This window comes from Methylobacterium sp. 37f (assembly GCF_023093475.1).
In the GTDB taxonomy this organism is placed as follows: domain Bacteria; phylum Pseudomonadota; class Alphaproteobacteria; order Rhizobiales; family Beijerinckiaceae; genus Methylobacterium.
Genome location: NZ_JAGHKN010000038.1, coordinates 1 through 47,323 on the forward strand (window position 1 = coordinate 1; position 47,323 = coordinate 47,323).

At 67.5% G+C, this 47,323-nt stretch carries 34 protein-coding genes and 1 tRNA gene; 21 read left to right on the forward strand and 14 right to left on the reverse strand.

Annotation, left to right across the window (positions count from 1 at the left end; genetic code table 11):
* Nucleotides 1-413 precede the first annotated feature (413 nt).
* Complete coding sequence (locus J7U37_RS20150; RefSeq protein ID WP_247636867.1) at nt 414-2,507, forward strand: M23 family metallopeptidase; 2,094 nt, start codon at nt 414-416, stop codon at nt 2,505-2,507.
* A 52-nt stretch (nt 2,508-2,559) separates the two neighbouring features.
* Here J7U37_RS20150 and gluQRS read toward each other — a convergent pair whose 3' ends face one another.
* From gluQRS to J7U37_RS20165, 3 genes are all read right to left on the reverse strand, one after another.
* Entirely contained in the window at nt 2,560-3,495 is a 936-nt protein-coding gene (gene gluQRS / locus J7U37_RS20155) for a tRNA glutamyl-Q(34) synthetase GluQRS (RefSeq protein ID WP_247636868.1), read from the reverse strand.
* Between the two features lie 104 nt (nt 3,496-3,599).
* On the reverse strand, nt 3,600-3,941 hold the full coding sequence (locus tag J7U37_RS20160; protein ID WP_247636869.1) for a hypothetical protein: 342 nt from the start codon (nt 3,939-3,941) through the stop codon (nt 3,600-3,602).
* A 152-nt stretch (nt 3,942-4,093) separates the two neighbouring features.
* On the reverse strand, nt 4,094-6,292 hold the full coding sequence (locus tag J7U37_RS20165) for an ATP-binding protein (protein ID WP_082504355.1): 2,199 nt from the start codon (nt 6,290-6,292) through the stop codon (nt 4,094-4,096).
* A 221-nt stretch (nt 6,293-6,513) separates the two neighbouring features.
* Here J7U37_RS20165 and trpA point away from each other — a divergent pair, with 221 nt between their 5' ends.
* From trpA to J7U37_RS20185, 4 genes are all read left to right on the forward strand, one after another.
* A complete protein-coding gene (gene trpA / locus J7U37_RS20170) occupies nt 6,514-7,371 on the forward strand; it encodes a tryptophan synthase subunit alpha (protein WP_247636887.1) in 858 nt (285 codons plus the stop codon).
* A gap of 62 nt (nt 7,372-7,433) precedes the next feature.
* A complete protein-coding gene (gene accD, locus J7U37_RS20175; protein WP_056185200.1) occupies nt 7,434-8,342 on the forward strand; it encodes an acetyl-CoA carboxylase, carboxyltransferase subunit beta in 909 nt (302 codons plus the stop codon).
* Between the two features lie 76 nt (nt 8,343-8,418).
* Nucleotides 8,419-9,744 (forward strand): folylpolyglutamate synthase/dihydrofolate synthase family protein, encoded by a 1,326-nt coding sequence (locus J7U37_RS20180; RefSeq protein WP_056185161.1) that lies wholly within the window; start codon nt 8,419-8,421, stop codon nt 9,742-9,744.
* A gap of 129 nt (nt 9,745-9,873) precedes the next feature.
* Nucleotides 9,874-10,725, forward strand: a complete 852-nt coding sequence (locus J7U37_RS20185; protein ID WP_247636870.1) for a porin family protein — start codon at nt 9,874-9,876, stop codon at nt 10,723-10,725.
* A 174-nt stretch (nt 10,726-10,899) separates the two neighbouring features.
* Here the strand turns inward: J7U37_RS20185 and trxA are convergent, their stop codons facing one another.
* Nucleotides 10,900-11,220 (reverse strand): thioredoxin, encoded by a 321-nt coding sequence (trxA, locus tag J7U37_RS20190; protein ID WP_056185158.1) that lies wholly within the window; start codon nt 11,218-11,220, stop codon nt 10,900-10,902.
* 393 nt (nt 11,221-11,613) lie between these two features.
* Between trxA and J7U37_RS20195 the strand changes: the two genes are divergently transcribed.
* The gene (locus J7U37_RS20195) at nt 11,614-12,897 is read left to right on the forward strand and encodes a PQQ-dependent sugar dehydrogenase (RefSeq protein WP_247636871.1); all 1,284 of its coding nucleotides are present in this window, start codon (nt 11,614-11,616) and stop codon (nt 12,895-12,897) included.
* Nucleotides 12,898-13,010: 113 nt separating this feature from the next.
* On the opposite strand, the gene J7U37_RS20200 is transcribed toward J7U37_RS20195, so the two are convergent.
* From J7U37_RS20200 to rpmB, 4 genes are all read right to left on the reverse strand, one after another.
* Nucleotides 13,011-13,652 (reverse strand): TetR/AcrR family transcriptional regulator, encoded by a 642-nt coding sequence (locus J7U37_RS20200; RefSeq protein ID WP_247636872.1) that lies wholly within the window; start codon nt 13,650-13,652, stop codon nt 13,011-13,013.
* A 19-nt stretch (nt 13,653-13,671) separates the two neighbouring features.
* Nucleotides 13,672-14,160, reverse strand: a complete 489-nt coding sequence (locus tag J7U37_RS20205) for a nuclear transport factor 2 family protein (RefSeq protein ID WP_247636873.1) — start codon at nt 14,158-14,160, stop codon at nt 13,672-13,674.
* A 112-nt stretch (nt 14,161-14,272) separates the two neighbouring features.
* Nucleotides 14,273-15,202 (reverse strand): AEC family transporter, encoded by a 930-nt coding sequence (locus tag J7U37_RS20210; protein WP_247636874.1) that lies wholly within the window; start codon nt 15,200-15,202, stop codon nt 14,273-14,275.
* A 129-nt stretch (nt 15,203-15,331) separates the two neighbouring features.
* Nucleotides 15,332-15,637, reverse strand: coding sequence for a 50S ribosomal protein L28 (gene rpmB / locus J7U37_RS20215; RefSeq protein ID WP_056185141.1), 306 nt, complete (start codon nt 15,635-15,637; stop codon nt 15,332-15,334).
* 315 nt (nt 15,638-15,952) lie between these two features.
* On the opposite strand from rpmB, the gene J7U37_RS20220 reads away from it, so the two are divergent.
* The 9 genes from J7U37_RS20220 (at nt 15,953) to J7U37_RS20260 (ending at nt 25,252) form a co-directional block, all read left to right on the forward strand.
* Nucleotides 15,953-16,912: a DUF3108 domain-containing protein gene (locus tag J7U37_RS20220; protein WP_247636875.1), complete on the forward strand. Its 960-nt coding sequence runs from the start codon at nt 15,953-15,955 to the stop codon at nt 16,910-16,912.
* The gene (locus tag J7U37_RS20225; protein ID WP_247636876.1) at nt 16,909-17,262 is read left to right on the forward strand and encodes a hypothetical protein; all 354 of its coding nucleotides are present in this window, start codon (nt 16,909-16,911) and stop codon (nt 17,260-17,262) included. The genes J7U37_RS20220 and J7U37_RS20225 overlap by 4 nt, the downstream gene beginning before the upstream one ends.
* A 65-nt stretch (nt 17,263-17,327) precedes the next feature.
* The gene (locus J7U37_RS20230) at nt 17,328-20,819 is read left to right on the forward strand and encodes a helicase-related protein (protein ID WP_247636877.1); all 3,492 of its coding nucleotides are present in this window, start codon (nt 17,328-17,330) and stop codon (nt 20,817-20,819) included.
* A 166-nt stretch (nt 20,820-20,985) separates the two neighbouring features.
* Entirely contained in the window at nt 20,986-21,276 is a 291-nt protein-coding gene (locus J7U37_RS20235) for an RNA-binding S4 domain-containing protein (RefSeq protein ID WP_056185132.1), read from the forward strand.
* 273 nt (nt 21,277-21,549) lie between these two features.
* A complete protein-coding gene (gene fdxA, locus J7U37_RS20240; RefSeq protein ID WP_056185129.1) occupies nt 21,550-21,888 on the forward strand; it encodes a ferredoxin FdxA in 339 nt (112 codons plus the stop codon).
* 460 nt (nt 21,889-22,348) lie between these two features.
* Entirely contained in the window at nt 22,349-22,939 is a 591-nt protein-coding gene (locus tag J7U37_RS20245; RefSeq protein WP_056185126.1) for a CarD family transcriptional regulator, read from the forward strand.
* 306 nt (nt 22,940-23,245) lie between these two features.
* Entirely contained in the window at nt 23,246-24,118 is an 873-nt protein-coding gene (locus J7U37_RS20250; RefSeq protein ID WP_056185192.1) for an RNA polymerase factor sigma-32, read from the forward strand.
* A gap of 166 nt (nt 24,119-24,284) precedes the next feature.
* Complete coding sequence (locus J7U37_RS20255; protein ID WP_247636878.1) at nt 24,285-25,094, forward strand: 4'-phosphopantetheinyl transferase superfamily protein; 810 nt, start codon at nt 24,285-24,287, stop codon at nt 25,092-25,094.
* Between the two features lie 81 nt (nt 25,095-25,175).
* Nucleotides 25,176-25,252: transfer RNA gene (locus J7U37_RS20260), tRNA-Pro, on the forward strand.
* A 555-nt stretch (nt 25,253-25,807) separates the two neighbouring features.
* Here J7U37_RS20260 and katG read toward each other — a convergent pair.
* Together katG and J7U37_RS20270 are read right to left on the reverse strand one after the other, a co-directional pair.
* Nucleotides 25,808-28,129, reverse strand: a complete 2,322-nt coding sequence (gene katG, locus J7U37_RS20265; RefSeq protein ID WP_247636879.1) for a catalase/peroxidase HPI — start codon at nt 28,127-28,129, stop codon at nt 25,808-25,810.
* A gap of 506 nt (nt 28,130-28,635) precedes the next feature.
* Nucleotides 28,636-28,983 (reverse strand): hypothetical protein, encoded by a 348-nt coding sequence (locus J7U37_RS20270; protein ID WP_247636880.1) that lies wholly within the window; start codon nt 28,981-28,983, stop codon nt 28,636-28,638.
* A gap of 200 nt (nt 28,984-29,183) precedes the next feature.
* Between J7U37_RS20270 and J7U37_RS20275 the strand changes: the two genes are divergently transcribed.
* Together J7U37_RS20275 and J7U37_RS20280 are read left to right on the forward strand one after the other, a co-directional pair.
* Nucleotides 29,184-29,771 (forward strand): PAS domain-containing protein, encoded by a 588-nt coding sequence (locus tag J7U37_RS20275; protein WP_056185187.1) that lies wholly within the window; start codon nt 29,184-29,186, stop codon nt 29,769-29,771.
* A 954-nt stretch (nt 29,772-30,725) separates the two neighbouring features.
* The gene (locus tag J7U37_RS20280; protein WP_056488244.1) at nt 30,726-30,965 is read left to right on the forward strand and encodes a hypothetical protein; all 240 of its coding nucleotides are present in this window, start codon (nt 30,726-30,728) and stop codon (nt 30,963-30,965) included.
* A 307-nt stretch (nt 30,966-31,272) separates the two neighbouring features.
* On the opposite strand, the gene J7U37_RS20285 is transcribed toward J7U37_RS20280, so the two are convergent.
* Complete coding sequence (locus J7U37_RS20285) at nt 31,273-31,827, reverse strand: PAS domain-containing protein (protein ID WP_247636881.1); 555 nt, start codon at nt 31,825-31,827, stop codon at nt 31,273-31,275.
* A 220-nt stretch (nt 31,828-32,047) separates the two neighbouring features.
* Here J7U37_RS20285 and J7U37_RS20290 point away from each other — a divergent pair, with 220 nt between their 5' ends.
* Nucleotides 32,048-32,446 carry a hypothetical protein gene (locus J7U37_RS20290; protein WP_247636882.1) on the forward strand — a complete coding sequence of 133 codons (399 nt, stop codon included), beginning with the start codon at nt 32,048-32,050 and terminating at the stop codon, nt 32,444-32,446.
* 750 nt (nt 32,447-33,196) lie between these two features.
* Here J7U37_RS20290 and J7U37_RS20295 read toward each other — a convergent pair.
* Nucleotides 33,197-34,108 (reverse strand): hypothetical protein, encoded by a 912-nt coding sequence (locus J7U37_RS20295; RefSeq protein ID WP_247636883.1) that lies wholly within the window; start codon nt 34,106-34,108, stop codon nt 33,197-33,199.
* On the opposite strand from J7U37_RS20295, the gene J7U37_RS20300 reads away from it, so the two are divergent.
* Both J7U37_RS20300 and J7U37_RS20305 read left to right on the forward strand, forming a co-directional pair.
* Nucleotides 34,058-36,133, forward strand: coding sequence for an EAL domain-containing protein (locus J7U37_RS20300; protein ID WP_247636884.1), 2,076 nt, complete (start codon nt 34,058-34,060; stop codon nt 36,131-36,133). The genes J7U37_RS20295 and J7U37_RS20300 overlap by 51 nt on opposite strands.
* A gap of 582 nt (nt 36,134-36,715) precedes the next feature.
* Nucleotides 36,716-37,105, forward strand: coding sequence for a helix-turn-helix domain-containing protein (locus J7U37_RS20305; protein ID WP_247636885.1), 390 nt, complete (start codon nt 36,716-36,718; stop codon nt 37,103-37,105).
* A 117-nt stretch (nt 37,106-37,222) separates the two neighbouring features.
* On the opposite strand, the gene J7U37_RS20310 is transcribed toward J7U37_RS20305, so the two are convergent.
* Together J7U37_RS20310 and J7U37_RS20315 are read right to left on the reverse strand one after the other, a co-directional pair.
* Nucleotides 37,223-38,578, reverse strand: a complete 1,356-nt coding sequence (locus J7U37_RS20310) for an HlyD family type I secretion periplasmic adaptor subunit (RefSeq protein ID WP_247636888.1) — start codon at nt 38,576-38,578, stop codon at nt 37,223-37,225.
* A gap of 11 nt (nt 38,579-38,589) precedes the next feature.
* Entirely contained in the window at nt 38,590-40,356 is a 1,767-nt protein-coding gene (locus J7U37_RS20315) for a type I secretion system permease/ATPase (protein WP_056488253.1), read from the reverse strand.
* 894 nt (nt 40,357-41,250) lie between these two features.
* On the opposite strand from J7U37_RS20315, the gene J7U37_RS20320 reads away from it, so the two are divergent.
* Nucleotides 41,251-47,323, forward strand: a 6,073-nt coding sequence (locus J7U37_RS20320; RefSeq protein WP_247636886.1) for an Ig-like domain-containing protein, incomplete at its 3' end; no start/stop codon positions are given.

Here is a 47,323-nt window from a genome sequence, read left to right on the forward strand (position 1 = left end):
GAGCTCTCGAAACGTGTCAGCAATCGTCTCACAATCCCCACTACAGGGATCCGCAAGGACAATAATCGCCGCCCACGCTTCTCTTTCTCAGATTCACTTGTCAAAGAACACCAACAACAGACAGAAATACCGCCCAGATCACCAGGCGACAACCCATCAACAGTCAGGAGATGCAAAAGCAAGCCGCCAATCGCCTTGGCCGCTCGCCGATGAATAGGGGTATACCCACAGACCCAGAGCCTGTCAACAGCTTTTCGGGAACCATCGGCGGCGCCCCGGGCCGGTTCCCCTTCCGGGGCCGTGACGCCCACCCGCAAACGTGCCTCAATCTCGACATGCTGGACCACGACATCGGTCGCGCGCCCGCATCCCGTCCCGGATGATCCGGGCCGCCAGTTTCGAGGACCATGGCGTTGCAGCGAGGCCGTCTGAAGATCGGGCACCCGGACGGTTCGGCGGAGGCGCGCGACGGTGCCGGCCAGCAGACGGGTCCCGGGCGCAACCGCTCCCGCGCGCAGACCGGCAGCCTCCCGGCCCTCGACCTTCTCGGCCCCGACGCACCACGGATCGATCGCCGCGACGTCAACCTGCGCTGGCTCTGCGCCAGTGCGCTCACCGGCCTGACGGGGGCCGCTTTGATCGGCGCCGCCATCCATGTCTCTCTCCAGAGCGACGTCTCGTTCGCCGCCATCCCCGAGCGCGCCGCCCCTGCGGTCCGGCCGGCTCTGAGCGACGGCACCGCCAACGTGGCGCGCAAGAGCGATCGGCTGGTACGCAACCTGATGATCGCCTCGGCCAAGCAGAGCTTCCGCTCGCCGGTGACGGTCCGCCTCGGGGATCGCGAGATCATCAAGGTCCGGCCCTTTCTGCGCGTCTCGACCGCCTTGTCGATGACCACGGGCGTCTTCGCGACAGAAATGCCCCGCTTCGACCCGATGAAGCTCAGCACCGACGAGCCGCTGGAGCGCGCGCCGGAGCCGGGGCTCGGCGACGCACCCGGGGCCGAGGTCTCGGTGATCAAGCGCGAGCTCGTGGGGATGGAGGTCGAGGCCGGGGCGCCGGCCCTGTCCGACGACGAGGTCGCGGCACAGATCGAAGAGGAGCGCCGCCTCTCGGCCGAGGCCGGCCGCCGGACCGCGATCCCGATCGCGCCGCAGATCATGCTGTCGCGGACCCTTCAGCAGGGCCTGGCCGCCAACAGCTTCGACGCCGCCGCGCGCCTTTCCGACGAGAGTTCGCCGTTCAAGTCCATCGACGTCCTCGTGGTGCCCGAGAACGTCACCAGCCTGAGCAAGACCGGGGCCGGCAGCGAGGCGCCCCTGGTGGAGGAGCGCGACCTCGCCCTCAAGCGCGGCGAGACCCTGGAGGCCGTGCTGAAGAGCGCGGCGCGGGCCACCGACGAGCAGGTCCGCGGCATCGTGGCGGCCCTTGGGGGGCGCACTCGCACCGCCGACCTCGCCGAGGGCCAGCAGTTCCGTGTGCAGATCGCGCCCGGGCCGAAGCCCGGCGACCCGCGCCAGGTGACGCGGGTGGTGTTGTACGGAGAGACCGGAATCGAGGGCATCGCCGCCATCAACGACCGGGGCGGTTTCGTCTCGGTGGCGCCGCCGACCGAGGACGCCCCGTCACGGACGGCGCCGGTCGCGGCCGACGCCACCGAGGACGGCGAAGAGGAAGGCGGCACCGGCCCGCGCCTGTTCCAGAGCCTGTACGAGACGGCCGCCCGGCACGACCTCCCACGGGGCGCGGTCGACGACCTGGTGAAGATCTTCGGCTACGACGTCGATTTCCAGCGCCGGATCTCGTCCGGCGACAGCCTTGACGTGTTCTATACCTTCGACGACGAGGGTCCGCAGGGCTCCCTCGAGCGGCCCGAACTGCTCTACGCCGCGCTCAACCTCGCCGGCGAGGCGCGCAAGGTCTACCGCTTCCAGTCCCCGGACGACGGCACCATCGACTACCTCGACGAACAGGGCCGCTCGCTCAAGAAGTTCCTCATCCGCAAGCCCATCGCCGATGGCATCATGCGTTCGGGCTTCGGCTATCGGCGCCACCCGGTCCTCGGCTACGCCAAGCTCCACACCGGCGTCGACTGGGCGAACCCGATCGGCACCCCGATCGTGGCGGCCGGCAACGGAACCGTGCTGAAGGCAGATTGGGATTCGGGCTACGGCCGCCGCATCGAATTGCAGCACATCAACGGCTACGTCACGACCTACAACCACATGTCCCGCTTCGCCCGCGGCGTCACCCCCGGCGCCAAGGTGCGGCAGGGCCAAGTCATCGGCTATGTCGGGTCCACCGGCCTGTCGACGGGCGCGCACCTCCATTACGAGGTGATCATCAACGGCCACTTCGTCGATCCGATGAAGATCCGCGTGCCCCGGGGGCGCGAGCTCGACGGCCGTATGCTCGCCGAATTCACCCGCCAACGCGAGCAGATCGAGGGCACCATGCAGAAGTCGCGCACGGCCTCCGCGATGGCGCAGCGCGACGCGATGCGCTGAGGCCGGCGCCGCCGGGCCGGCTCGCACGCGAGATCGAAACGCAGGCGTTGCGTCAGGAAAAGCCGAGGCTGCGGCGGATTCCGGCTGCGCTCTCTCCAGCGGCGCGCAGGTCCGCCAGGGACGGCGAATGCCGGGACTTCGCCAGCTTCTCGCCGGAGGAATCCAGCACCAGAGCGTGATGGTGATAGCGCGGCGCCGGTACGCCGATCAGCGCCTGGAGTAGCACGTGCAGGTCGGTGCTGGCGCGCAGGTCGGCGCCGCGCACGACGTGAGTGATGCCCTGGTCGGCATCGTCCATCACCACGGCGAGGTGATAGCTCGTCGGCACGTCGCGGCGGGCGATCACGGGATCGCCCCAGCGGGCGGGATCGGCGGTCTCGCGATGCTCCGGTCCAATGCGGTATCCAGGCCCCCTCCCCTCCCCCGCCGGCGCACCTTCGCGCGGAACGGTCTCGACCGCGACGTGGGTGATCGTGTGGGGACCGGGGGCGGCCGCCAGCGCACGCGCCATGTCGAGGCGCCAGGTATGCGGTTCGCCGGCCGCCCGCCGCGCCGCGGCCTCCCCGGGCGGCAAGTGGCGGCAGAGTCCCGGATAGAGCGGCGCTCCATCGGGGTCGCGGGGCGCCGGTTGTCCGCTCCGCGCGGTGTCCGCCGCGACTGCGGCCGCGATGGTGCCGCGCGAGCAGAAGCACGGATAGGCGAGGCCCCGGGCGGCGAACCCGTCGACCTGGCGCCGATAGGTTTCGAGATGGGCCGATTGCCGGCGCTCGGGCGGGGAGAAGCGAAGGCCGAGCCAGGCGAGATCGTCGCGAAGCGCCGCGATCAGCTCCGGCCGCGAGCGGACGGGATCGATGTCCTCGATCCGCAGGAGGAGTCGTCCCCCGGCGCTCTCGGCCAGCGCCGCGTTCAGGAGGGCCGAGCGGGCGTGACCGAGATGCAGGCGCCCGTTCGGGCTCGGGGCGAAGCGGAAGACCGGCGGGGCCTTCACGAGGCAGCCTCCCGCATCAGGCAAGATCCCTTCATGGCGGCCGATGCCAGGCCCGCTCGGTTATCGGACGTACCCGGCCGAGAACAGAGCCGACGAAAGCCCCGTCAGCCGCCGACGCGGCGCAGGCAGCTCTGCTCCGCCTTCGGGGTGCAGGCGATCCCCGGCAGCGAGCAGGCGATCCCGTCCTCGGCGCGCTGGCACACGCGGCAGCCGTCGCCCCATTCGGCGCAGGTCGCGTCCTGGCTCGGGTTGGCCACGACGGGGTGAGAAGCGGGGTGATGGACCGGCGCGGCCGCGAGGGCGCCGATCAGCACCGTCACGGCGGTGAGCGCGACGACGCTCCAGGCGACCCGGCGGTCGTGGCTGCGCGTCCCTGCATCCGGGGGCGCAGAATCATGAGAACGAAGATCCGGAGAACGAGAATCCGGGGAAAGGTGATCGGCCATGGCGCGGTGTTCGCGCGCCCCGCCCGGCGTGTCAACGCTCCGGCGAGACCGGTGCCTCAGCGCTAAAGGATCGCTCCCGACCGTGACGTAATCGCGCGGCGCGGTCCTCGCTTAACGGTCGATCCGCCAGCGATAAGCGAAAACCGTCGCGGTCAGGCAGCCGCCGCGCGGCGCTCCAGCAGGCCCGGCAGGGCGCGCAGGTCGAGGGGCTTGGCCAGGAACCCGTCGAAGCCTGCCGCGCGTGCGATGCGCTCGTCGTCCCGGCCCGCATTGGCGGTGAGGGCCACGAGGTGCAGGGCGGGCGCCCCCTCGGCGGCCTCGATCGCGCGGATCTGCCGGGCCGTCTCCAGGCCGTCGATCCCGGGCATCCGGATGTCCAAGAGGGCCAGATCGAAGGGGGTGTCGGGGGTCGCCTCGCGGATGCGGGCCAGCGCTTCCTCCCCGTCATGGGCCAGCACCACCTGCGCGCCCAGGCGCTGGAGGGCCTTGGTCGCCAGCAGGGCGTTGATCGGGTTGTCCTCGGCGAGGAGCACGCGCGGTCCGGCGGTCGGGGGAGAGGATGCGACAGGACCGGATGCGCCGGGATTTGCCGGCGCTTCGAGCGCGGTGGCGGGCAGACGCGCCGGAATCGCGGCGCCGGGTTCCTCCGATCCGCGCCGCGTCGCCGCGACGAACTCGGCCTGCGACGAGGCGGGCGCCAGCAGGCGATCGAACAGAGAGCGGGCGCGCACCGGCTTGACCAGATAGCTGTCGAAGCCGGCGGCGGCGGGGGTGCCGAACTCGCGGCGATCGAAGGGCGAGAGCAGGACGAGGCTGCAGCGCACGCCGCAGCGTCGGGCCTCGAGCGCCAGCGTGCGCACCGCCGCGTCGCCGAGGGTGCGATCGGCCAGGACCGCATCGAAGGCGGCGGCCGCGATCGCATCGAGACCGGCATCGAGGTTCGGCACCACGAGGGCGGACGCACCCGAGCGGCTGAGCCGCCGGGCCAGGAATGGCGCCTGGAACGGCGAGGCCGCGACGATGAGGACCCGGCGCCCGCACAGGCTCGGAGGCCGTTCGCGATCCGCCGCCGCGACGGGGAGCGGCAACGTCACCGAGAAGGTGCTGCCCTGGCCGAGGCGCGAGGTCGCGTCGATGCGCCCGCCCATCCGGTTGACGAGGCGCCGGGTGATGGCGAGACCGAGCCCGGTGCCCTCGTGACGGCGGCTGGCGCTGCTGTCACCCTGCTCGAATTCCTCGAACAGGATCGGGATGCGCTCGGACGGGATGCCCGGACCGGTATCCGAGATCGCGATGACGAGGTCGCCGGCCTCGCGGCGCAGCTCGACGCCGACTCCGCCCGCATTGGTGAACTTGATCGCGTTCCCCGCGAGGTTGATCAGGATCTGGCGGACCCGGTCGGCGTCGCCGACCACCAGGCGCGGGATGTCGTCGGCGATGTCGACGGCGATCTCGATGCCCTTGTCCTGGGCGCGCGGCGCCAGCAGCTCCACCACGGCCTCGGCGATCTCGCCCGGATCGAACGGCTCGGCGGCGAGATCGAGGCGGCCCGCCTCGATCCGCGAGAAATCGAGAATGCCGTCGATGAGGCTGAGCAGGGCCTTTCCGGAGGTCCGGACGGCCTCGACATAGGTGCGCTGTTCCGGGTCGAGGCCGGTGTCGAGGACGAGATCGGCCATGCCCAGGATGCCGTTGAGCGGGGTGCGGAACTCGTGGCTGACGGTGGCGAGGAAGCGGGACTTCGCCACGTTGGCGGCCTCGGCCCGGTTCAACGCCTCGTCCAGGGAGCGGGCGGCCTCGACCCGCTCGGTGATATCGGTGCCGGCGCGCAGCCACTGGGGCTCGCCCGAACCCCCCGGCATCGGCATCTCGATGAAGGAATACCAGCGCGGCGCGCCGGAGAAGGGGACCAGCCGCATCTCGACGCGGCGGATTCCATCCGAGCTTCGCACGCCCTCGTTCGTCTCCAGGACCTCGGCGGTCCGTGTCGTACCGACCAGCGACAGCGGCTCGGCACCGACGAGGCGCCCGAAGCCGCCATTGGCGAAGGTGATCCGCCCCTGCGCGTCGCGCTGCACGATGATCTCGGTGCTGGCCTCGACCAGCGCCCGGTAGCGCTCCTCGCTCTCCGACAGGCGCCAGACCCGGTCCTCGAGCTGCTCGGTCCGGCTGCCGTCGCGGGCGAAGGCAGGGCGTTCGATGGAAACGGTTGGGCCGGGGGCACCCCGGCGCGCGCGGCCCCACCAGCCCGCCGCGAAGCCGAACCCGCCGGATACGAGACCAAGGCCCACGGTCTGCCAGACCCAGGGCGGCATCGCGAAAATCTGCAGCGGGACATCCTGCAGCGTCATGGGACCGGCCTCCGGCAGGACCGACCCCTGCCGCGAGGGACCATGCCAAAGGAACTTGAAGGCGGGCTTTCGAAAGGCCGTTAAGAAACCGTTGCGGATCGGGATCGAATGCGATGCGGTGCGGCGGTGCGCTTCACGGGCCGGTCCTGATGGTGTAGGCGCGGCGGCTTGATCCCGAGCCGCCCCCGCCGCGGCGCCGAGGACCGTTCGACGTGGGTGTCATGACGATGACGAGTTCGGTGAATCCCGGTCAGGCGCGCATCGCCGCGACCTTCGCGCGCTGCCGCGCCGAGAACCGCGCGGCTCTCGTCACCTACGTGATGGCGGGCGATCCCGATGCCGAGACCTCGCTGAAGGTGCTCGAAGCCCTGCCGGCCGCCGGAGCCGACATCGTCGAATTCGGCCTGCCCTTCACCGACCCGATGGCAGACGGCCCCGCGATCCAGGCGGCGGGCCTGCGTGCCCTGAAGGGCGGCCAGGGCGTGGCCCGGACCCTCGACCTCGTGCGGCGCTTCCGCCAGGGCAACACCGAGACGCCGGTGATCCTGATGGGGTATTTCAACCCGATCCACACCTACGGCGTCGAGCGCTTCCTCGACGATGCGCTCGACGCCGGGATCGACGGCCTGATCGTGGTCGACCTTCCGCCGGAGGAGGATGACGAACTCTGTCTGCCGGCGCTGGCCAAGGGGCTGGCCTTCATCCGCCTCGCGACGCCGACCACCGACGAGAAGCGGCTCCCCGCCGTCCTCGCGAACACCGCGGGCTTCGTCTACTACGTGTCGATCACCGGCATCACCGGAACCGCCACGCCGAACTTCGACCGGGTGGCCGCGGCGGTCGACCGAATCCGGCGCCACACCGACCTGCCGATCGTGGTGGGCTTCGGGGTTCGGACCGGAGCCGATGCCACAGCGATCGCTCGTGGGGCCGACGGGGTGGTGGTCGGCTCCGCCCTGGTCGACGCCATGCGGGCCACCCTCGACGCCGAGGGCGCTTCGAACGGCGGCACGGTCGCGGCCGTCAGCGCCCTTGTGCGCGAGTTGGCCGAGGGCGTGCGCTCCGCGCCCCGCGCCTGACGCAATTTCACGAGACCTTCCGGCTCGCTCGCTTCGAGCCCGCACAAGGACACCGTCGCATGATGGTTGAACCGATGAACTGGATCTCGGAGGTCGTTCGCCCCAAGATCAAGACCCTGTTCAAGCGCGAGACCCCGGAGAACCTGTGGGTCAAGTGCCCCGATACGGGCCAGATGGTCTTCCACAAGGAGGTGGAGAGCAATCACTGGGTCATCCCCGGCTCGGAGCATCACCTGAAGATGAGCGCCCAGGCGCGCCTCAAGATGATGTTCGACGAGGGCACCTGGATCGACGTGCCCCTGCCGGAGGTCGCCGCCGATCCGCTCAAGTTCCGCGATGAGAAGCGCTACATCGACCGGCTCAAGGATGCCCGGGCCAAGACCGGCATGACCGACGCCTTCAAGGTCGGCTTCGGCCGCGTCTCGGGCCTGCCGATGACCCTGGCGGTGCAGGACTTCGCCTTCATGGCCGGCTCCCTCGGCATGGCGGCCGGCGAAGCCTTCGTGCGCGGCGCGGAGACCGCCCTGGACAAGCGCACCCCCTACGTCCTGTTCTCCGCCTCGGGCGGCGCCCGCATGCAGGAAGGCATCCTCTCGCTGATGCAGATGCCCCGCACCACCGTGGCGGTGCGCCGGCTCAACGCGGCCAGGCTGCCCTACATCGTGGTGCTCACCAACCCGACCACCGGCGGCGTCACCGCCTCCTACGCGATGCTGGGCGACGTCCATCTGGCCGAGCCCGGCGCGCTGATCTGCTTTGCCGGCCCGCGCGTCATCGAGCAGACCATCCGCGAAAAGCTGCCCGACGGTTTCCAGCGGGCGGAATACCTGCGCGACCACGGCATGGTCGATCAGGTCGTCCACCGCCACGCCCTGAAGGACACGATCGCGACCCTGTGCGGCCTCCTGACCAACCAGGAGCCCGGGTCGCCGCCGGTCCGGGCGGCCGCCCCGGTTGCGGAACCCGCCTGAAGCGGCACACGCCGCGAGTCCGTCGCCACGATTCCTTCTCCGCGATCCCCTCCCCTCCGCCACACGACGTTCGATCATGGATTCCTCCGACGCGCTGATGGCGCGCTTCCTCGCCCTCCACCCGCGCACGATCGACCTGTCGCTCGGGCGGATCGAGCGGCTGCTGGCCCGTCTCGACCACCCGGAGCGCAAGCTGCCGCCGGTGATCCACGTGGCCGGCACCAACGGGAAGGGTTCGACCATCGCCTTCATGCGGGCGATCCTCGAGGCCGCCGGGTTGGCGGCCCATGTCTACACCTCTCCGCATCTGGTGCGCTTTCACGAGCGCATCCGCATCGGCGCCATCGGGGGCGGACACTTCGTCCCCGAGGATCAGCTGGCCGACGCCCTGGCCCGCTGCGAGGCCGCCAACGAGGGTGAGCCGATTACCGTGTTCGAGATCACCACCGCGGCTGCCCTGTTGCTGTTCTCCGAGCATCCGGCCGACGTGCTGTTGCTGGAAGTCGGGCTCGGCGGCCGGGTCGATGCCACCAACGTGATCGATCGGCCGGCGGCGGCCGTGGTGACGCCCATCGGGCGCGACCACGCCGAATATCTCGGCGACACCGTCGAGGCGGTCGCCACCGAGAAGGCCGGCATCTTCAAGAAGGGATGCCCGGCCATCATCGCCGCGCAGGATTACGCCGAAGCCGATTCGGTGCTGTGCCAGCTCGCCGAAGCGGTGGGGGCCACCCCGATCCGCGTCGGCAACCAGGATTTCTCGGTCCATGCCGAGCGCGGGCGTCTCGTCTACCAGGACGATACCGACCTGTTCGACCTGCCCAAGCCGCGCCTGAACGGGCGGCACCAGTTCACCAATGCCGGCACCGCCATCGCGGCCCTGCGGGCCGCCGGCTTCGGCGATATCGGCACCGCCGCGATCGAGGCCGGGCTCAACGCCGTCGAGTGGCCAGGGCGCCTGCAGCGGCTGAACCGCGGGCGCCTGTCCGATCTGGTGCCGCTCGGCGCCGAACTCTGGCTCGACGGCGGCCACAACATCGATGGCGGGCGCATCCTCGCCGCCGCAATGGCGGATCTCGGCGAGCGCTCCGACGTCCCGCTGGTGCTGATCGTCGGCCTACTCGGGACCAAGGACGCGGAGGGGTTCCTGCGCAACTTCGTCGGTCTGGCCCGCGCCCTGGTGGCGGTCCCGATCGCCGGACAGATGGCGGCCCGGCCGGCGGAAGAGGTCGCCAGCATCGCCACGGATGTGGGCCTGAACGCGGCTGTGGCCTCAAGTGTCGAAGCGGCTCTCGAGAGTCTTTCCGACATCGCCTTCGAGCAACCGCCACGCATTCTGATCTGCGGTTCGCTCTACCTCGTCGGCGCAGTCCTGACTGCGAACGGAACGCCGCCGACCTGAATTCCCTAACCTTTTCCAGTCCCATCGGCGCTCACATCAACTCTGCGGTGTGACCGCGGCGCTACATCTTGGCTGTGGAAACTGAAGTAGGTTCTCCCTCGATCGGGCACTTCGCTGGGGATCAGAATAATGAAAAAGCTTCTTACGTCTTTCGCGGCCTTCACGGCCCTCACCGCAGCCGCTTCGGCCGCTGACCTGCCGCGCCGCGCCGCTCCGCCGGTGTTCGTGCCGGTGCCGGTGTTCACCTGGACCGGCTTCTACGCCGGTTTCAACGCGGGTTACGGCTTCGACGCCTCCGACCGTGGCACCAACGTCTACAACAACGTGTTCCCGAACCTCGTCGCTCCGCTCAACGGCGGTCCGTCGCAGGTCGCCTACTCGAACAACTCCAACGAGGGTTTCACGGGCGGCGGTCAGATCGGCTACAACTACCAGTTCACCCCGGGTTCGGGCGTGGTCGTCGGTATCGAAGCTGACGCCCAGTACGTCGACTTCGGCCGTAGCCGGAACAACTTCGTCCTGACCCCCGGCTTCGCTCCGATCGCCGGCGTCACCTTCGTCGATCCGCGCGGCACCGCCAGCCTCGACTACTTCGGCACCGTCCGCGGTCGCCTCGGCTACGCCTTCGACCGCGTCCTGTTCTACGGCACCGGCGGCTTCGCCTACGGCGCCGGCAGCAACGAGCGCAACTTCGGCGGCTTCCGCGGCAACGACGATTTCCGCACCGGCTACGCTGCTGGCGGCGGCATCGAGTACGCGCTCCCCACCGACTCGTTCCTGAACTTCTTCCGTTCGTCGGCCGTCACGCTCAAGGTCGAAGGCCTGTACGTGAACCTCGAGAACAACAACCGCAACGCCGGCGTCTACGCCGTCGACACCAACAACGTTCTCTACCGTCAGCCCGGCTTCACCAACCGCAACAGCGGCGCCGAGTTCGCCGTCGTCCGCGCTGGCCTGAACTACAAGTTCGGCTCGTACTAAGCCGATATCTACGGTCTCGAAACGACGGAGCCCGGCCGCAAGGCCGGGTTTCTTCGTTTGGGCCATCATCGGCGTTCGGTCATCCGACGCCCCACAAAAAAGCCCGGCCTCGCGGCCGGGCTTTGTCCGTTCAGGCCGTGGGTCGCGGCGCCGGACCGGCCCCGCACGCCGCGCTCAGGCGCTCGCTTGAATCCAGCGGGACAGATCGCCCTTCGGGGCGGCGCCGACCTTCTGGCTCGCGAGCTGGCCGTCCTTGAAGATCAGCAGCGTCGGGATCGAGCGGATGCCGTACTGGGCGGCAATGCCCGGGTTCTCGTCGACATTGACCTTGGCGATCTTGACCCGGCCCTGGAGATCGGCCGAGATCTCCTCGAGCGCCGGACCGATCTGACGGCACGGGCCGCACCACTCGGCCCAGAAATCCACTACGACCGGCTCCGCGGACTGAAGAACGTCCTGCTCGAAGCTCGCGTCGGTCACTTTCACCGTCGCCATGGGAAACTTCCTTTCCGGTTCCGCTCTTCGCGAAACGTCTCATCCGCCGTCCTCGCGTCGCGACATCGAGCCGCGAGACGGATCGTCGAAGGCCAGAGTTGGCGATGCGGCGGGGAACGGTCAAGGCGTCCCGTGGCCGATGCAGGGCCGCCCTCCCCTGGACTCTGCAGATTGTCCACCTGGTCTCTTCGTCGGGACCCTTCAGATGTCGAGCCCGATGAGGCCGGCCGGACCTGTTCCGCACCCCCCGACGGTGGCCCGAGGGGCCGCGACCCTCGCCAAAGCGTGTCCGTCGCCCCATGTCCCAGGCATCCCGACGGCGGCGGCCCGGCCGCTGCCCGAGGGGGCTCGACCCGGAGCCGGCCAACGTGCCGGCATGGAGGACCATCCGACGTGAAGCGCATCCCGCACAGCCTGCTCGCCACCGCAGCCCTTCTCAGCCTCGGCGCGGCCGTCCACGCGCAGGAGCCGGCGGGCGCCGAGCCCCGGCAGCCCCGGATCGGCGGCGACGCCTTCGCGGCGCCCACCAGTTCCGCCACCGGCAACAGCCCCGCCGAGACCGAGGCGCCGAATGCGCCCTACAAGCCGCTGCTGCCCAACCAGACCCGCGCCCCAAAGCCCGAGGTCGCCACGAAGGTGAAGACAGAGGTCGTCGCCAAGGGCCTCGACAGCCCTTGGGCGATGGAGTTCCTGCCGGACGGACGCATGCTGGTGACCGAGAAAGCCGGCAAGCTGCGCATCGTCGCCAAGGACGGAACCGCCGGGCCGTCGATTCCCGGCGTGCCGAAGGTCGATGCCCGCGGACAGGGCGGCCTGCTCGACGTGGCCTTGAGCCCGAGCTTCGTCGCCGACCGTCTGATCTATCTCAGCTACGCCGAGCCGCGCGACAAGGGCAACGGCACCAGCGTGCTGCGGGCCAAACTGGTCGAGGACAAGGGCGCTGCCCGCCTCGACGAGGTCAAGGTCATTTTCCGGCAGATGCCGAGCTATGACGGCGACAAGCATTTCGGCTCGCGGCTCGTCTTTGCCCCGGACGGCAAGCTCTTCGTCACCGTGGGCGAGCGCTCCGACAAGGTCACCCGCGTCCAGGCCCAGGACCTCACCAGCGGTCTCGGCAAGGTCTTCCGCATCGACACCGATGGCAATGCCGCAAAGGACAATCCCTTCACGGGCGGCGAGAAGGCCAAGCCCGAGATCTGGTCCTACGGCCACCGCAACGTGCAGGCCGCGGCCCTCGATCCGCAGGGGCGGCTCTGGACCGTGGAGCACGGGCCGCGCGGCGGCGACGAGCTGAATCGCCCGCGTCCCGGCGTCAATTATGGTTGGCCCGAAGTCACCTACGGCCTCGAGTACAGCGGCGAGAAGATCGGCGAGGGCAAGACCCAGGCGGGCGGCACCGCCCAGCCGGTCTATTACTGGGACCCGGTGATCGGCCCCTCGGGCATGGCGCTCTACAGCGGTGACGCCTTCCCGGCCTGGAAAGACGCCTTCCTGATCGGCGGCCTCGTCAGCCAGGGCCTCGTGGCGGTGAAGCTCGACGGCGACAAGGTCGTCAGCGAGGAGCGCATTCCCCTGGAGGACCGCATCCGCGATGTCCGCGTCGGCACCGACGGTGCGGTCTACGCCGTCACCGACGGCCCGGACGGCAAGATCCTGAAGCTGACTCCGGGCAGCTGACCCCGGATGCTCGACGGCGTTCGTAGGGGGCGCCGGCTCGTCCCTCCCCCTCTGCGGGGGAGGGAGATGCGCTCCGGCCTTCGGCCAAGACGCCTTCCCGTCAGCCAAGACGCCTATCCGTCAGGCAAGACGCCTAACCCGACCGCCCTGCCCTCAGCCCCTGTCCTGTCCCTGTCCCCTGGGATCAACCGCGGCCGCAGGCGCTCCAGCGTCCGACCGAATGCCCCCGGGTCGTCGAGGGCGCGGGCGAGGACCAGACCGCCCTGGATGGCCGCGACGGTCTCCTCGGCCAAGCCTTTCGCCGCCGCGTCGGTAAACCCGCTGCGCCGCAGGGCCGCCGCCAGCGAATCGCACCAGACGGCAAAGTAGCGCCGGATGTGGTCGCCGAAGCGGTCGCGGCCCTCGGTCAGCGCGAAGGCGCCGACGAGGCAGGCGCGGCCCCCGGAGCGGAAATACGCCTCGGTCTCGGACAGCATGCGCCGGATCGCCGCCTCGGGATCGGACTCGTCGCGCAGGGGAGCGTAGAGACGCGTCTCGAACCAGGCCTCGATGGCGTCCAGGACAGCCTCCGCCATCTCGGCCTTACCGCCCGGAAAGGCGTGATAGAGGCTGCCCTTGCCGAGTCCGGTGCGGGCGCCGAGCAAGGCCAGGCTGGCCCCTTCGTAGCCGTGCTCGCGAAACACCTCCGCCAGCACCGGGATCGCGGCCTCCCGTGCACGCGCCCGCGACGATGCCCCCGATACGACCCCCGACATCGACACCGGTACCGGTCTCTTACAGGCCGAGATCGCTCAACCCGGGATGGTCCTCGGGACGCGGGGCGGCGCGGTCCCAGTGGAATTGGCGCTCGGTGTCGCGAATCGCGAGGTCGTTGATGCTGGCATGGCGCTCGCGCATCAGGCCGTTGGCGTCGAAGGCCCAGTTCTCGTTGCCGTAGGCGCGGAACCACTGTCCCGCCGCGTCGTGGAACTCGTAGGCGAAGCGGACGGCGATCCGGTCCTCGGTGAAGGCCCAGATCTCCTTGATCAGGCGGTACTCGTGCTCGCGCTCCCATTTGCGGCGCAGGAAATCCACGATCGCCGGTCGGCTGCTGAAGAACTCGGTGCGGTTCCGCCACCGGCTGTCGGCGGTGTAGGCCAGGGCGACCTTTTCCGGGTTGCAGCCATTCCAGCCGTTCTCGGCGGCGCGGACTTTCACGATCGCCGTGTCCCGCGTGAAGGGCGGCAGTGGAGGACGCGATTCGGCAGCAAGGGTCTCGGACATCGGCAAGGCTCCGGCACGGCTGGACCGCGGCTCTCCCGGTCCTGTACCGATCGGTACAAACAGGCGGGACAGCGGTCAAGATCGGCGCGACCCGAGCAGCTCCGCCGCGCCGTCAGGCGTGGCCGAGGAGCGTCAGCCAGGCGATCGTGGTGAAGGTCGCCAGCAGGGTCGACAGCATCACGGCGGCGGCCACCACGCCGGTCTCGGTCTTGTAGCGGGCGGCGAGCAGGTAGGCGTTGATGCCCACCGGCATCGCGGCGAACAGGGTCGCCACCCCGGCATAGGCCGGTGGCATGGTGAAGACGTGGAAGGCCAGGACCCAGACCGCGAGGGGATGCAGCACCAGCTTCAGGCTGGTGATCACCAGGGCGCTCGGCATGTCGTGGAGGACCCGGTAGCGGACGAGGCCGGCGCCGAGGGCGATCAGCGCGCAGGTCGAGGCCGTGCCCGCCAGCGAATCCACCAGCGCCTTGGCCATGCCGGTGGGTGCCACCCCGATGGCCTTGAGGCCGAGGCCCAGGACGAGCGCCAGGAAGATCGGATTGCGCAGCAGGACCAGGGCGAGGCCCCGCAGGCGCCGCAGGATGGAGGTCTCGCCGTCCGCCTCGATCAGGAAGGTGGCGCAGCCCATCATCAGGGGCAGGTGCACGGCCAGCAGCATGAAGAGCGGGAAGGCCCCCTCGTCGCCATAGGCCTGGAGGATCATCGGCACGCCGATGAACACGGTGTTCGACTGGCTGGCGGCGAAGCCGTGGAGGATCGCCCCGCGGCGCTCGACGCCCTTGCGGCGCAGGCTCAGCGCCGACCCGATTCCCCAGGACAGGGCGGCCCCGCCGAAATAGCTGACCCAGTAGGAGGGCGTGATCTCGCCAGTGAGCCCGGGACGGGTCAGCGTCGCGATGATCAGAGCCGGAACCGCGATCGAGAAGACGTATTCCGACAGGCCGTCACTGACCTTGTCGGACAGGAAGCCGGCGAGTGCCGCGATCCATCCCACCAGGATGAGGCCGAAGATCGGGGCGACGAGCGACAGGACGGTCATCGACGGGAAACCGGTGCTCCAACGCGAACGGCCACCGTACGCGCTGTCGCGTGCGGCGGCCGTTCGATGATCTGGCGGAAGGCGGCGCGGTCGGGAGCGCTCCCCGACCGATTCGACGCCCCGGAGGCCTCAGGCGGCGACGGGGGTCTCGACTTCGGCGAGCTTCTTGTGCAGCTCGCGCTTGAGAAGGCGGGCCGTCTGCGACAGCTCGATCTCGCGGGCCTTGATCAGGAAGGCGTCGAGACCGCCGCGGTGCTCGACCGAGCGCAGCGCATGGGCCGTGACGCGCAGGCGCACGCGGCGCTTGAGGGCATCCGACTGCAGCGTGACCTGGCACAGGTTCGGCAGGAACCGGCACTTGGTCTTGCGGTTCGAGTGGCTCACGAGGTGGCCGGTCTGCACGGCTTTGCCCGTGAGTTCGCAACGGCGCGACATTGTTCTATTTCCCGTCTCGTTCCGCATGTCCGACAGGCTGGCGGGAAACCCTGCCGCGTCGCGGCAAGCGGCTTCTCGCACGCCAGGCCCGGTGGAGCGGCGTTCTCATTGAAGGCGCGAGCCTATAGGGGAGAGTGCCCCGTGACGTCAAGGCGTGGGCCGATTTTTCGACGCTCCGCCCGGGCCGGGCGGGCCGGCACCGACGCCTCCGCTGCACCCGCCCGAACGATGTGTTAACCATGAGAGCGGACGATGATGGCCAGATGTCCCGGGCGCGTTCGGCCGGGGACCGACAGCGAACCCGAGTTTCCAGCCATGTGCGGCACCCGACAGCGCCCTGCCCCGCTTCCTCGTCTCGGCGCCCGGCTGCTTGACGTCCGGCTGCTCGGCGCCCGGCTGCTCGGCGCCAGCGCGCTGACCCTCGCGGTGGCTGTTCCCGTGGCGCTTGTCGGGCCGCCCGCGCAGGCCCGGCCGAAGGCCGCCGCCGCCTCGACGGTGACGGTGGATTACGACATCGCCCTGGCGGGCCTCACCATCGGCAATGCCCAAGTGGCGGGGGTGTTCGAGGGATCCGGCTACCGGATGGACGTCTCGGCCCGGCTCACCGGCCTCGTCGGCGTGGTGACGGGCGGCATGGGCTCGGCCCGCGCCAGCGGCGCCATCGCGTCGGCGCCCCAGCCCAGCAGTTTCGCGATCGCCACCAAGACCTCCAATTCCGGCATCGCCGTGCGCATGGCGCTCGCTCGCGGCACCGTCACCCAGGCGGAGATCACTCCGCCCCTCATCGACATGGGCGACCGGGTGCCGATCACCGCCGCCAACAAGCGCGGCGTGATCGACCCGGCCAGCGCCCTGATGATGCCGGTGCAGGGTCGGGCCGATCCGATGGACCCGGCCAATTGCAACCGGACGCTGCCGATCTTCGACGGGGCGACCCGATTCGACGTGGCGCTGAGCTACGGCGAGACCCGCGCGGTGGCCAAACCCGGCTACAGCGGCCCGGTCCTGGTCTGCAACGCCCGCTACACCCCGATCGCCGGCCACCGGCCGGACCGGCCGGGCGTGAAGTTCATGGAGGACAACCGCGAGATGTCGGTCTGGCTGGCCCCGGTCGAGGGCACCCGCGTGCTGCTGCCGGTGCGAATCGCCGTGCGCACCACGGTCGGCACCAACATCATCGAGGCCACCCGCTGGACCCGCACCGGCGGACCGCAGGGCAGCAGCACCGCCGCAGCCGCTTCGAATTCCGCCACTCAAGCCAGCCTGGCCCAGTGACCGGACGCCACAGCCTCGCCGCGCGATTCGTCGGCGCCGCTCTGGCGCTCGGGGCCTCCGGCGCGAGCGCGCAATCGATCCTGTCGACGGGACCCGATTGCGGCGGCGACGCCTATTCCTCGGCCCAGGTCATCGAGAACCGCCCGCCCCGGCGCGGGCCGCTGACGGCCGTGCCCGATACCCTCTGCGCCGATGTCGCACCGCAGCGGATACAGCCGCCCGTGGAGATCGGGATCTATCCGAGCCTCGGCCTGCCCGGCTCGGACCGGAATGGCGGGTATGGCCGGGATGGCAGCCGACGCTATGGCGACCCATATGAGGGCCAGCCGCCACGACAGCGCCGCCCCTGACGGCGTCGCGGCGGTCTCCCCATCCTTGAGCCTGCCGGCCTCGCCGAAGGGACCGCCCCTTACTCATGATCCGCCCCTCCCTCTCCCCGCAGGCCCGCGCACGCGGCGTCACGGCGGTGCTCGGGCCGACCAATACCGGCAAGACCCATCTCGCCATCGAGCGCATGCTGGCCCATCCGACCGGCATGATCGGCCTGCCCCTGCGCCTGCTGGCGCGGGAGGTCTACCTGCGGGTGGTCGCCAAGGTCGGCGCCGACAAGGTCGCCCTCGTCACCGGAGAGGAGAAGATCAAGCCGGACCGGCCGCGCTACTGGATCTCCACCATCGAGGCGATGCCGCGCGACCTCGACGTCGCCTACGTGGCCATCGACGAGATCCAGCTCGCCGCCGACATGGACCGGGGCCACGTCTTCACCGACCGCCTGCTGCACCAGCGCGGCCGCGAGGAGACGTTGCTGATCGGCTCCTCGACCATGCTGCCCCTGGTGCAGTCGCTGATTCCCGGCGTCCACACGACGACCCGGCCGCGACTGTCGCAGCTCACCTTCGCGGGCGAGAAGAAGCTCGGGCGCCTGCCCCGCCGCTCCGCCATCGTGGCGTTCTCGGCCGAGGAGGTCTACGCTATCGCCGAGCTGATCCGGCGCCAGCGCGGCGGCGCGGCGGTGGTGCTCGGCGCCCTGTCGCCGCGGACCCGCAACGCCCAGGTCGAGCTCTACCAGTCGGGCGACGTCGATTACCTCATCGCCACCGACGCGGTCGGCATGGGCCTCAACCTCGACGTCGACCACGTCGCCTTCGCGGCGAACTGGAAGTACGACGGCACCCGCTTCCGCAAGCTGACGCCCCCCGAGATGGGGCAGATCGCCGGCCGCGCCGGGCGCCACCTCTCGGACGGCACCTTCGGCTCGACCGGGCGCTGCGCCCCGTTCGAGCCCGAGATGATCGAGGCCCTGGAGAATCACGATTTCGAGCCCCTGCGGGTCCTGCAATGGCGCAACCCGGACCTCGACTTCGGGTCCCTGAAGCGCCTTCAGGAGAGCCTGGACGAGCATCCCCGCGAAAAGGGGCTCACCCGCGCGCCGATGGGCGAGGACCAGTCGGCCCTCGAGATCCTGGCCCGCGAGGACGACATCCGCGACCTCGCTAACAGTCCCGCCAACGTACGCCGCCTGTGGGACGTCTGCGGCGTTCCCGATTACCGCAAGGTCCATCCCCAGACCCATGCGGACCTCGTCGCCCAGCTCTACCGCTTCCTGATGCGCGGCATGGCAGGGCGCATTCCCAACGACTGGTTCGCCAAGCACGTCGCCATGATCGACCGCACCGACGGCGACATCGACGCCCTGTCCCAGCGCATCGCGCAGGGGCGAACCTGGACCTTCGTGGCGAACCGTCCGGATTGGCTCATTGATCCGGTGCATTGGCAGGGCGAGACGCGTCGGGTAGAGGACAGGCTGTCTGACGCCCTGCACGAGCGCCTTGCGAGCCGTTTCGTCGATCGGCGCACCAGCGTCCTGATGCGGCGCCTGAGAGAGAATACGATGTTGGAAGCTGAGATCACCGCCGGCGGGGACGTTACCGTCGAGGGCCAGCATGTCGGCCATCTGCATGGCTTCCAGTTCGTTCCGGATCCCGGTGCGGAAGGACATGAGGCCAAGACCCTGCGCAGCGCGGCCGAGAAGGCGCTCGGCGGCGAGATCGAGGCCCGCGCCGAGCGGTTCTCGTCGGCTGCCGATGCCTCCCTCGTGCTGAGCCACGACGGCGTCATCCGCTGGACCGGCGACCCGGTCGCCAAGCTGACGCCCGGCGACAAGCTGTTCGAGCCGCATGTGCGCCTGCTCGCCGACGAGCAGTTGACCGGCCCCGCGCGCGACAAGGTCGAGGCCCGGCTGGTCGCCTGGCTCAAGGCCACCGTGGTCCGGCTCCTCGGTCCCCTGATGGAGATCGAGACGGCGGCCGATCTCACGGGCCTCGCCAAGGGCATCGGCTTCCAGGTGGTGGAATCCCTCGGCGTGCTCGAGCGCGCCAAGGTGATGCACGAGATGCGCACCCTGGATCAGGACGGCCGTGGCGCTCTGCGCCGCCACGGCGTCCGCTTCGGCGCCTATCACATCTTCCTGCCGGCCCTGCTGAAGCCGGCGCCCCGCACCCTCGCGGCCCAGCTCTGGGCCCTGAAGAATGGCGGCCTCGATCAGCGCGGCCTCGACGAGATCGCCCACCTCGCCAGCTCCGGCCGCACCTCGATCAAGGTCGACCCCGAGATCGCCAAGGGCCTCTATCGCGCCGCCGGCTTCCGCGTCTGCGGCGAGCGCGCCGTGCGCGTCGACATTCTGGAGCGCCTCGCCGATCTCATCCGCCCGGCGATCGCCTACCGGCCCGGCACCACGCCGGGCGACGCCCCGGTGGGGACGGCCGACGGCGACGCCTTCGTGGCGACCGTGGGCATGACCTCCCTGGTCGGCTGCTCGGGCGAGGACTTCGCCTCGATCCTGAAATCCCTCGGCTACGCCCCCGAGACCCGTCCGGGCCCGGCCATCACCGTGCCGCTGCTTCCGGCGGCCTCCACCCAGCCGGTGAAGCCGACGGTCGCGGAGGCCGGCGACACGGCGAAAGACGAGACGGCCACGGACGAGACGGTGACGGACGAGAACGCCCCGGCCGAGGCCGCGGGCGAAGCGGCGCCCGAGGGCGAGGCCAGCGCCGAGACCTCACCGGATTCCGAGGCGTCTGCCGGCATCGAAGCACCTTCCTCCACCGAAGCGTCTCCTACCGAAGACCACGACGCGCCGTCTGAAATGCTGCCTGGCTCGACCGAGGATTCCGGCGCCGCCACCGCGCCGGACGCCATCGAGGCACCACGCGAGGCAGCCTCGTCCGACGACACGGCGCAGGACGCGGCTTCGGTCGAGGACACCCGCGCCGCAGACGACGCGACGCAGGATCAGCCCGATCCGGCCCCGCAGCCGGTCGCCGATGCGGCCAGCGTGGCGGAGAGCGCCGAGCATCCGGCGGAGGACGCAACCTCCGAGACCGAGACCGAAGTCGCCCCGGCCGAGCCGGCAGCGGCCCTGACCGAGACCGAGACCTCGCCCGACGCGGACGCCACGGCGGCGGATGCGGCCGGAGAGGTGGCGACCGTCGAGGTCTGGCGCCTCCAGCGCCACCAGCGCAACGCCAATCCGCGCCAGAACCGCCCGCGCGGCCCGGGCCGCGACGGCGGCGCTCCGAACCGCGCCGCTGGCGACGCCCGCCCGGACAACCGTCGCCCCGGTGGCGGCGAGGGACGCGACCGTCCGCGCGCCGGCGCCCCCGGCGAGCGTCCGGAAGGCAATCGCCGTGGTCCCGGCGGCGAGGGTCGCCCGGACGGACGGCCGCAGCGGCGCGAACGCTTCGAGCCCGGCCGGGTCCGGCCCGAGCGCCGCGACGAGCCGCGGGCCGCTCCCCGCGACGAGCCGCGTCCGCAGCGGCGCGAGCGCGCCCCGGACCCGGATTCGCCCTTCGCCAAGCTCGCGGCCCTCAAAGCCCAGCTCGAGGCCGGGCCGGATCGCAAGCGCTGAGTGAAACACGCTCGGCAGGCTCGGGTCGGCGCGCCGGCGCGACCCTGCCGAGATCTCTCGTAACGCCACGGGTTTTGGAACTCAGGTTTTTGACAAGCAGGCCTTTGGAACGCCCGCCCTCGCCGCAAGAATGCAGCCTCCTCTCGCGAACCCTGCCCGGACTCGGATGAAGCCGGGACGTCAGCGGCTCGACAAATGGCTGTGGTTCGCGCGGTTCGCCCGGACCCGAACCCTGGCCGCGCGCCTCGTGACCGATGGCTACGTCCGGGTGAACGGGCAGCGGGCCGCCTCCGCGGCCACGGCGGTGGGCCTCGGCGACGTCGTCACGGTCGCGGCCGCCCACGCCACGGTGATCGCCCGCATCCGTGACCTCGGTGAGCGTCGCGGACCGGCACCCGAGGCGCAGCAGCTCTACGAAGTGGTCGGCGACATTGTGGTCGGCGACATGCCGGATTGAGGGGCGGACCGACGGCGATCGGTCGAAAGGTTCCAGGGAGCGTGGCGTCGGAGCGACACCGCAGCGCGGTTGCGGCACCGAGGCGCCACTGCGCTTGTCAGCCCTCCGGACAGGGTCTAGAGCCAGCGCGACTCCTCGTGCCCGCGCGATCCGGCAACTCCGTCACCCTGCAGCCCCATCTCGCCCTGCAGCAAGACATCCGTGCATCGATCTGCGCGAGCGACCATGCGCCGGCATCGGGACATGCCCGCCGGATCAAGGACTGAAGGCCCCATGACCTACGTCGTCACCGACAACTGCATCAAGTGCAAGTACATGGACTGCGTCGAGGTGTGTCCGGTGGACTGCTTCTACGAGGGCGAGAACATGCTCGTCATCCACCCCGACGAGTGCATCGATTGCGGCGTGTGCGAGCCGGAATGCCCCGCCGAGGCGATCAAGCCGGACACCGAGCCGAGCCTGGAGACCTGGCTGAAGGTCAACGCCGACTACGCGCGCAGCTGGCCGAACATCACCCAGAAGAAGGACGCTCCGGCCGACGCCAAGACCTGGGACGGCGTCGCCGGAAAGTTCGAGGCGCATTTCTCGGCCAAGCCCGGCACCGGCGACTGATCGCCGCGATCGTCTCGCCAATGCCCGCGTGACAGCGGGCCGGGCCGGCAACGTACCGATCGATGAGGCGGCGCACGGACGCCGTTAGGAGGCTGTGGAGCGTGTGCGTCCCGCCTCCAACGACGCTGCGTCTCGCCGGCAATCCTTTGATTCGGCGGTCGGTTTGTGTTATTGACAAGGCCTGCCGTCGTTCGTGCTCGACGTGCTGCCTCCGGCCATCACCTGATGGGTCTCACATTCCAATGTGGATTGGGGTCGCATGCGATCGGTCTCCGAAAGCCCTCCCGCTTTCGGTGGACGATTTCTCGTTGCGCGCGCATCGGCTTGCCCGGGAACCGGCTGGTTGTGCATCGTCGATGCCCATCCACCGGACAAGGGGCTTAAGCCGGGTGACCCACCCCGGATTACAGGGTTCGGCGCGGCGTTCAAGGCCGCGCAATGTTCTGGAGGCGCTTCTCGCATGACCACAGCCAAGAAGACGACGGCAGGCCGCCAAGGCTTCAAGACCGGCGAAGCGGTCGTGTACCCAGCCCACGGTGTCGGTCGCATCACCGCCATCGAGGAGCAGGAGATCGCCGGCTACAAGCTCGAGCTGTTCGTCGTGTCGTTCGAGAAGGACAAGATGGTCCTGCGCGTTCCGACCGCCAAGGCCAACAGCGTCGGCATGCGCAAGCTCGCCGAACCGGAACTCGTCAAGAAGGCCCTCGACCTCCTCACCGGCCGCGCCCGGGTCAAGCGGACGATGTGGTCGCGGCGTGCGCAGGAATACGAGGCCAAGATCAACTCGGGCGACCTCCTGTCGGTCACCGAAGTGGTCCGCGACCTCTATCGCTCCGAGGCCCAGCCCGAGCAGTCCTACAGCGAGCGCCAGCTCTACGAGTCGGCCCTCGACCGGGTCGTGCGTGAGATCTCGTCGGTGAACCGCATCACCGAGACTGAGGCGCTGAAGCTCATCGAGCAGAGCCTCGCCAAGTCCCCGCGCCGCGCCAAGGGCGAAGCCGAGGCGGAAGGCGAAGCCGAGAGCGACGACCTTCAGGAAGAGGCGGCCTGATCGTCCAAGTTTTACCTGCCGATGGCCTCGCGCCATCGGGGGTTCCTCAATGACGATTTCGAGCCCGGCGCACCAGTGCCGGGCTTTTTTCATGGTCGCTTCCGTTACTCCCAGCCTTTGATCGTCGCTCGCGGCCCGGAAGCTCCCGCCGGGTCCCTCACGACCGCGTGTTCGAGGGGGACCGGCCGGGAACCAACCCACCCACCTCTTGTTGTCGCGTTACCACGCGAAGGCTCAGGTTCCGATTGGGATCGGTTCCGGTGCCTTGTGGTCAGAAACACACGTTTCATCGAGGCGGAGGCGGGGATGGCGGATATCGCAGGGATCCGGCGGCAGTTCATACGCACGGCGATGGAGGCGCCCTTCCTTGCACGCGATGAGGAACGTGGGCTTGCCGTTCGCTGGAAGGATGAACGCGACGAGCGCGCGCTGCATGGGCTCATCGCCGCGCATATGCGTCTGGTGATCGCGATCGCCGGCCGTTTCCGCCATTACGGTCTGCCGATGGCCGATCTGGTTCAGGAAGGCCATGTCGGCCTGATGGAAGCAGCGGCCCGGTTCGAGCCCGAGCGCGAGGTGCGGTTCTCCACCTATGCGACCTGGTGGATCCGCGCCTCGATCCAGGACTATATCCTGCGCAACTGGTCGATCGTCCGGGGCGGCACCAGCTCCGCTCAAAAGGCCCTGTTCTTCAATCTGCGCCGCCTCCGGGCGCGCCTGATGCAATCGACCGAGGAGCATGTCGGCGACGAGATCCACCGCCGCATCGCCACCGCCATCGGCGTCTCGCGCGAGGACGTCGCCCTCATGGACGCCCGCCTCTCCGGTCCGGACATGTCGCTCAACGCCCCCGTGGGCGAAGAGAGCGAGGCATCCTCGGAGCGCATGGACTTCCTGGTCGATGGCGCTGCTCTGCCCGACGAGACGGTGTCGGCGACCGTCGACGGAGAGCGCCGCCTGATCTGGCTCAATGAAGCGCTGACCGTCCTGTCGGAGCGTGAGCTGCGCATTCTCAAGGAGCGCCGCCTCGCCGAGGACCAGGCCACGCTCGAAGCCCTCGGGCATCGCCTCGGCATCTCGAAGGAGCGCGTGCGACAAATCGAGAACCGTGCCCTGGAGAAGCTGCGCCGTGCGCTGGCCGAGCGCTTCCCGCAATCGGGCGGCAACGTCTACGCGTAGCGATCGCGGCGCCTGAAGCTTCTGTCCCGGCGCCTGGGCCTATCGACTGAACCCATCGCAAAAACGATATCCCGCGTCCCGGTCCCTCTCAGGGGCGGGGCCACGCGGCGTGGGCGCTCGTCAGAAGCGGCTGGGCAGCGGGCGTCGCTTGGTTCACGATGGGGACATGCCCCGAGGCCCCCAGCATCGACCTTCCCCCGCCGCGATCGGTGTGCCCCCTGCCCCGGCATCCGATTGGGTCGAGGCGATGCCCGGCCCCTGTTCCGGCCCCACGGTGTGGCGGGTGGATCTCCACCTCGACCCGGACGATTCCGAACCGGGCGCCGGCCTGCTGTCCCCTGAGGAGCAGGCGCGGGCCGCCCGCTTTCGCCGCGCCGAGGACCGCCAGCGCTTCCGCCAGAGCCACGCGGCCCTGCGCCTGGTCCTGGGCCACACCCTCGATGCGCCGCCCCTGGACCTTCGCTTTGCCACCAGCGCCACCGGCAAGCCTCACCTGATCCGGACCGGACGGCCCGCGCTGCATTTCAACCTGTCGCATTCGGGTCGGCACGCCCTCATCGGAATCGCATCCGAGTCGGAGATCGGCGTCGATGTCGAGGCGATCCGACCCATCGGCGATCCCCTGGCCATCGCCCGCCCCCACTTTCACCCCGATGAAATCACCGACCTGACCCGCCTGGCCGCGCCGGACCGGGACGCCGCCTTCTTCCGCTGCTGGACCCGCAAGGAGGCTGTAGTGAAGGCCCTCGGCACGGGTCTCTCGCTGCCCCTCGACCACTTCAGCGTCAGCGTTCCCCCGGCCGCCGGCGCGGTCCGGTGGATGCGATCCGGCCCTGCCGGCTGGTCGCTGTGCGACCTTCCCTTGGGACCGGACGCCGTTGGGACGGTCGCGATCCCCCTGCCGAATCAAGCCGTCCGCCGGCTCCGCCTGCCGACCGACTGGGCCGCGCGAACCGGACTCGCCACCATCGGATGATTTCCCGCAAGGAAGCGCTTGCGGGTCTGCAAGGGGCTCGCTATACGTCCGCTCGTCGCCGGCCCAAGCCGTCGGCACTGTCGGAGTGTAGCGCAGTCTGGTAGCGCACCACGTTCGGGACGTGGGGGTCGCAGGTTCAAATCCTGCCACTCCGACCAGCTTTCCAATGGGAAGCGGTCTTCCCGGCTCAGAGAGCATCGGCCGATCCACAGATCGGCGCTAAAACTTCCCATCTGGTGTTTGCAACTCTGCCCGTTCCTGAACCGAACGTGCTCCTGAACCTTCCTGCGAACTGCACCACCCGCCTCGTGGCGGTGCTGACGGCCAGGATGCGGAAGCTCCAGATCATCTCTGGCGTGAGCCTGGCTTGGGGGAGCCTCGACGTCCTCCTCCCCTTATCGAGATCGTCTCGAAGACAGATCGCCTTGCCCTTCCTATGACGGTCAGAATCGACGAACGCCCGGGTCTTGGGTTTCGCCGCCGATCAAGGCAGATGCGAATGGGGCATCTCTGGAGAAATCGAAATATGGATAATCTATAGTTCTTCCGATCATTCGATGATTTAACACGATAGTCAGGATGAAATCTTCGAACCCACCCTCACGAACGTAAGCGGCTGGGACAACACACCGAATTCACAGGCGCTCGATCTTAAAACGCCCCCGTCTCACCGGATGGGGAAACGGGGGCGCGACTTGCTGCGCTCGTCGTGATCAGGCCGCCATGGCCCCGTCACGCCGGTGGCCCTTCACGTCGTACCGGTCGAGCATCATCACCTTGTCCCAGACCCGTACGAAGTCCGTGACGAACCGTTGGTGGCCGTCGCTGCCGGCATAGGCGTCGGCGATGTTGCGCAGCTGCGCGTTCGAGCCGAAGATGAGGTCCGCACGGGTCGCTTCGAACTTGGCCTGCCCGCTCGCGCGGTCCTTCAGGGTGAAGGTGGTGCCGGCTGCGTCGGTCTTCTCCCAGATCAGGTTCGTGTCGGTCAGGGTGTGGAAGAAGTCCGTCGTCAGCACGCCGACACGGTCGGTGAAGATGCCCCGATTCGCGCCATCGTGGTTGGCGTTCAGAGCCCGCAAACCACCGGTCAGCACCACCCATTCCGGCGCGGTCAGCGTCAGCAGGTTGGCCTTGTCGAGGAACATCTCCTCCGGCGACAGGCGCGGCGCCATCGCGCCGAACCCGTCATCGACGTAGTTGCGGAAGCCATCGACGACTGGCTTCAACCACTCGAACATCTCGATGTCGGTAAGCGCCTGCGTGGTGTCGACCCGGCCCGGCGTGAACGGCACGCGCGTCTCAATCCCCGCATCCAAAGCGGCCTTCTCCACGGCGGCACAGCCGGCGAGCACGATCAGGTCGGAGAGCGAAATCCGCTTGCCGTCGCCACGCGCGTCGTTGAATGCGGCCATGACGCCGCGAAGCGCCTCGACGACGGGCGCAGCCCGGCGGTTGACGGCCCAGTCCTTCTGCGGGGCAAGGGCGAGTCGGCCGCCGTTGGCGCCGCCCCGCTTGTCGCTGTCGCGGTAGGTCGAGGCGGCCGAGAAGGCCGTGAAGGCGAGGTCCGAGACCGACAGGCCCGTGGCCAGGATCGTCTGCTTCAGCGTGGCGATCTCGGCCTCGCCCACGGAGGCATAGGTCGCATCGGGGATCGGGTCCTGCCAAAGCAGACCGTCCTCGATCGTTACCTCCGGGCCGAGATAGCGGTGCTTGGGCCCCATGTCGCGGTGGGTGAGCTTGTACCACGCCTTGGAGAAGGCCTGCGTGAAGGCGTCGAAGTCGTTGAGGAACTTCTCGCAGACCTTCCGGTATTCCGGGTCGACCTTGAGGGCGATGTCGGAGGTCATCATCATCAGGGGATGCGACTGCCCCGCGACATGTGCATCGGGCGTCCGCGGCGCGTTCGGGTCCTTGGGCGTCCATTGCAGGGCGCCGGCCGGGCTCTTGGTCTGCTCCCAGTCGAACTTGAAGAGGTTCTCCAGGTAGGCGTTGTCCCATTGCGTCGGATCGGGGGTCCAGCTGCCCTCGATGCCGTTGGTCATCGTGTCCTTGCCGGCCCCGGTGCCGTTCGGGTTGTGCCAGCCGAGCCCCATCGCCTCCATCGGCGCCATCTCCGGCGGCGGCCCGATCTCCTTGGCGGGGGTCATGCCGTGGCTCTTGCCGAAGGCGTGGCCACCGGCGATCAGCGCCACGGTTTCCTCGTCGTTCATGGCCATCCGGGTGAAGGTCACCCGGATGTCGTTGGCCGAGCCCTGCGGATCGCCGTTCGCGTAAGGCCCCTCGGGATTCACGTAGATCAGCGCCTGGTGGGAGGCGGCGAGCGGGTTCTCCAGGTCGTAGTCCGGATCGCCGTTCTTGCCGCGCCAGCGCTTGTCCCGGTTGACCATCTCGTCGAAGCTCGAGACCGACCCCATCTCGACGACCTCCGGCCCCCAATAGGTGGCGTCGTCCGCCTCCCAGGCGTCCAGGCGCCCACCGGCGAAACCGTAGGTCGGCAAGCCCATGATCTCCAGGGCGCAATTGCCGGTGAGCACCATCAGGTCGGCCCAGGACAGGGCGTTGCCGTACTTGTGCTTGATCGGCTGCAGCAGGCGGCGCGACTTGTCGGTGTTGCCGTTGTCCCACCAGCTCGAGATCGGCGCGAAGCGCTGCATCCCGGTGCCGGCCCCGCCGCGCCCGTCGGCGATGCGGTAGGTGCCGGCCGAATGCCAGGCCATTCGAACCATCTGCGGGCCGTAATTGCCGTAATCGGAGGGCCACCATGCCACCGACGAGGTGAGGAACTGCTTGATGTCGTTCTTGAGCGCGTCGAGGTCGATCGTCCGGAAGGCGGCAGCGTAGTCGAAATCCGGCCCGAGAGGATCGGCCGCCAGCCCGTTCTGGTGCAAGAGCTCGACCCTGAGCCGATGCGGGTACCAGTTCTCCAAGGCCGGACGGCTGCCGAAGGCCCCGCCGACGCGGTCGCCTCCGAACGGGCACTGGCCCGCCATCGGGTAGGAGTCGGTGTCGGTCTTGTCGATCGTCGTCGTGTTCATCAACATCCCCCTTGGCGCAGGACCGGCGTCGCCGGACGGATCGGACCGCCGGACTGTCGCCGACGGCCGCTTGAGGCGTGGCTCTCGTCGCGAGACGGACGCGCTTCAATGATCCTGCATCGCGAGCGACATCATCCGCGAGCCCCGAAAATCAAGGTGTCGTGCCGCGCATGGCGGTCGAAGGCCCCCGATGCGCCTAGGGAAAAACCATCTCACATTCGCGAGAGCCGATCGGGCGCGATTGAGATCTCCGCCGACGCTCAGCCGAGCACTGCGCGAAACGGATGACCCGACCCCATTGTCCGACCGGTCCGCGTTCGACCAGATGCCCGACATCGACGAGGACGAGTGCGCCGTTTGGCTCCGGCCGGTCCGCAGAGCCGGGCCGACGTCGATGCTATCCCCGACGGCTGCTCCATCATCCGAAAATCCGCGGGGAAATCCCTGCGCGGATTGCCAGCGTCACCGGAACGGTCGGGATCGCTTGTTCCGGGCAGCTCGGGCCATCATGACTCTGTTACCGGGCCTGCAACAGCCGAACCATCAGCCGCTTCGCGAACAGCTTGCAGGCATCGACGGCGCTGCTCTGGGTCTTTGATCCGAGAGTAGGCTTCGAGCAGTTCGAGGCACTCATGGCTGAGGCCGATCTCGAAGGCTCCGGAAGGAGGACAACCATTTGGCGCACCGGAAGCCGGCACAGGTGCCGTGCTGAACGCTTCCGGCGAAAGCCCGAGTTGCTCTGCGATCCGCTGCTGAAGCAGTTGGCTGCGGCTGGGCCGTATCGCGCTTGGCTCCTCGCTCGCGTCAGGGAAGCCGGACGACGCGCCTTCGATACGGTTCGGCTTACGGACCACGTCCCGTCCCCAATGATAGGCTCCAGAATGTCAAACTGCGGGCCTCTCAGTTTAGACCGTATGTAAAAAGCGTGGCCATATCGTGGCCACAGGGCGCAGACGATTTATCGCATGTTAACCGGGCTGAAAAAGGTTTCACGTTGTGGTGAACGACGAAATCATGTGCATTGGAGGCAGTGGTGCGGCAAGCCGGGGCAGATATGGCCAAAGCTTCGCAGATACAATTGCAGGCTGCGATTGATGCGTCGGATGTAATCGGACGTTGGGATTGGGATATTCCCAACGATCGTCTGTACGCAGACGCAACGGTTGCTCTGCTCTTCAGCGTCGAACCTGCTGCGGCGCGCGTCGGGGTGCCACTGAACCTATTCCTGAAGGCGATTCATCCTGATGACCGGGCGGAAGCCGCGGGAGTCATCGCGAGAAGCGCAAAGGTGGGGCGCTCCTATGTGCAGGAGTATCGCGTTCGCTCGGCCGACGGCGCCATGAGGTGGGTTCTGGCTCGCGGTCTCATCGAGCTGGATGAGACAGGCCGGCCCCGGCGAGGAACCGGCATCCTGATCGACATCACGCAAAACCGGGCGGATGAAGCCGCGTGTTCGGCTGGGATGTCCGATGGCTCAGATCATCCTTTGGAGGAGGCCGCCGAGCTTTGCCTCGCAGCGCAAAGTGCCATCCAGAAACTCTCGGAGCCTCTTCTGCAGAACATGATCGACATGCTCCTGCTGGAGCTCGGACGTCGCCTCTCGAAGCCAGCCCATGACCGGCTCCGTACCCTCATGAATTGACGGCCCCGGCGATCGACGCCGTTGTCGCCGACACAGATCTCCGCACGGGTTTTCCGATGCCCTCGGGGGTGTTCGCCTCCGCTTCGCCCTCCATGCTGCCTTCTGGCCGAAGCAGGACGATTTCCGGTGTGCTTCGGTCGCCCTGCCCGATGCCGGAGGGAGATCAGGAAGCGTCTTGTTTTGAACGGCTTCGAAACACCATGCCAGGGGCAAGGACGCTTTCGGCATCACCGGCTTGAGACGCTGACAAGAGGGGCTGGGGACTCGTTCCAGCATTTCCGTGCCGATACGGGTTCGCCGTTACGCCTCTTCGCCGTCTTCTGGTGCTCACAGGCGACGATGCGCTCCCGGTAAGCCAAGCGCCTCTCACGGTCAGCGTCCTGACGCGATGACGAGACGCGTGTGGTGTGTGCAGCCATCGGCAGGTCGCATGTTGCTGCGCTGATGAGCCGAAAATCGCAGGCGTACACTTGCCAGGGAGACAGCTTCTTGGTGAGCGCTCCAACGGCAACGCTTAGGGAAGCCCCTCCGGCTGCCAGGACGATGACAGAGAGGATGATTTTTCCTGCCTTTGTCATTCGTTCTGATACATCAAAAGTGACCGCTGCCGTAAGTGGCCTCCGGCAAGGATCTGGGGCTCGTCGAAGAGTCGTCTTCGTGTTTCTCGAACGAAGGTGAACCGAGGTTTTCCCCTGCCGCTCCCACGCGGCCTTCGATTCGATCCATGAACCTCCGGCTTCTGGCGCTGCACGGATGCCGCCCGGGCCTCGCCGACGACGTTCCGGCGGACAGCCCCGGCATCCCTCCCTGTCTCGAGGGTCAAGGCGGCGATGTGAGCCGCGCTGATGGCGGCCTTGATGCCGAGGTGAGCGACCTCGGGCGCGTTAGGGGTTGGAAGCCATGCGCCGGTTGCGCTAAACGCGCCGCTCCGCTCAACGCGGAACGGGAGGCGGAATGAGCGATACCGGCCAGCGCAATGCCGACTTCCTGGCTCTCTGCATCGAGAATGCCGAGCTACGCCAGATGCTTGCCGAGGTTCAGGACCAGTGTGTCGAACTCGCGGTCGATGCCGGTGAGCTTCACGCGGAGATCGAAACCTTGCGATCCTGCCTTTCTCGGGTCACCGAACAGCGCGATGCTTGGAAGACCGAAGCCGAGCGCTTCCTTCCCCCCGCACGGAGAGCAGCCCAGTGACCAAGAAGCGACCCGGGCGTCCGGACTTCGACGCGTTGACCGAGGCCCAACTCATCGCCGGGCGTATGACTGGGCGGCGTGTATATCTCAAGCCCGCCAACCAGCAGACCGTGAGCGACCTCCTGAATGAAATCGACCATGTGGCCGAGGCTGCGACGGGGGAGCGGAGTTTCCTGCACCTCAAGCCTCTTGCAGCCCCTAGTCCCTCCACCAAGCACTAAGCTCGCAACTGCCCCCTGATACGCGCCAGTCTCCTGCCGCACGTTCGGCTCTGGACCGGCCGAGGAGGAACGTCCGTCTCACCCGATCAGGTGTGACGCTGCGCGAGCGCTCGCCCGATCCCGAGGAGCAGCGTTTCGGTGATACGGCGCAAATTCGTATATCCGCCTGCGGCAAGGGCCGAATGCGTTTCGAGGCAGCGATCTGCTGCATGCGCAAGGGGATCCTCGCCGACCTGAGTCAGGGACGCCGCTGAGACGAAACGGGTGTTGTGGCTGTCGGTTGTGTCGATATAGGCTCCCAGACCCTTCATCGCTCCTGAGGTGTCGGGTGCGAGCGTGCCGCGATTCAGAACCCAGCGCACATCGCCTGTCGATGTCACGACCCGGAACTCGGCCGAGAAAACTCCGCCCGTCTGGCGTACACGACGAATGCGCGCGAACAGCCATGCTTTATCGTCGGGGTGCGTCGCTCCGAGTGCGACTTCCAGTGGAATTGGTCGGCCGGCCAGTCCAATATTGCCAGCAAGGAGTGCAGCCGCACCCGCATCGAGAATCGATTTCCCGGCAACGACATCGGTATTCCAGACGCCAACGAGCCCGGCGGCCCTCAAAGCAGGAGCCGCCTCAGCGATCGACTGCATCCGATCCTCCCGCAATGGATTGTTGCTGGAAAGGGTGGACACATGTCAGAAAAAATCTACGCCTGAATAGAATTCTCTTATTCACGAATTTGTGAATACGACGAAGTACCGCACTAAATTATCCGACCGGCGCGGATTAAATCTCACCGCCTCGTTTGTATGCCATTTCGCAAGCCTTTGACTTGCCCGATATTTCGGACCGAGAGCCAGAAACTACTGCATGGCGGTCGCCACGAGCAACCGGAAGACCAGATCCGGCAAGTCGCGGGTGCCATCGGCCGAAGGAGGCACGCAGCCGGATGGGTTGCCGATCGTTGGCCGGACCCCGTTCACGATCTGCGACGCATCGCGCGGAAAGACTCCCGTGGCGGCGGCACGCGGTTTTGAGCTTGCCCCTCGAGGTCGCCCAGCACCCGTTCTGCCATCCGGCCGCCCGCAGCAGCACGGTGAACAGACTGATTCTCTCGATCGGCCCAATTCAAAGCATGCCGGTCAGGCCATCGATACTACCGGCGATCAAGGGCATTTTCGTCGAGCTTTGACCGGCCCCGTCGTCGAAGACCACAGTTTCGACAGCCGCAAGAACGGTATCAGGTGGCTCGCCGGTCGTGACGATTGAACATCACATCGCAATCGTCACAGTCATACCAGACATCGATCGACTCATCGGTTCGCGAGACTGATGCGCATAGGACCGCCTTATCGAAAGACAAGGAACAAAGAACGAAATTCATCGGAATCATTTCCGCGTTTATCAAGATCAATCTTGCGCCAAGATCGGTAGCATCCTGTATGACGCAGCCTTTGTAACTATGTTCATCGACGACAATAAATCCAAAGGCATCTTCGCTATCGGGTTCGATGTGATCCCACGCTTTTGCAGTCATCCGGTTCCCTCGCATCGTTTGGGTGGGATCGGGTTCTCGATTGCCTATGTCGCTCCCAAACTGTTATTTGAAGGCGAACAGATCAACTAAAATGCGAACCGCACCGGACTTCAGGCGGTGCGGCGGGGACCGCCATCAATCTGCTGTTCCGGGGAGCATCCGCGCTTGTCTCACGTCAAAATCCTCGGGCTTGGCGCCGGTCGCATCCCCCAAGGCAGCGCCGATTCTTAAATTAGAATAAATCGCCTGATGGTTGAATTTCAAGGGCGAAGAGGCATGGATCGTTAACCGGTGTGGCTTGATCCTGGGAATGTCATCTCCTGCCAGAAACCGCACACGGGCGGTCAAGCTGTCCAATAAGGCACTGAATGTATCCGTTATTGGAGAATGAGTCCGAACGGCTTGCAGTCCTGCGCGATCTCAAGGTGCTCGATACGCCTGACGAAACACATTTCGATGCCGTGTGTCGCACGGCACAGGCTTTATTCTCGGCCCCGATCGCCTTCGTCTCGCTGGTGGATAAGAATCGTCAGTGGTTCAAGGCTCGGTGCGGGATCGACGTCAAGGAGACGCCGCGGAACATCGCATTCTGCAACTATGCGATCCTTTCGGATGATGCCCTCATTATCGAGGATGCACTGGCCGATCCTCGATTCGCGGAAAACCCTCTGGTCACGGGTCCGCTCGGCATCCGGTTCTATGCCGGAGCGCCCCTCATTCTGCATCAGGGAATTCGCGTCGGAACCCTGTGTCTCATGGATTCCCAGCGGCGGTCCTTTTCCCCCGAGCAGGTCAGGCAGTTTCAGGATCTTGCGAACATCGTGGTTGCCCATCTGCGCCTGCACGAGGCCCGAAACCAGATCGGACGGGATCTGGAGACGCTGCAATCGGCACAAGCCAAGCTGCGGGAAGCAGCGGATTACCAGCTTCTCGTCGAGCAGGTCGGGGGCATCGGGTATTGGCAGTACAATCTGAAATCCGGAAAGGCGACGTGGTCGCCCAGCATGGGCAGGCTCGTGGGACAGGATGTGTCCGACGGCGAGCTGACTCTCGATGACCTCCTTCATGTCCTGCATCCCGACGAACACCGCGACATGTTTGCGGCCTTCGATCCCAGGAATGCTGGGGGCAACGGGATGGTCCTTCGACCCTTCGACCGGCAGCGCCGCCTCGTCAGGGCGGACGGCACGGTCCGGACCGTCATCTCGCGCGGATTGCCGCAACACGATGAAACCGGTGCGGTCGTCGCTCTCCTCGGCGTCTGTGTCGACATCACCGATCTCGTGCGATCCGAGGAGCAGTTGCGCGGAGTCAGCACGCTTCTTCGTGTGACGCTGGAGAACATGGACCAGGGCATCCTGATGGTCGGTGCGGACAATCGCGTCCTTGTGCACAACCAGAAGGCCCGGGATCTGCTCGGCGTTTCGGAGGGGCTGCTCCACGAGGGGGCCCGGTTCGATCTCCTGCAGCAGCATCAGATTGACCGCGGCGAGTTCCGCAAGGTCAATGGCGAACTCCGACACCTGCTGGAGAGCGCCGCCCTGGGAACCGCGGCCGTCACCTATGAGCGGGAACGCCCGAACGGCACCTCGATCGAGGTGCGATCGGTGCCCTTGCCGACAGGCGGACTGGTTCGGACCTTCACCGACATCACGGAGCGAAGGCGGCGCGAGGCGGCCCTTCGCCTCGCCGAGGCCGAGTACCAGACGCTCTTCCAGAACGCCGTGGTCGGCGTCTATCGTGCGAATCTCGATGGCACGCTCGTTCGGGCGAACCAGGCTCTCGCGAAACTTCACGGATACGGTGACTCGGCGTGCGCGACGGCGCCCGGCACCGGCTTCACCCATGACTGGTACGTCGACGGCGACCGGACGCACGCGTTCATGCGCCTTCTGCTGACGCATGGCAGGGTCGATGACTTTGTCTCCGAGGTCACGGGTCACGCGACCGGCCGACCGATTTGGGTCTCCGAAACCGCGTGGCTGGTCCGCGATGCCGAAGGATGCCCATCCTGCTTCGAGGGCACGGTCGTGGATGCGACGGAGCGAAAGCGCGCCGAGGCACAGATCGAGCATATGGCCCGGCATGATGCCCTGACGGGCCTGCCCAACCGCCGGCAGTTCCAGGAACGGCTGACCCAAGAACTCGTCCATGCGCAGCGGCAAGGGACCGCGGTCGCCGTTCTCTGCTGCGACCTCGATCGCTTCAAGACGGTCAACGACACCTTCGGGCATCCGGCCGGCGACGCCCTGTTGTGTACCCTGGCCGACCGCATGCGGCGCTCACTTCAGCCGGGCGACATCGTGGCGCGTCTCGGAGGCGATGAGTTTGCGATCATCCTGCTGGGTCGAAGCCATCCGCACGGCGTGGGAGCGGCCGCGCAGCGTCTCATCGAGGTCGTGGGCGAGCCCGTGGATATCGACGGGCACCTGACGAATGTGGGTGTCAGCATCGGTGTCGCCATCGGATTGGACGACGGGGATCGTGCCGACCTCCTGTTCAAGAACGCGGACATTGCGCTGTACCGGGCCAAGGAGGCGGGTCGTCACACGTGCCGCTTCTACGAGGCAGGGATGGATATGGCGGTTGCGTCCCGTAATCTGCTCGAGATCGACTTGAAGGACACCGTCCGCAACGGCGGTTTCGCGCTGCACTACCAGCCGATCATTGACCTTGCGAGCGATACGGTCCGCGGTTTCGAGGCTCTGCTGCGCTGGCCGCACGCGGCAAAGGGGATGATCTCGCCGGCCGATTTCATTCCGCTCGCCGAGGAGACCGGCCTGATCGTCGAGCTCGGAGCCTGGGCGCTGCGCGATGCCTGTCAGGAAGCAGCATCGTGGCCCTCCGATCTTCGCGTCGGCGTCAACGTCTCTGCGGTTCAGATCCAGCACATCGACTTCCACCAGCACGTCCTCGACGCCCTGGTCCGGTCCGGTCTCGCGCCGGAGCGCCTCGAGCTGGAGATCACCGAAAGCGTGCTTGTGAAAGACGCCGAGAGGGTCATCGCCTGCCTGCATCGGCTCCGCAGGATCGGTGTCCGGCTGGCGATCGACGATTTCGGGACCGGCTACTCCTCGCTCAGCTACCTCTGTCAGTTCCCGTTCGACAAGATCAAGATTGATCGGTCGTTCATCCAGGATGCCTGCGCGTCGACGTCTGGAGCCATCGTCCGTGCCGTGGTGGGCCTGGGCAAGCACCTCGGCGCAACCATCACCGCCGAAGGTGTCGAGACGCAGGCGCAACTGGACTGGGTCCGACGCGAAGGCTGCTCCGAAGTCCAGGGCTTCATCTTCGGCAAACCGATGCCGCCGAGTGTCATCAAGGGCATGATGCGGCCGGTCGGAGTCGGACACGACCAGCAGCCTGAGAGGACGCACTGCCCTGTATCCTGCGAGCGGCGATCTCTGCTCGATGCCTGATCGGGCGGATCGGCCCGAAATCCGCGCTCGTCCCTTGCTGGCCACGGCGCGACTTTCATCGTCACAATGTTCACACATGACCGCACCGGACTGCTCATCGCCTCAATGCGCATCGCGACCCCGTCGCATCGCCGGCGATGTCTCGACGCTGTTCGTGTGGGGGTGCCGTCCTGAGCGGGCCGCATGCAACGCCCCACCTCGGCCGGCTATCCTGGTCAGCAAGCGGCGGGAGAGTCATGAATCGAGGATTCGCGCGATCCACGTCACGGCGTTGTGACATTGCCCCAAGCTTGTGTTCATGATTCATTGATAAGCAGACGATGGCACACAAGTGGCGCGCGATCCCCGCCACGTCCTTGGTGGGATCGGTCCGCCGGCGCCGCACCCTGGCCGTTCGAACGAGAACGGTCAGGTCGCAGCGCCGGTGGGCGCTCGTACTCATGTCCAGGACTTCGATATTGCGCGGGCTTGTCGCGCGCACGAGATGACGATCCGTGTCATGAGCGCAGTCAAACGGCACGACGTGACTTTGTCGTGCTGGCGCCCCTCTCGGTGATCCAGACTTCTTTCGAGTAACACACGATGTCAGACGCAGATAAAGACAGTAGCGCAGACACGATCGGCAATCGCATCAAGTCACTGCGCCGCTCGGTCGGGCTCAGCCAGGCCAATCTCGGCGAGAGCCTGGGTGTAACGTTCCAGCAAATCCAGAAATACGAGAGTGGACGCAGCAGGATCGCAGCAGACAAGCTTCAGCGAATCGCGCAAGCCCTGAACGTAGACGTGAACTACTTCTACGATACGCGCAGCGGAGAGGCCTTGCCTGACAAGGAGGCCCGTCGAGGCCAAGCCTCACCGACGCCTGAGGGGATTCTGTTCAACGAGCATTTCGACAAGATCAAGGACCCGCGCGCCCGGTACCTGCTCTCCGAGCTTGCCCGCGTGATATGCGAGATCGAGGCGGGAAAATAACCGGAACGATGATCGGCATGGCCGTCCAAGGCGGCTCGTGGGCGCGACCGGGAAGCCGGTGATGTCCCGTTCGCGCCTGGAGGACGAAGCCTTCGGGCCTGCATCGCAACGGGTTGTTCAGCGCTCCCGCCAGGCCTTCGCGATCTGGTCCGTCAGAGGTTTGACGAGGTAGGATAGGACGGAACGTTCTCCGGTCTGGATGAAGCTCTCGACCGGCATGCCGGGTACGAGCCGTGCCTTGCCCAGGCGATCCCGTTCCGTGTCGGGCACACGAATCCGGGCCGTGTAGTAGCTCAGGCCGGTCTTCGTGTCCTGGCTGACATCCGCGGAGATGCGACTGACCATTCCGCCGATCTCCGGTGTCACGCGCTGATTGAAGGCGGCGAAGCGCAGCACGGCTTTCTGGTCGAGGTGGATGCTGTCGATATCTTGGGGCTGGATGCGCATCTCGACGGCGAGCGTGTCCGCATCGGGCACGATCAGCATCGCGGGCTCGCCCGGGACGACCAGGCCACCCACCGTGTGAACGGTCATCTGGTGCACAACGCCGTCCTGAGGCGCACGCAGATTCGTGCGCTTCAACTGGTCGAGGGCGGCGACGCGTTTCTCCGACAACTCGGACCAGCGGCCGCGGATATCGGCAAGTTCCTTGCCCGTCTCGCTCCGCATGTCCTGATCGATCTGAAGGATCTGCAGCTCGGTCTCCGTAATCTTGCCGTTCGCCTGCGCTTGGGCGGCAACCAGTTGCCCGCGCTCACCGCCCAAGCGAGCCGCATCGCGCTCCAGAGCCGTCACCCGCGAAACGGCCACGAGATTCCGCGCCCACAGCTCGCGCACACCGACGAGTTCGTCTCCGATGAGGGCGATCTCGCGGGCCTTGGCGGCGGCTTGCTCGGCGAGACCGGTGATTTCCTGGCGGATCTGCAGGATACGTTGTTGTAGCTGGGCCTTCTGGCCTTCCCGGCCGGATCGGCGCGTTTCGAAGAGGCGGCGCTCTCCATCGATCAATTGCGCGACGGCTGGCTCCTCGCGCCTGCGCCGTGTCAGCGCGTCGGGAAAATCGATCGTCGTCAGGCCATCGCGCTCCGCCTCGTTGCGGGCACGCCGGGCCGTCAATTCGTCCATGGCCTTCAGGATGATGTCGAGGTTGGCGCGGATCTGGGTCTCGTCCAGCGTGATCAGGACATCCCCGAGGGAGACCCGCATGCCGTCTCGGACATGAATCTCGCTCACAACACCGCCTGTCGGGTGCTGGACCTTCTTGACGTCGCTCTCGACGACGAGCTGCCCCGGGCTCACCACAGCCCCGTGGATCTCGGTCAGTGTCGCCCATCCGCCGATGCCGAAGACGAGGACGGCGATGATGCCGGAGACCACGGTCAAGTGCCGGCCGATCGACTGGTCGGCCTCGGAGTGCCGGGGACCAGCGCCGCGCGTCGGCAGCGACCCAGCCGTCACGCCGTTCAGAGTCATGCTGCTCGGGGTCATGCGGAAGCCTTCAGGTTCGTCTCGGCCGGATTCGCGGTTGCGGTGATGGTGCGTTTCGGAGCGCGCACGTTGGGAAAAGCTGTCGGGCGAAGATTCGTCTTCAGCACCTCGTTCTTGCGGCCGAAGGCGCGTGCCCGCCCCTCTTCCATGACCAGCACGAGATCGACGGCGGCCAGGACGCTGGGGTGATGAGCGACGACGACGACGATGCCGCCGCGCATGCGCACGCCGAGGAGCGCCTGCGTGAGTGCCGCTTCCCCGGCCTCGTCGAGGTTGGCGTTCGGTTCGTCGAGAACGACCAGGAAAGGATCGCCGTAGAGTGCGCGCGCGAGGCCGATCCGCTGGCGCTGCCCTGCCGAGAGCCCCGCCCCGCCGGGGCCGATGCGGGTCTCATATCCCTCGGGCAGCCGAAGGATCAGCTCGTGCACGCCGGCGCTCCGGCTGGCCGCAACGACGGCTTCGGCATTCGGGTCCGGCGCCAGCCGCGCGATGTTCGACGCGATGGTGCCGGCGAAGAGCTCGACGTCCTGAGGGAGGTAGCCGACGTGGCGGCCGAGACTGCCGCCGGACCGCTGATCGAGGGTGGCGCCGTCGAGACGGATCGCCCCACGCATCGGCGTCCAGACGCCGACGAGCGCCCGCGCCAGGGTGGATTTGCCGGATGCACTCGGCCCGATGATGCCGACGCCCTCGCCCGCCTTGAGGCCGAAGCTGACGTCGGAGACGATCGCACGCGTTCCGCCCGGCGGCAGGATCGATGCGTTCTCGACCGTCAGGGACCTGACGGGAGCCGGCAGAGCGAGGGCCGGTTTGTCCGGGGTGAAGCGCGCGAGCATGTCGTGCAGGCGCACCCAGCCTTGCCGGGCCGCAACAAAGCCCTTCCAGTTGGCGATCGCGATCTCGGCCGGTGCCAGCGCCCGCGAGACGAGGATGGATGAGGCGATGATGATGCCGCCCGTGGCCTGCCCCTGAATGACCAGGTAGGCCCCGAGCGCCAGCACCGCGGATTGCAGCACCATGCGGAAGATCTTCGAGGTGGTCCCGAGACCCGCCGCGATGTCGGCGACGCGCCGCTGACGCCGCATGTACGCGTTATTCTCCGCGTTCCAGATCTGCGCGAACTCCTTCTGCATGCCCATGGCCCGAAGCACCTCCGCGTTCTGGCGCCCGGCCTCGGAGAGGGCGTTACGGCTCGCCCCATGCTGGGTGGCTTCACGCTGGGGCCGGCGGGTCAGGAGTTCGGTCAGCAGGGTCAGCGCCGCCAGGACGAGAGCGCCGGCCAAGCCCGCGATGCCGATCAGCGGATGGAACAGGAAGCAGATCCCAAGGTAGATCGGCATCCAAGGCAGATCGAAGATCGCCGTCGGTCCGAGGCTCGAAAAGAAATTCCGGATCTGATCGAGGTCTCGCAACGGCAGGAGTCCGTCTCCGCCGGCCGGTGCCTCGAGAGGATGGCGCACCACCATGTCGAAGACCCGCCCGGACAAAGCCTCGTCCAGCGAGCTGCCGATCCGGGCCAGGACCCGCGCCCGGATGGTCTCGATGAGCCCCTGGAACAGAAACAGTGTCAGCGTCAGCAGGCCGAGCCCGACGAGCGTCGGGATCGAGCGGGCCGGGATGACCCGGTCGTAGACCTCGAGCATGAAGAACGATCCCGTCAGGTACAGGATGTTGATGATGCCGCTCATGACGCCGACGCCGAAGAACGCGCGCCGGCAGCGGAGAAGGGCCGTTCTCAGCTCCGCATTCTGATGAAGTCGCATCGGAGTTCGCCTGTTTGCTCTAAGCTGATCAGCCGTAAGGCGAAGCTTTTCGCCTTTTACGCTAAGTTCGAACCACGCGTCGGGTGTCGTTCGGGCTGGTTGCGCGCCTCACATCACCTAAGACGATCTTCAGGCTCTTAAAAATATCCTAAATTTTCTTGTCCGAATCGGGGAAACTTCCGGAAATCCGATCGAATTTCTGCCGTTATCGGGTTCATTAGGCAGTCATTAAGCTTGCAAAGCGAGAACCGCTGCTGCCGGTCGTTTTCGCACCCGGGCTCTGCCGACACATACTTGCGTGAGAACTGTTCGTATGTAGGTTGATATTTGTCAATGACCGACGGGAACAACACCGCGTCCTCGTCAGGCATGTCCAGTCTGAAGTGTAACCAGCCGTTGGATGTGGATCCGCGGGCGCACCTAGAGAGAACAGCTATGGCAAGCACCCAAACGTTTGAAGCATCCTCCGGCAGATCAGGCAGCTCGCTGACGATCGATGGATTTGTTTATGCTCAGCGGAATGCCTCTGGAGCCACAACGGGAACACTTGCCGTCAACCGCGAATTTTTGGAGCCGGATGCGAGCCTGAAAACCGGATCGATCTCGGGCTATCTGTCGATCTCGCGCCAAACCGGGACGTTATTCGATTTAAATGCTTTGTCGATCAGAGCAGATTTGAGTGTTTTATCCGGTGTCGTCTTCGTCGGATACAGAAACGGCGTCGAGGTTGTTTCGGCTGCGTCCGGAGACCTGGTCAGTCTCGGCCTGCTCCTGGGGGAGACTCGGTATCAGTTCAGCTCCGCATGGCAAAATCTGACTGAAGTCAGGGTGTTCAGAGGGAGCGTTCTAGATGTTTCACTTGGACAGCTCGGTTTTGGAATCGACGATGTTGCCTTGACGATCGATACGGTTGCGCCCGGTACGCCAACCATCACAACCGCAGCTGGGCTCACCAACGACGCCACCCCGACCATCGTAGGCACGGCCGAGGCGGGTTCGACCGTCACCATCTCGATCAACGGCACGGTGCTGGACTCGGTCGTCGCTGGACCGAACGGCGTGTTCAGCTTCACCCCAACCACCAACCTGGCTCAGGGTGCCAACAGCTTCACCGCGACCGCACGCGATCTCGCCGGCAACGTCTCGGCATCATCCACCGCCGTCATTCTCACCATCGACAGCGTTGCCCCCGGCGTACCGGTGATCACCACCGCCGCCGGCCTCACCACCGACGCCACCCCGACCATCACGGGCACGGCCGAGGCCGGTGCCACCGTCACCATCTCGGACAACGGCATCGTGCTCGGCACCGCCGTGGCCGGACCGAACGGCGCGTTCAGCTTCACCCCGGGCGCCGACCTGGGTCAGGGTAGCAACGTCCTGACCGTGACCGCCCGCGATCTCGCCGGCAACATCTCGGCGCCCTCTGCCGCTGTCGCTCTCACCATCGACAGCGTCGCCCCCGGCGCACCGGTCATCACAACGGCAGCAGGGCTCACCACGGACGCCACCCCGACCATCACGGGCACGGCCGAGGCCGGCGCCACCGTCACCATCTCGGACAACGGCATCGTGCTCGGCACCGCCGTGGCGGGACCGAACGGCGTGTTCAGCTTCACCCCGGGCGCCGACCTTGTTCAGGGTGCCAACAGCTTCACCGTCACCGCGCGCGATCTCGCCGGCAACGTCTCGGCAGCCTCCGCCGCCGTCGCTCTCATCATCGACAGCGTCGCCCCCGGCGCACCGGTGATCACAACGCCAGCAGGGATCACCAACGACGCCACCCCGACCATCACGGGCACGGCCGAGGCCGGTTCGACGGTGACCATCTCGGATAACGGCACCGTGCTCGGCACCGCCGTGGCCGGACCGAACGGCGTGTTCAGCTTCACCCCGGGCGCCAACCTGGGTCAGGGTAGCAACGTCCTGACCGTGACCGCCCGCGATCTCGCCGGCAACATCTCGGCGCCCTCTGCCGCTGTCGCTCTCACCATCGATAGTGTCGCCCCCGGCGCCCCGGTGATCACCACCGCCGCCGGCCTCACCAACGACGCCACCCCGACCATCACGGGTACGGCCGAAGCCGGCGCCACCGTCACCATCTCGGACAACGGCATCGTGCTCGGCACCGCCGTGGCCGGAACGAACGGCGTGTTCAGCTTCACCCCGGGCGCCAATCTGGTCCAGGGCGCCAACAGCTTCACCGTCACCGCGCGCGATCTTGCCGGCAACGTTTCGGCGCCCTCGGCCGCCGTCGCTCTCATCATCGACAGCGTCGCCCCCGGCGCACCGGTCATCACAACGCCCGCAGGACTTACCAACGACGCCACCCCGACCATCACGGGTACGGCCGAGGTCGGCGCCACCGTCACCATCTCCAACAACGGCACCGTTCTGGGCACCGCCGTCGCTGACACGAACGGCGTGTTCAGCTTCACCCCGGCGGCCAATCTGGCCCAGGGTGCCAACAGCATCACCGTCACGGCACGCGATCTCGCCGGCAGCATTTCGGCGCCCTCGGCTGCCGTGGCTCTGACCATCGACAGCCTCGCCCCCGGTGCGCCGGTGATCACCACCGCAGCCGGCCTCACCAACGATGCCACCCCGACCATCACCGGCACGGCCGAGGCCGGTTCGACGGTGACCATCTCGAACAACGGCACCGTGCTGGGCACCGCCGTGGCCGGACCCAACGGCGTCTTCAGCTTCACCCCGGCCACTGACCTGGTCCAGGGTAACAACGTCCTGACCGTGACCGCGCGCGATCTCGCCGGCAACGTCTCGGCACCCTCTGCCACCGTGGCTCTGACCGTCGACAGCCTCACCCCCGGCGCGCCAACCATCATCACTCCGGCCGGCCTCACCCCCGACGCCACCCCGACTATCACGGGCACCGCCGAGGCGGGTTCGACCGTCACCATCTCGGACAACGGCACCGTGCTGGGCACCGCCGTGGCCGGACCCAACGGCCTCTTCAGCTTCACCCCGGCGGCCGATCTGGTCCAGGGTCCCAACCTTCTGACCGTGACCGCGCGCGATCTTGCCGGCAACGTCTCGGCACCCTCTGCCGCCGTGACTCTGACCGTCGACAGCCTCGCCCCCGGCGCGCCAACCATCATCACAGCGCCCGGTCTCACCCCCGACGCCACTCCGACCATCACGGGCACGGCGGAGGCCGGCGCCACCGTCACCATCTCGGATAACGGCATCGTGCTCGGCACGGCCGTGGCCGACACGAACGGCGTCTTCAGCTTCACCCCGGCGGCCGATCTGGTCCAGGGTAGCAACGTTCTGACCGTGACCGCGCGGGATCTCGCCGGCAACGTCTCGGTGCCTTCTGCCGCCGTGGCTCTCACCATCGACAGCCTCGCCCCCGGTGCGCCGGTGATCACCATCGCGCCCGGCCTCACCAACGACGCCACCCCGACCATCACCGGCACGGCCGAGGCCGGCGCCACCATCACCATCTCGAACAACGGGACCGTGCTCGGCACGGCCGTGGCTGGACCGAACGGCATCTTCAGCTTCACTCCGGCCGCAGACCTGGCCCAGGGTGTCAACACCGTCACCGTGACCGCCCGCGATCTCGCCGGCAACGTCTCGGCAGCCTCCGCCGCCGTCGCTCTCACCATCGACAGCCTCACCCCCGGCGTACCGGTGATCACCACAGCGGCCGGTCTCACCCCCGACGCCACCCCGACCATCACGGGCACGGCCGAGGCTGGTTCCACCGTCACCATCTCGGATAACGGCACCGTGCTGGGCACCGCCGTGGCTGACACGAACGGGCTCTTCAGCTTCACCCCGGCCACAGACCTGGCCCAGGGTGTCAACACCGTCACCGTCACCGCGCGCGATCTCGCCGGCAACGTCTCGGCGCCCTCTACTGCCGTGGCTCTGACCATCGACAGCGTTGCGCCCGGTGCGCCGACCATCACCGCCTTTGCAGGCACCATTGCCGACGCCACCCCGACCATCACGGGCACGGCCGAGGCAGGGGCGACTGTCACGGTCCGCAGCGACGCACTCGTGCTGGGTACCGTCATCGCCGCCGCCGATGGCAGCTTCAGCCTGACTCCGACGGTGCCTCTGCCGAACGGACCTGCCAACCTCACCGCCACGGCGCAGGATGGCGCCGGCAATCTGTCGGCTCCCTCGGTCGTGACGCCGGTCGTCATCGACACGAGGGTGCTCGGCGCCCCCCTCGTCAACTACGTGGCGCCGACCAACGACAACACGCCCGTCATCACCGGTACGGCCCTGGCTGGCGACCTGATCACGATCACCAGCAACGGCAACACGGTCGGCTCCGGCACCGCTGATATCGGCGGTCTCTTCAGCGTGACTCTCACGGTTCCGCTGGCGGACGGCACCAATGCGCTGGAGGTCACGGCAGCGCCCCCCGGCGGCCCCGCCTCGCCGGCTGCACCCGTGACGGTGCTGGTCGACACGGTGGCTCCTCTCGCTCCGAGCATCACAGCGTTTGCAGGCCCCACGAACGACACGACCCCAACCATCACGGGCACGGCAGAGGCCGGTGCCACCGTCACCCTCTTGGACAACGGCATCCTGATCGGCACGGCCGTCGCTGGCATGAACGGGGGCTTCAGCTTCACACCCACCATCCCACTCACGGCAGGCAGCAACGTCCTGACCGCCACCGCGCAGGATCTCGTCGGCAACGTGTCGCCAACCTCTGTCGCCGTGGCGCTCACCATCGACAGCGTTGCGCCTGATGCGCCAACCCTCACCACAGCGCCCGGCCTGACCAACGACGCCACCCCGACCATCACGGGCACGGCCGAGGTCGGTTCGACGGTGACCATCTCGGACAACGGCATCGTGCTGGGCACCGCCCTGGCCGACACGAACGGCGCGTTCAGCTTCACCCCGGCCACCGATCTGGCTCAGGGTGCCAACAGCTTCACCGTCACCGCACGGGATCTCGCCGGCAACGTCTCGGCAGCCTCTGGTGCCGTGGCGCTCACCATCGACAGCCTCGCCCCCGACGCACCGGTCATCACAACCGTCGCCGGCCTCACCAACGACGCCACCCCGACCATCACGGGCACGGCCGAGGCCGGTTCGACCGTCACCATCTCGGACAACGGCATCGTGCTGGGCACCACCGTCGCCGACACGAACGGCGTCTTCAGCTTCACGCCCGCCACCGATCTGGCTCAGGGTGCCAGCAGCGTCACCGTCACGGCTCAGGATCTCGCCGGCAACATCTCGGCACCGTCCTCCGCCGTAGCTCTCACCATCGACAGCGTCGCTCCCGGCGCACCGGTGATCACCACCCCGGCCGGCCTCATCAACGACGCCACTCCGACCATCACGGGCACGGCCGAGGCCGGCTCGACGGTGACCATCTCGGACAATGGCATTTTGCTGGGGACGGCGCTGGCCGGCGCGAACGGCGTGTTCAGCTTCACCCCCGCCACCCCGCTCACGGAAGGCAGCAACCTCCTGACCGCCACCGCACGGGGTCCGGCCGGCAACGTCTCCACGCCCTCGGCTGCCGTGGCTCTCACCATCGACAGCCTCGCCCCCGACGCACCGGTCATCACAAGCGCAGCCGGTCTCACCAACGACGCCACCCCGACCATCACGGGCACGGCCGAAGCCGGTTCGACAGTGACCATCTCGGACAACGGCATTGTTCTGGGCACCGCCGTCGCCGACACCAGCGGCGCGTTCAACTTCACCCCGGCCGCCAACCTTGTTCAGGGCGCCAACAGCGTCACCGTCACCGCACAGGATCTCGCCGGCAACGTCTCGGCGCCTTCGGCCGCTGTCGCTCTCACCATCGACAGCCTCGCCCCCGCTGCGCCAACCCTCACCATCGCACCCGGCCTCACCAACGACGCCACCCCGACCATCACGGGCACGGCCGAGGCCGGTTCGGCCGTCATCATCTCGGATAACGGCATCGTGCTGGGCACCACCGTCGCCGATACGAACGGCGTCTTCAGCTTCACCCCGGCCGCCGATCTGGCTCAGGGTGCCAGCAGCATCACCGTCACGGCGCAGGATCTCGCCGGCAACGTCTCGGCACCGTCGACCGCCGTGGTTCTCACCATCGACAGCGTCGCTCCCGGCGCACCGGTGATCACCACCGCGGCCGGCCTCACCACCGACGCCACCCCGACCATCACGGGCACGGCCGAGGCGGGTTCGACCGTCACTCTCTCGGACAACGGCACCGTTCTGGGCACCGCCACCGCCGGCGCGAACGGCGTGTTCAGCTACACCCCAGTCGCCGACCTGGCTCAGGGCACCAACAGCATCACCGTCACCGCACGCGATCTCGCCGGTAACGTCTCGGCGCCCTCTGCTGCGGTCGCTCTGACCATCGACAGCGTTGCGCCGAACGCTCCAAGCATCACCGCCTTCGTGGCGCCCACCAACGACACCACTCCGACCATCACCGGTACGGCCGAGCCGGGGGCGACCGTCATCGTCTCGAACGGCACGACCCAGATCGGCTCGACCGTGGCCGCTGCCGATGGCAGCTTCAGCCTGACACCGGCCGCTCTGCCCGAGGGCACGGCCAGCCTCACGGCGGTCGCCGTGGATGCGGCAGGCAACGCCTCGCCCGCCTCCGCAGCGACACCCCTGGTCATCGACCTCACGCCGCCGGGCGCACCGGTGTTCGACGCCCTGGCGCCGACCACCGACACCACCCCGACCATCACGGGTACGGCCGAGGCCGGCGCCACCGTCACCATCTCCGACAACGGCACCGTGCTCGGCACGGCGCTCGCCGGGACCGACGGACGCTTCACCTTCACGCCGACCATCCCGCTGGCGGACGGGAACAACGTCCTGACGGGTACCGCCGCCGATGCGGCCGGCAATGTGGGGGCGGGCTCCACCCCGGTCACCCTCGTGGTCACCGCCACGCCGGGCAACGGGGACACCACGCCTCCCACGGCCCCGGTGCTGGATGCCCTGGCGCCCACCA

Bases quoted from the DNA above. Each gene is read 5' to 3' on its own strand.
- J7U37_RS20300 (WP_247636884.1), top strand. From the start codon at position 34,058: ATGGACCAGGGCATCCTGATGGTCGGTGCGGACAATCGCGTCCTTGTG.
- J7U37_RS20165 (WP_082504355.1), bottom strand. From the start codon at position 6,292: ATGACGCTGCAGGATGTCCCGCTGCAGATTTTCGCGATGCCGCCCTGG.
- J7U37_RS20200 (WP_247636872.1), bottom strand. From the start codon at position 13,652: ATGTCGGGGGTCGTATCGGGGGCATCGTCGCGGGCGCGTGCACGGGAG.
- trpA (WP_247636887.1), top strand. From the start codon at position 6,514: ATGACGATGACGAGTTCGGTGAATCCCGGTCAGGCGCGCATCGCCGCG.
- J7U37_RS20255 (WP_247636878.1), top strand. From the start codon at position 24,285: ATGCCCCGAGGCCCCCAGCATCGACCTTCCCCCGCCGCGATCGGTGTG.
- J7U37_RS20275 (WP_056185187.1), top strand. From the start codon at position 29,184: ATGGCCAAAGCTTCGCAGATACAATTGCAGGCTGCGATTGATGCGTCG.
- J7U37_RS20160 (WP_247636869.1), bottom strand. From the start codon at position 3,941: ATGGCCGATCACCTTTCCCCGGATTCTCGTTCTCCGGATCTTCGTTCT.
- J7U37_RS20305 (WP_247636885.1), top strand. From the start codon at position 36,716: ATGTCAGACGCAGATAAAGACAGTAGCGCAGACACGATCGGCAATCGC.
- J7U37_RS20245 (WP_056185126.1), top strand. From the start codon at position 22,349: ATGACCACAGCCAAGAAGACGACGGCAGGCCGCCAAGGCTTCAAGACC.
- J7U37_RS20235 (WP_056185132.1), top strand. From the start codon at position 20,986: ATGAAGCCGGGACGTCAGCGGCTCGACAAATGGCTGTGGTTCGCGCGG.
- J7U37_RS20315 (WP_056488253.1), bottom strand. From the start codon at position 40,356: ATGCGACTTCATCAGAATGCGGAGCTGAGAACGGCCCTTCTCCGCTGC.
- trxA (WP_056185158.1), bottom strand. From the start codon at position 11,220: ATGGCGACGGTGAAAGTGACCGACGCGAGCTTCGAGCAGGACGTTCTT.
- J7U37_RS20210 (WP_247636874.1), bottom strand. From the start codon at position 15,202: ATGACCGTCCTGTCGCTCGTCGCCCCGATCTTCGGCCTCATCCTGGTG.
- J7U37_RS20230 (WP_247636877.1), top strand. From the start codon at position 17,328: ATGATCCGCCCCTCCCTCTCCCCGCAGGCCCGCGCACGCGGCGTCACG.
- J7U37_RS20185 (WP_247636870.1), top strand. From the start codon at position 9,874: ATGAAAAAGCTTCTTACGTCTTTCGCGGCCTTCACGGCCCTCACCGCA.
- J7U37_RS20280 (WP_056488244.1), top strand. From the start codon at position 30,726: ATGAGCGATACCGGCCAGCGCAATGCCGACTTCCTGGCTCTCTGCATC.
- J7U37_RS20220 (WP_247636875.1), top strand. From the start codon at position 15,953: ATGTGCGGCACCCGACAGCGCCCTGCCCCGCTTCCTCGTCTCGGCGCC.
- J7U37_RS20250 (WP_056185192.1), top strand. From the start codon at position 23,246: ATGGCGGATATCGCAGGGATCCGGCGGCAGTTCATACGCACGGCGATG.
- J7U37_RS20205 (WP_247636873.1), bottom strand. From the start codon at position 14,160: ATGTCCGAGACCCTTGCTGCCGAATCGCGTCCTCCACTGCCGCCCTTC.
- J7U37_RS20310 (WP_247636888.1), bottom strand. From the start codon at position 38,578: ATGACTCTGAACGGCGTGACGGCTGGGTCGCTGCCGACGCGCGGCGCT.
- accD (WP_056185200.1), top strand. From the start codon at position 7,434: ATGGTTGAACCGATGAACTGGATCTCGGAGGTCGTTCGCCCCAAGATC.
- rpmB (WP_056185141.1), bottom strand. From the start codon at position 15,637: ATGTCGCGCCGTTGCGAACTCACGGGCAAAGCCGTGCAGACCGGCCAC.
- fdxA (WP_056185129.1), top strand. From the start codon at position 21,550: ATGACCTACGTCGTCACCGACAACTGCATCAAGTGCAAGTACATGGAC.
- J7U37_RS20290 (WP_247636882.1), top strand. From the start codon at position 32,048: ATGGCGGTCGCCACGAGCAACCGGAAGACCAGATCCGGCAAGTCGCGG.
- J7U37_RS20180 (WP_056185161.1), top strand. From the start codon at position 8,419: ATGGATTCCTCCGACGCGCTGATGGCGCGCTTCCTCGCCCTCCACCCG.
- katG (WP_247636879.1), bottom strand. From the start codon at position 28,129: ATGAACACGACGACGATCGACAAGACCGACACCGACTCCTACCCGATG.
- J7U37_RS20285 (WP_247636881.1), bottom strand. From the start codon at position 31,827: ATGCAGTCGATCGCTGAGGCGGCTCCTGCTTTGAGGGCCGCCGGGCTC.